The organism is Streptosporangium sp. CA-115845 (assembly GCF_050943795.1).
In the GTDB taxonomy this organism is placed as follows: domain Bacteria; phylum Actinomycetota; class Actinomycetes; order Streptosporangiales; family Streptosporangiaceae; genus Streptosporangium.
This window is the reverse complement of sequence record NZ_CP191988.1, coordinates 1,291,041-1,345,227: the sequence shown is the minus strand read 5'-3', so window position 1 is coordinate 1,345,227 and position 54,187 is coordinate 1,291,041. Positions and strand designations below refer to the sequence as shown.

The 54,187-nt window shown below is 69.1% G+C and carries 57 protein-coding genes and 2 pseudogenes (2 of these 59 only partly in view); 28 read left to right on the top strand and 31 right to left on the bottom strand.

Annotated features, from left to right (window positions below):
- The 3 genes from ACQP0P_RS08555 to ACQP0P_RS08545 form a co-directional block, all read right to left on the bottom strand.
- A protein-coding gene (locus ACQP0P_RS08555; protein ID WP_433373223.1) for a TIGR04282 family arsenosugar biosynthesis glycosyltransferase crosses the window boundary here: on the bottom strand, nucleotides 1-515 show its 5' portion. Its footprint begins 181 nt before the window's first position; only the first 515 of its 696 coding nucleotides appear in the window; it begins with the start codon at nucleotides 513-515; its stop codon lies off the left edge, out of view.
- Entirely contained in the window at nucleotides 512-1,177 is a 666-nt protein-coding gene (locus ACQP0P_RS08550; RefSeq protein ID WP_433373220.1) for a glycosyltransferase family 2 protein, read from the bottom strand. Before ACQP0P_RS08550 ends, ACQP0P_RS08555 begins: the two co-directional genes overlap by 4 nt.
- A 117-nt stretch (nucleotides 1,178-1,294) precedes the next feature.
- Nucleotides 1,295-2,299, bottom strand: coding sequence for an NAD-dependent epimerase/dehydratase family protein (locus ACQP0P_RS08545; protein WP_433373217.1), 1,005 nt, complete (start codon nucleotides 2,297-2,299; stop codon nucleotides 1,295-1,297).
- 197 nt (nucleotides 2,300-2,496) lie between these two features.
- Between ACQP0P_RS08545 and ACQP0P_RS08540 the strand changes: the two genes are divergently transcribed.
- The 5 genes from ACQP0P_RS08540 to ACQP0P_RS08520 all read left to right on the top strand — a co-directional run bounded on the left by ACQP0P_RS08540 (nucleotide 2,497) and on the right by ACQP0P_RS08520 (nucleotide 8,333).
- A complete protein-coding gene (locus ACQP0P_RS08540; protein WP_433373214.1) occupies nucleotides 2,497-4,056 on the top strand; it encodes a glycosyltransferase family 39 protein in 1,560 nt (519 codons plus the stop codon).
- A gap of 155 nt (nucleotides 4,057-4,211) precedes the next feature.
- Entirely contained in the window at nucleotides 4,212-5,564 is a 1,353-nt protein-coding gene (locus ACQP0P_RS08535; RefSeq protein ID WP_433373211.1) for a molybdopterin-dependent oxidoreductase, read from the top strand.
- Between the two features lie 10 nt (nucleotides 5,565-5,574).
- On the top strand, nucleotides 5,575-6,120 hold the full coding sequence (locus ACQP0P_RS08530) for a hypothetical protein (protein WP_433373209.1): 546 nt from the start codon (nucleotides 5,575-5,577) through the stop codon (nucleotides 6,118-6,120).
- The gene (locus tag ACQP0P_RS08525) at nucleotides 6,117-7,949 is read left to right on the top strand and encodes a glycoside hydrolase family 15 protein (protein WP_433373206.1); all 1,833 of its coding nucleotides are present in this window, start codon (nucleotides 6,117-6,119) and stop codon (nucleotides 7,947-7,949) included. The genes ACQP0P_RS08530 and ACQP0P_RS08525 overlap by 4 nt, the downstream gene beginning before the upstream one ends.
- Before the next feature lie 135 nt (nucleotides 7,950-8,084).
- Entirely contained in the window at nucleotides 8,085-8,333 is a 249-nt protein-coding gene (locus ACQP0P_RS08520) for a hypothetical protein (RefSeq protein ID WP_433373203.1), read from the top strand.
- On the opposite strand, the gene ACQP0P_RS08515 is transcribed toward ACQP0P_RS08520, so the two are convergent.
- Nucleotides 8,294-8,974 carry a response regulator transcription factor gene (locus ACQP0P_RS08515; protein ID WP_433373200.1) on the bottom strand — a complete coding sequence of 227 codons (681 nt, stop codon included), beginning with the start codon at nucleotides 8,972-8,974 and terminating at the stop codon, nucleotides 8,294-8,296. The two genes, ACQP0P_RS08520 and ACQP0P_RS08515, sit on opposite strands and share 40 nt — an antisense overlap.
- Nucleotides 8,971-10,161 (bottom strand): HAMP domain-containing sensor histidine kinase, encoded by a 1,191-nt coding sequence (locus ACQP0P_RS08510; protein ID WP_433373197.1) that lies wholly within the window; start codon nucleotides 10,159-10,161, stop codon nucleotides 8,971-8,973. The genes ACQP0P_RS08515 and ACQP0P_RS08510 overlap by 4 nt, the downstream gene beginning before the upstream one ends.
- A 109-nt stretch (nucleotides 10,162-10,270) precedes the next feature.
- Between ACQP0P_RS08510 and ACQP0P_RS08505 the strand changes: the two genes are divergently transcribed.
- From ACQP0P_RS08505 to ACQP0P_RS08495, 3 genes are read left to right on the top strand one after another with little or no spacing between them, the layout of a single operon-like run.
- The gene (locus ACQP0P_RS08505) at nucleotides 10,271-11,188 is read left to right on the top strand and encodes an ABC transporter ATP-binding protein (RefSeq protein ID WP_433373194.1); all 918 of its coding nucleotides are present in this window, start codon (nucleotides 10,271-10,273) and stop codon (nucleotides 11,186-11,188) included.
- On the top strand, nucleotides 11,185-12,741 hold the full coding sequence (locus ACQP0P_RS08500; RefSeq protein WP_433373191.1) for a hypothetical protein: 1,557 nt from the start codon (nucleotides 11,185-11,187) through the stop codon (nucleotides 12,739-12,741). The genes ACQP0P_RS08505 and ACQP0P_RS08500 overlap by 4 nt, the downstream gene beginning before the upstream one ends.
- Nucleotides 12,738-13,502: an ABC transporter permease gene (locus ACQP0P_RS08495; protein WP_433373188.1), complete on the top strand. Its 765-nt coding sequence runs from the start codon at nucleotides 12,738-12,740 to the stop codon at nucleotides 13,500-13,502. Before ACQP0P_RS08500 ends, ACQP0P_RS08495 begins: the two co-directional genes overlap by 4 nt.
- Nucleotides 13,503-13,586: 84 nt before the next feature.
- Here ACQP0P_RS08495 and ACQP0P_RS08490 read toward each other — a convergent pair whose 3' ends face one another.
- The 5 genes from ACQP0P_RS08490 to ACQP0P_RS08470 all read right to left on the bottom strand — a co-directional run bounded on the left by ACQP0P_RS08490 (nucleotide 13,587) and on the right by ACQP0P_RS08470 (nucleotide 16,819).
- Nucleotides 13,587-13,997, bottom strand: a complete 411-nt coding sequence (locus tag ACQP0P_RS08490) for a type II toxin-antitoxin system VapC family toxin (RefSeq protein ID WP_433373185.1) — start codon at nucleotides 13,995-13,997, stop codon at nucleotides 13,587-13,589.
- Entirely contained in the window at nucleotides 13,994-14,314 is a 321-nt protein-coding gene (locus ACQP0P_RS08485; protein ID WP_433373183.1) for a type II toxin-antitoxin system Phd/YefM family antitoxin, read from the bottom strand. Before ACQP0P_RS08485 ends, ACQP0P_RS08490 begins: the two co-directional genes overlap by 4 nt.
- Nucleotides 14,315-14,843: 529 nt before the next feature.
- Nucleotides 14,844-15,137, bottom strand: coding sequence for a hypothetical protein (locus ACQP0P_RS08480; RefSeq protein WP_433373181.1), 294 nt, complete (start codon nucleotides 15,135-15,137; stop codon nucleotides 14,844-14,846).
- A gap of 124 nt (nucleotides 15,138-15,261) precedes the next feature.
- Nucleotides 15,262-16,005: a PP2C family protein-serine/threonine phosphatase gene (locus tag ACQP0P_RS08475; RefSeq protein WP_433373178.1), complete on the bottom strand. Its 744-nt coding sequence runs from the start codon at nucleotides 16,003-16,005 to the stop codon at nucleotides 15,262-15,264.
- A 4-nt stretch (nucleotides 16,006-16,009) separates the two neighbouring features.
- A complete protein-coding gene (locus ACQP0P_RS08470; RefSeq protein ID WP_433373175.1) occupies nucleotides 16,010-16,819 on the bottom strand; it encodes a GntR family transcriptional regulator in 810 nt (269 codons plus the stop codon).
- Between the two features lie 258 nt (nucleotides 16,820-17,077).
- On the opposite strand from ACQP0P_RS08470, the gene ACQP0P_RS08465 reads away from it, so the two are divergent.
- On the top strand, nucleotides 17,078-17,794 hold the full coding sequence (locus tag ACQP0P_RS08465; RefSeq protein WP_433373172.1) for a hypothetical protein: 717 nt from the start codon (nucleotides 17,078-17,080) through the stop codon (nucleotides 17,792-17,794).
- Nucleotides 17,791-18,222 (top strand): hypothetical protein, encoded by a 432-nt coding sequence (locus ACQP0P_RS08460; protein ID WP_433373169.1) that lies wholly within the window; start codon nucleotides 17,791-17,793, stop codon nucleotides 18,220-18,222. The genes ACQP0P_RS08465 and ACQP0P_RS08460 overlap by 4 nt, the downstream gene beginning before the upstream one ends.
- Before the next feature lie 573 nt (nucleotides 18,223-18,795).
- On the opposite strand, the gene ACQP0P_RS08455 is transcribed toward ACQP0P_RS08460, so the two are convergent.
- From ACQP0P_RS08455 to ACQP0P_RS08435, 5 genes are all read right to left on the bottom strand, one after another.
- The gene (locus tag ACQP0P_RS08455) at nucleotides 18,796-19,017 is read right to left on the bottom strand and encodes a helix-turn-helix domain-containing protein (RefSeq protein ID WP_343980091.1); all 222 of its coding nucleotides are present in this window, start codon (nucleotides 19,015-19,017) and stop codon (nucleotides 18,796-18,798) included.
- Nucleotides 19,017-19,508, bottom strand: coding sequence for a DUF2975 domain-containing protein (locus ACQP0P_RS08450; protein WP_433373166.1), 492 nt, complete (start codon nucleotides 19,506-19,508; stop codon nucleotides 19,017-19,019). The genes ACQP0P_RS08455 and ACQP0P_RS08450 overlap by 1 nt, the downstream gene beginning before the upstream one ends.
- 670 nt (nucleotides 19,509-20,178) lie before the next feature.
- The gene (locus ACQP0P_RS08445) at nucleotides 20,179-20,595 is read right to left on the bottom strand and encodes a hypothetical protein (protein WP_433373163.1); all 417 of its coding nucleotides are present in this window, start codon (nucleotides 20,593-20,595) and stop codon (nucleotides 20,179-20,181) included.
- Nucleotides 20,592-20,837, bottom strand: coding sequence for a hypothetical protein (locus ACQP0P_RS08440; protein ID WP_350962954.1), 246 nt, complete (start codon nucleotides 20,835-20,837; stop codon nucleotides 20,592-20,594). Before ACQP0P_RS08440 ends, ACQP0P_RS08445 begins: the two co-directional genes overlap by 4 nt.
- Nucleotides 20,838-21,067: 230 nt before the next feature.
- Entirely contained in the window at nucleotides 21,068-21,643 is a 576-nt protein-coding gene (locus ACQP0P_RS08435; RefSeq protein WP_433373160.1) for a TetR/AcrR family transcriptional regulator, read from the bottom strand.
- Between the two features lie 12 nt (nucleotides 21,644-21,655).
- Between ACQP0P_RS08435 and ACQP0P_RS08430 the strand changes: the two genes are divergently transcribed.
- Together ACQP0P_RS08430 and ACQP0P_RS08425 are read left to right on the top strand one after the other, a co-directional pair.
- Nucleotides 21,656-22,228, top strand: coding sequence for a DoxX family protein (locus ACQP0P_RS08430; RefSeq protein ID WP_433373157.1), 573 nt, complete (start codon nucleotides 21,656-21,658; stop codon nucleotides 22,226-22,228).
- Nucleotides 22,229-22,622: 394 nt separating this feature from the next.
- A complete protein-coding gene (locus tag ACQP0P_RS08425) occupies nucleotides 22,623-26,000 on the top strand; it encodes a pyruvate carboxylase (protein ID WP_433373154.1) in 3,378 nt (1,125 codons plus the stop codon).
- A 93-nt stretch (nucleotides 26,001-26,093) separates the two neighbouring features.
- Here the strand turns inward: ACQP0P_RS08425 and ACQP0P_RS08420 are convergent, their stop codons facing one another.
- On the bottom strand, nucleotides 26,094-27,029 hold the full coding sequence (locus tag ACQP0P_RS08420; protein WP_433381752.1) for a helix-turn-helix domain-containing protein: 936 nt from the start codon (nucleotides 27,027-27,029) through the stop codon (nucleotides 26,094-26,096).
- A 113-nt stretch (nucleotides 27,030-27,142) separates the two neighbouring features.
- On the opposite strand from ACQP0P_RS08420, the gene ACQP0P_RS08415 reads away from it, so the two are divergent.
- A complete protein-coding gene (locus ACQP0P_RS08415; protein WP_433373152.1) occupies nucleotides 27,143-28,186 on the top strand; it encodes a saccharopine dehydrogenase family protein in 1,044 nt (347 codons plus the stop codon).
- Between the two features lie 24 nt (nucleotides 28,187-28,210).
- On the opposite strand, the gene ACQP0P_RS08410 is transcribed toward ACQP0P_RS08415, so the two are convergent.
- Nucleotides 28,211-28,339, bottom strand: a complete 129-nt coding sequence (locus tag ACQP0P_RS08410) for a hypothetical protein (RefSeq protein ID WP_433373150.1) — start codon at nucleotides 28,337-28,339, stop codon at nucleotides 28,211-28,213.
- A 211-nt stretch (nucleotides 28,340-28,550) separates the two neighbouring features.
- On the bottom strand, nucleotides 28,551-29,210 hold the full coding sequence (locus tag ACQP0P_RS08405) for a hypothetical protein (protein WP_433373147.1): 660 nt from the start codon (nucleotides 29,208-29,210) through the stop codon (nucleotides 28,551-28,553).
- 175 nt (nucleotides 29,211-29,385) lie between these two features.
- On the opposite strand from ACQP0P_RS08405, the gene ACQP0P_RS08400 reads away from it, so the two are divergent.
- Nucleotides 29,386-31,461, top strand: coding sequence for a sensor histidine kinase (locus ACQP0P_RS08400; protein ID WP_433373144.1), 2,076 nt, complete (start codon nucleotides 29,386-29,388; stop codon nucleotides 31,459-31,461).
- The gene (locus ACQP0P_RS08395; protein WP_433373141.1) at nucleotides 31,451-32,104 is read left to right on the top strand and encodes a response regulator; all 654 of its coding nucleotides are present in this window, start codon (nucleotides 31,451-31,453) and stop codon (nucleotides 32,102-32,104) included. Before ACQP0P_RS08400 ends, ACQP0P_RS08395 begins: the two co-directional genes overlap by 11 nt.
- Before the next feature lie 198 nt (nucleotides 32,105-32,302).
- Here the strand turns inward: ACQP0P_RS08395 and ACQP0P_RS08390 are convergent, their stop codons facing one another.
- Nucleotides 32,303-33,457, bottom strand: coding sequence for an RNA-guided endonuclease InsQ/TnpB family protein (locus ACQP0P_RS08390; RefSeq protein ID WP_433373138.1), 1,155 nt, complete (start codon nucleotides 33,455-33,457; stop codon nucleotides 32,303-32,305).
- A gap of 24 nt (nucleotides 33,458-33,481) precedes the next feature.
- Between ACQP0P_RS08390 and tnpA the strand changes: the two genes are divergently transcribed.
- The 6 genes and pseudogenes from tnpA to ACQP0P_RS08360 form a co-directional block, all read left to right on the top strand.
- Nucleotides 33,482-33,910 carry an IS200/IS605 family transposase gene (gene tnpA / locus ACQP0P_RS08385; protein WP_433373136.1) on the top strand — a complete coding sequence of 143 codons (429 nt, stop codon included), beginning with the start codon at nucleotides 33,482-33,484 and terminating at the stop codon, nucleotides 33,908-33,910.
- Between the two features lie 136 nt (nucleotides 33,911-34,046).
- A complete protein-coding gene (locus tag ACQP0P_RS08380; protein WP_433373133.1) occupies nucleotides 34,047-34,562 on the top strand; it encodes a SigE family RNA polymerase sigma factor in 516 nt (171 codons plus the stop codon).
- On the top strand, nucleotides 34,559-35,695 hold the full coding sequence (locus ACQP0P_RS08375) for a hypothetical protein (protein WP_433373130.1): 1,137 nt from the start codon (nucleotides 34,559-34,561) through the stop codon (nucleotides 35,693-35,695). The genes ACQP0P_RS08380 and ACQP0P_RS08375 overlap by 4 nt, the downstream gene beginning before the upstream one ends.
- Nucleotides 35,650-35,886 carry a NucA/NucB deoxyribonuclease domain-containing protein gene (locus ACQP0P_RS08370; RefSeq protein ID WP_433381749.1) on the top strand — a complete coding sequence of 79 codons (237 nt, stop codon included), beginning with the start codon at nucleotides 35,650-35,652 and terminating at the stop codon, nucleotides 35,884-35,886. Before ACQP0P_RS08375 ends, ACQP0P_RS08370 begins: the two co-directional genes overlap by 46 nt.
- 150 nt (nucleotides 35,887-36,036) lie before the next feature.
- Nucleotides 36,037-36,606, top strand: coding sequence for a hypothetical protein (locus ACQP0P_RS08365; protein ID WP_433373128.1), 570 nt, complete (start codon nucleotides 36,037-36,039; stop codon nucleotides 36,604-36,606).
- Nucleotides 36,607-36,712: 106 nt separating this feature from the next.
- A pseudogene (locus ACQP0P_RS08360) lies at nucleotides 36,713-36,823 on the top strand (transposase); the annotation flags it as partial.
- Between the two features lie 106 nt (nucleotides 36,824-36,929).
- Here ACQP0P_RS08360 and ACQP0P_RS08355 read toward each other — a convergent pair.
- The gene (locus tag ACQP0P_RS08355; RefSeq protein ID WP_433373125.1) at nucleotides 36,930-37,064 is read right to left on the bottom strand and encodes a hypothetical protein; all 135 of its coding nucleotides are present in this window, start codon (nucleotides 37,062-37,064) and stop codon (nucleotides 36,930-36,932) included.
- A 1,035-nt stretch (nucleotides 37,065-38,099) separates the two neighbouring features.
- Nucleotides 38,100-38,294: pseudogene (locus tag ACQP0P_RS08350) on the bottom strand (IS256 family transposase); the annotation flags it as partial.
- Nucleotides 38,295-38,581: 287 nt separating this feature from the next.
- On the opposite strand from ACQP0P_RS08350, the gene ACQP0P_RS08345 reads away from it, so the two are divergent.
- Entirely contained in the window at nucleotides 38,582-39,304 is a 723-nt protein-coding gene (locus ACQP0P_RS08345; protein ID WP_433373123.1) for a phytanoyl-CoA dioxygenase family protein, read from the top strand.
- A gap of 214 nt (nucleotides 39,305-39,518) precedes the next feature.
- Here the strand turns inward: ACQP0P_RS08345 and ACQP0P_RS08340 are convergent, their stop codons facing one another.
- A complete protein-coding gene (locus ACQP0P_RS08340; protein WP_433373120.1) occupies nucleotides 39,519-39,929 on the bottom strand; it encodes a type II toxin-antitoxin system VapC family toxin in 411 nt (136 codons plus the stop codon).
- Nucleotides 39,926-40,246, bottom strand: a complete 321-nt coding sequence (locus tag ACQP0P_RS08335) for a type II toxin-antitoxin system Phd/YefM family antitoxin (protein ID WP_433373117.1) — start codon at nucleotides 40,244-40,246, stop codon at nucleotides 39,926-39,928. The genes ACQP0P_RS08340 and ACQP0P_RS08335 overlap by 4 nt, the downstream gene beginning before the upstream one ends.
- A 275-nt stretch (nucleotides 40,247-40,521) precedes the next feature.
- On the opposite strand from ACQP0P_RS08335, the gene ACQP0P_RS08330 reads away from it, so the two are divergent.
- Nucleotides 40,522-41,310 (top strand): MOSC domain-containing protein, encoded by a 789-nt coding sequence (locus ACQP0P_RS08330; RefSeq protein WP_433373114.1) that lies wholly within the window; start codon nucleotides 40,522-40,524, stop codon nucleotides 41,308-41,310.
- Between the two features lie 129 nt (nucleotides 41,311-41,439).
- Here the strand turns inward: ACQP0P_RS08330 and ACQP0P_RS08325 are convergent, their stop codons facing one another.
- Nucleotides 41,440-42,072, bottom strand: coding sequence for a TetR/AcrR family transcriptional regulator (locus tag ACQP0P_RS08325; RefSeq protein WP_433373112.1), 633 nt, complete (start codon nucleotides 42,070-42,072; stop codon nucleotides 41,440-41,442).
- Between the two features lie 148 nt (nucleotides 42,073-42,220).
- Between ACQP0P_RS08325 and ACQP0P_RS08320 the strand changes: the two genes are divergently transcribed.
- On the top strand, nucleotides 42,221-42,631 hold the full coding sequence (locus ACQP0P_RS08320; RefSeq protein WP_433373109.1) for an SDR family NAD(P)-dependent oxidoreductase: 411 nt from the start codon (nucleotides 42,221-42,223) through the stop codon (nucleotides 42,629-42,631).
- Between the two features lie 45 nt (nucleotides 42,632-42,676).
- Here ACQP0P_RS08320 and ACQP0P_RS08315 read toward each other — a convergent pair whose 3' ends face one another.
- Together ACQP0P_RS08315 and ACQP0P_RS08310 are read right to left on the bottom strand one after the other, a co-directional pair.
- Entirely contained in the window at nucleotides 42,677-43,468 is a 792-nt protein-coding gene (locus ACQP0P_RS08315; protein ID WP_433373107.1) for an ABC transporter permease, read from the bottom strand.
- Nucleotides 43,469-43,559: 91 nt separating this feature from the next.
- The gene (locus ACQP0P_RS08310) at nucleotides 43,560-44,528 is read right to left on the bottom strand and encodes an ATP-binding cassette domain-containing protein (RefSeq protein ID WP_433373104.1); all 969 of its coding nucleotides are present in this window, start codon (nucleotides 44,526-44,528) and stop codon (nucleotides 43,560-43,562) included.
- 91 nt (nucleotides 44,529-44,619) lie between these two features.
- Here ACQP0P_RS08310 and ACQP0P_RS08305 point away from each other — a divergent pair, with 91 nt between their 5' ends.
- The 3 genes from ACQP0P_RS08305 to ACQP0P_RS08295 all read left to right on the top strand — a co-directional run bounded on the left by ACQP0P_RS08305 (nucleotide 44,620) and on the right by ACQP0P_RS08295 (nucleotide 48,042).
- Nucleotides 44,620-45,738, top strand: a complete 1,119-nt coding sequence (locus ACQP0P_RS08305; RefSeq protein WP_433373101.1) for a TetR/AcrR family transcriptional regulator — start codon at nucleotides 44,620-44,622, stop codon at nucleotides 45,736-45,738.
- A gap of 91 nt (nucleotides 45,739-45,829) precedes the next feature.
- The gene (locus ACQP0P_RS08300; protein ID WP_433373099.1) at nucleotides 45,830-46,462 is read left to right on the top strand and encodes a transcriptional regulator; all 633 of its coding nucleotides are present in this window, start codon (nucleotides 45,830-45,832) and stop codon (nucleotides 46,460-46,462) included.
- On the top strand, nucleotides 46,453-48,042 hold the full coding sequence (locus tag ACQP0P_RS08295; RefSeq protein WP_433373096.1) for a pyruvate, phosphate dikinase: 1,590 nt from the start codon (nucleotides 46,453-46,455) through the stop codon (nucleotides 48,040-48,042). Before ACQP0P_RS08300 ends, ACQP0P_RS08295 begins: the two co-directional genes overlap by 10 nt.
- A 74-nt stretch (nucleotides 48,043-48,116) precedes the next feature.
- Here ACQP0P_RS08295 and ACQP0P_RS08290 read toward each other — a convergent pair whose 3' ends face one another.
- The 5 genes from ACQP0P_RS08290 to ACQP0P_RS08270 all read right to left on the bottom strand — a co-directional run bounded on the left by ACQP0P_RS08290 (nucleotide 48,117) and on the right by ACQP0P_RS08270 (nucleotide 53,034).
- Entirely contained in the window at nucleotides 48,117-49,004 is an 888-nt protein-coding gene (locus tag ACQP0P_RS08290) for a VOC family protein (protein ID WP_433373094.1), read from the bottom strand.
- Between the two features lie 54 nt (nucleotides 49,005-49,058).
- Nucleotides 49,059-50,243, bottom strand: a complete 1,185-nt coding sequence (locus ACQP0P_RS08285) for an acyl-CoA dehydrogenase family protein (protein ID WP_433373091.1) — start codon at nucleotides 50,241-50,243, stop codon at nucleotides 49,059-49,061.
- 330 nt (nucleotides 50,244-50,573) lie between these two features.
- The gene (locus ACQP0P_RS08280) at nucleotides 50,574-51,185 is read right to left on the bottom strand and encodes a TetR family transcriptional regulator (protein ID WP_433373088.1); all 612 of its coding nucleotides are present in this window, start codon (nucleotides 51,183-51,185) and stop codon (nucleotides 50,574-50,576) included.
- Between the two features lie 169 nt (nucleotides 51,186-51,354).
- Entirely contained in the window at nucleotides 51,355-51,567 is a 213-nt protein-coding gene (locus ACQP0P_RS08275; RefSeq protein ID WP_433373085.1) for a hypothetical protein, read from the bottom strand.
- Nucleotides 51,568-51,873: 306 nt separating this feature from the next.
- Nucleotides 51,874-53,034, bottom strand: a complete 1,161-nt coding sequence (locus tag ACQP0P_RS08270; protein ID WP_433373082.1) for a Rieske 2Fe-2S domain-containing protein — start codon at nucleotides 53,032-53,034, stop codon at nucleotides 51,874-51,876.
- A gap of 316 nt (nucleotides 53,035-53,350) precedes the next feature.
- Between ACQP0P_RS08270 and ACQP0P_RS08265 the strand changes: the two genes are divergently transcribed.
- Nucleotides 53,351-54,187 carry the 5' portion of an MFS transporter gene (locus tag ACQP0P_RS08265; protein ID WP_433373080.1) on the top strand. It continues 615 nt past the right edge of the window, so the window shows 837 of its 1,452 coding nt (coding positions 1-837); the start codon lies at nucleotides 53,351-53,353; its stop codon lies off the right edge, out of view.

The following is a 54,187-nucleotide window of genomic DNA, read 5'->3' as shown; positions in this document are numbered from 1 at the left end:
ACGCCGAGCAGCAGCGCGGGATCGGGGACACGCAGGCCGAGCAGCCAGAACCCACCGTCGGTCGCCGGGCCGAACACCGCGTCGTACGGGCCGAGCAGGGACAGGGCGGTGGCCAGCATGGCCGCGGTGACCTGCGGGGTGTCCATACCGATGAGCACGATGGGCGCGGGAAGGAGCCGGTGGGCGTCGTCGAAGGCCGCCGCCAGCCGCTCGTCCAGCCCGGAGCCGCGCTGCGGCAGCAGGGTGAACCCCTCAGGGAGCCAGGCTCCCGCGGTGCCGTCGAGCGCGAGCACCCGGCGGGCCACCGGTACGCGGGAGACCGTCCGCAGCGTGTCCTCCAGCGCGGCGGCCGCCAGTGCCGCGGCCTCACGCGGGGTGAAGGGCGGGGTGAGGCGGGTCTTGACCCTCCCGGGTACCGGCTCCTTGGCGATCACCACGATCTGGGCCTCGGACGGCCCCATCCGCCCGGGACCGAGTGGGCCGGCGCCGTACCGCGCGGACCTGGCCCGGCTCACACCCCGTCCCCTCGGCCGGTGAGGATCCGGCGCATGTCGCCGACGGCCCGCAGCGTGCCGCGCAGGGTACCGGTCACCTTCGATCGGCCTGTCCTGGGCAGGTAGTCCACCTCGGCCTCACCGATCCGCCAGCCCGCGGTGGCCGCGCGCAGCACCATCTCCAGCGGGTAGCCGGAGCGCCGGTCGGCCAGCTTCAGGGCGAGCAGGTCGGCGCGCCTGCACGCTCGCATCGGCCCGAGGTCGTGCAGGGCGGCACCGGTCCGGCGGCGGAGACGACCGGCCAGTACGGCGTTGCCGAGCCGGGCGTGCAGCGGCCACGACGCGCCCGGACGCGGGGTACGGCGGCCAAGGATCAGGTCGGCCTCCCCGGTCATGACCGGGGAGGCGACCCGCGGCAGTTGCCCGGGGTCCAGCGACGCGTCGGCGTCCATGAAGCACACGATGTCCGCCGTCGCGGCCGTCAGCCCGGCGTGGCAGGCGGCACCGAACCCGATCCTGGGTTCGTACACCACCGTCGCGCCGAGTTCGGCGGCGACCCGCGCGGATTCGTCGGTCGAGCCGTTGTCGACCACGATCGGGTGGTAGCCCTCCGGCATGCGTCCGAGCACCCACGGCAGGGCCGCCTCCTCGTCCAGGCAGGGCAGCACCACGTCGATCCCCATGGTCCGAAGCTAGGGCCGCGGGTCGTGCTCACCCCTTGTGGGCTGGTGATGTCCTGCCGAGAAATGACCGGTTCGAGCCTGTGGTGAGAAGATTCGGAAGCCCCGAAGGGAATCGCCTCATCCGAGTGGTGCCACGGCGAGGTCACGCATTCCCTCGGCGAACCCGATCTCCGCGCGGAATCCGAGGTCACGCGCGGCGCGATCGGAGGTCGCGACGATGTGCCGCACGTCGCCGAGGCGGTACTCACCGGTGGTGACCGGCTCGGGACCGCCGTACTCGGCCGCGAGCGCGGCGGCCATCTCCCCGATCGTGTGCGGTTCGCCGCTCGCCACGTTGCAGACCGTCAGCGATCCCGGACAGGTGTCCGTTTCGAGGGCCGCGAGGTTGGCGCGGGCGACGTCCCGGACGTGGACGAAGTCACGCCGCTGGCGGCCGTCCTCGAACACCCGGGGTGTCCTGCCCGCTTCCAGGGCGGACCTGAAAACGGCCGCCACCCCGGAGTAGGGGGTGTCCCTGGGCATTCTCGATCCGTAGACGTTGTGGTAGCGCAGCGCGACCGCGGTGCCGCCGGTCTCTCGTGCCCAGTTGGCGGCCAGGTGCTCCTGCGCGAGCTTGGTGGTGGCGTAGGCGTTGCGGGGATCGGCGGGCGCGTCCTCGTCGATCGCGGCGGGGGTCAGCTCCGCACCGCACCGCGGGCAGCGGGGTTCGAACACGCCACGGGCGAGATCCTCCCGGGCGCGGGGACCCGGCCGGACCCGGCCGTGCGCGGGGCAGTCGTAGGCGCCCTCGCCGTACACGACCATCGACGAGGCCAGGACCAGGCGCCGCACATCGTGCTCCGCCATGGCGGCCAGCAGTACGGCGGTGCCGTACACATTGACCGACGCGTAGTCCGGCAGGTCGGAGACGCCGGCCCCGAGACCCACCTTCGCGGCCTGGTGGACCACCGCGTCCACCCCGCGCAGCGACCGGGTGAGCGGCTCCGCGTCGCGCACGTCACCGGCCTGGCAGCCGCCCGCGGGCCGGCGGTCGAGGCCGGAGACCTCGTGGCCGGCCGCCTCCAGCGCCTCGGCCACATGACTTCCGATGAACCCGGCCATGCCGGTGACCAGCACTTTCACCAGATCAACGTTAGTGCGACGTTCCTCATCGGCCCAGGAGGCCGGGAGGGCCGCCCTGACGGCCTTTGCGGAACGGAGCGGGCGCGGACGTGCGCCACGTCGGCGTGGCAGAGAGCCTTCGCGGGGCTTCGCCGTTAGCGTGACGGTGTGGCCGTGGATGTGTTCCCAGCTTGCCGGGACGACGCCGAAGCCCCGCCGTGAGTGCTGGGACCTTCGGCCCGCCGGCTCCCCGCCTCCGCCTTCCGCGCTGGACACCCCGTCTGCCCTCCGGTCTCGGGGGTGGCGCCGCGCGGGTTCCGATCCTCCTCGCCGCCGCGGCGGGACTCGTCGCGATCGCCGTATACCTGGGTACCGCCGTGAGCCGGGTGGGCCACCCGTACGCTCTGGAGTGGCTGGAAGGCAACTCCCTGGTCGAGGTGGACCGGCTGCTCGGCGGCCGGCCGCTGTACGCCGCTCCGACGGTCGACTACGTGCCCGATGCCTACCCCCCGCTGTATTTCGCCGCCTCGGCGGGCCTGGCCCGCGTGCTGGGGGTCTCCTATCTCCCGCTCCGGCTGGTCTCGCTCCTCGCCGCCCTCGGCTGCTTCGTCCTGCTGGCCCGGCTGGTCCAGCGCGAGACCGGAGACCTGGCCGCCGGGGTCGCCGCGGCGGGACTGTACGCCGCGACCTACTTCGCCGCCGGGACCTGGTTCGACTTTGCCCGGGTGGACTCGCTGTTCCTCGCCTTCAGCCTCGCCGGGCTGTACGCCGCCCGGTGGATGCGCCGGCCACGCGGCGCGATGGCCGCCGGACTGCTGCTCGCCGCGGCCTTCCTCACCAAACAGAGCGCGCTCGCCGAGGCGGCGGCGATCACGGCGGCGCTGCTGTTCGGCCCCCGGCGCCGCTTGGGCGGGGTGCTGGCGGTGACCTTCGCGGCAGTGGCCGGGCTGACCACCCTCCTGTGGGAGGTGACCAGCCACGGCTGGTACGTGTTCTATGTCGGCGAGCTGCTGGCCCAGCACCCCCTTGAGCACTCCGCGGTGACGGGATTCTGGACGTGGTACCTGCTTCCCACCCTCGGCATCGCGCTCGGGGCCGCCCTGCTCGCGCTACGGCGGACCCCGCCGGTTCTCGCCATGGGCTGTCTCGCGCTCGCCGTGGAGGGGTACGCCGGGCTGCTGCACACCGGCGGCGCGGTGAACAACATGCTCCCTGTCTACGCGGCGGTGGCGTTGCTCGCCGGGATCGGGATGGGCGGTCCGAGGGCGGGCGGGGCGGTGGCCGGGGCGCTGGTCCTGCTGCAGATCGCCGTCCTCGCGACGACCACCTTCGCCGTGGGCCAGGCGGTTCCGAGCGCCGCCGAACGCCGCGTCGGTGATCGGCTCCGCGCGTGGGCAGCGGGTTTCGACGGGCCGGTGGCGGTCTTCTCCGATCCGGGCCTGATCATGGCCGCGGGGCTGCCGCCCGTGGCCCACCGAGCGGCCGTGCACGACGTTCTGCGGGGTACCGACCGCGCCGCCCGAGGAGAACTGGAGCGCAGCATCGCCCGCGCGGTGGCCGGACGGCGATTCGCCGCCATCGTGGTCGAGCACCCCGCCGACCTCGATGGATTTCCCCCCGACCTGACACGGTACTACCGCCCCTGTCCCGAGAGGCTGATGGCGGACGTTCCGGACGGAGCCTTCGGTCCGATCGGCGGGTCGCCGTTGCGGCCCATGACCCTGTGGCTGCCCCTGGGGCGAGGATCCTGCGCGGAGGCCGCACGCCGGCTCGGCTGACCGCCGTCGCCCGCGCGAGCCCCGGACATTCGACCGCTCTCCGTGATCATTCGACAGCGGTACGCTACAATGCTCGAAAGGTGCATTTCCGATATTAGGCGCCCCAAGGTCGAAACACCTGTCTCGCTGCGGGGTCGTGGATTCGGGGGTGATCGGTGTCGGATCGGCCACCGCCGGGAGGCGCTCAGAACGACCGCGAGCCCACCACGAGCCCGAGAACGGGCGTCGCCGCGTGGCTGGCAGCACACCCACCGCCCGGCCCGTTCCGGCCGGAGTTCTGGCGCAGCCCGCTGCGCGGCCCGTGGCTGACGTCGGTGCTCGGCCTCGTCCTGCTGGTCGGGATCACGATCGTCGCGATCACCGGACTGGTCTCCTACGCCGCCTACAACCCACGGCTGCCGGTCAACGACACGACTCCCGAGCGAGGGCTGCTCGGCTTCTACCTCTTCGACTGGCCGACGCACCCGTCCTGGCTCTACCGGTTCACCCAGGGAACTCACGTCATCCTCGGGCTGACGCTGGTACCGGTGCTGCTGGCCAAGCTGTGGTCGGTCATCCCCAAACTGTTCGTCTGGCCGCCTGCCCGCTCCCTCGCCGAGGCGGTGGAGCGGGCCAGCCTGCTGCTCCTGGTCGGCGGCGCGGTGTTCGAATTCGTCACCGGCATCTTGAACATCCAGGTCTTCTACGTCTTCCCGTTCTCCTTCTACCCGGCGCACCTGTACGGCGCGTGGATCTTCCTCGCGGCGTTCGTCGTGCACGTCGCCTTCAAGCTGCCGAAGATGATCCGGTCGCTGCGGTCGCGGAGCATCCGCCGCGAGCTGCGTACCGGCCTGCGGGACACCCGGCCGGAACCGCCCGATCCCGATGGCCTGGTCCCCGTGCGCCCGGCGGCACCCACCATCTCGCGGCGGGGCGCGCTCGCCTTCGTCGGTGGCGCCTCGCTGACGATGTTCGGCCTGTCGGTCGGCCAGACCATGGACGGGCCGATGCGCCGCACCGCGCTGCTGGCCCCGCGCGGACGGGTTCACGGCCCGGGCCCCAACGATTTCCAGGTGAACAGGACCGCGGCCGCCGCGGACATCGACCCGGCCGGCACCGGCCCGCGCTGGCGGCTGGAACTGGCCGGAGCGCACCCGGTCCGCCTGGACCGCGCGCAACTGCTGGCGATGCCGCAGCACACCTACGCGCTGCCGATCGCGTGCGTGGAGGGGTGGTCGACCGAGCAGACCTGGACCGGCGTACGGCTGGCCGATCTGGCCCGGCTGGCGGGGATGCCGCCCGGCACGGTGGAGGTGTTCGTCGAGTCCCTCGAACGCGGGGGCGCCTTCGGCCAGGCGTCGCTGAGCGCCCGGCAGGTGGCCGACCCCCGTTCCCTGCTGGCGTTGCGGGTCAACGGCGCCGATCTCTCCCTCGATCACGGTTTTCCCGCCAGGGTCATCGGCCCGAACATCCCCGGCGTGCACAACACCAAGTGGGTCCGCAAGCTCAGCTTCCACCCGGCGGCGTAGGGGACGGGCCATGCCTTCCAGAAGCCGTGGCGTGTACCGGTGGGTCTCGACCCATTACGGGGCCGACCCGCTGCACCTGCTGGCGCTGATCGCCTGCTTCGCGCTGGCCGGGTACGCCGCCGGCCGCGTCGTCGCCGCCGGCATCCTGGCCGGTTTCCTGGTGTGGTTCGTCGGTGCCGCGATCATCCACGACCTCCTGCTGTACCCGCTCTACTCCCTCGCCGACATCGTCGTGCAGCGCCGGCCGTGGCATCGCCGCAGGCCGCCGTCCGGCCCCGTCCAGTGGCCACCGTTGGTCAACTACCTGCGTGTACCGGCCGCGCTGTCCGGACTGCTGCTACTCGTCTGGTTTCCCCTCATCCTCCGGTTCGCCGAGCACAACTACCGGAAGGCATCGGGGCTGGACACCAGCCCGTACCTGGGCCGATGGCTGCTGGTGACCGGCGTGCTCTTCGCCGGATCGGCACTCGCCTACGCGATTCGACTGCGCCGGGACAGGTCCTCCTCCGGATCGCGAACCCGCCTCCGGCCGCCGCGACCCGGGATGCCTCCTTGAGCACGCGGCCGATCAGCGACCACGCCCTGCTGGGGGACTGCCGATCCGCGGCCCTGGTCACCTCCGACGGCTCGGTGGACTGGCTCTGCATGCCGCGCTTCGACAGCCCGTCGATCTTCGCCCGGCTGCTCGACGAGGATGCCGGATACTGGTCCATCCGCCCCACCCGGCCCGCGGAGGTCACCCGTAGATACCTGAACGACACCCTGGTGCTGGAGACCACCTTCCGCAGTGCGGACGGAACCGTGGTGCTCCTCGACGCGCTGGCCCTGGGCAACAGGGAACGAGGTCACTCGATGGGCGCGTCCTCGCCCGGGATCCTGCTGCGCGAGGTGACCTGCGTCGAAGGACGCGTGCCCGTGGAGGTGGCGTACGCGCCGCGGCCCGAGTTCGGGCTCGTCCAGCCGCTGATGCAACCGATCCGCGGCGGCCTGGTGGCGCACGGCGGCGCCCTGGTCCTCACCCTGTCGACCCCCCTCGAACTGCGGGTGAGCGGTTCGATCGCGGACACCACGGTCACCCTGCGAGCCGGAGAACGCCTCGGCCTGGCGCTGCAGGCCGGCTGGGCCTGGGGCCCCGAACCCCCGCGCCGGCCGCCGCGGCACGTCCACCGCCGCCTCAAGGACACCGTCGCGGGCTGGCGTTCCTGGTCCCGGTTGCACGCGCGCTACGAAGGTCCATGGCAGGATCAGGTCGGCCAGAGCGGGCGGGTGCTGCGGGCGCTGACCTTCGCCCCCACCGGAGCCATCGTCGCCGCGGCCACCACCTCGCTGCCCGAGAACATCGGTGGAGAGCGGAACTGGGACTACCGCTACACCTGGATCCGCGACACCAGTTTCACCCTGCAGGCCCTCGCCACGGCCGCGTGCGAGATGGAGGAGACCGCGTTCTTCGCCTTCCTCGCCCGCGCCTCGGCCACCCGGCTCGACCTCGGCATGGACCTGCAGATCATGTACGGCATAGGCGGCGAGCGTGACCTGAGTGAACGGCCGCTGCCGCACCTGACCGGCTGGCGGGGCAGCGCCCCCGTGCGCGTCGGCAACGACGCATGGCGGCAACGCCAGACCGACGTCTACGGGGAGTTACTCGACGCGGCCCACCAGATCTACCGCGACGCAGGCCACCTCGCCCCACTCATCCGCTCCTTCCTGGTCGGAGTGGCCGAGACGACCGCCCGCCGCTGGCAGGAACCGGACCAGAGCCTCTGGGAGATACGGGGCCCCAGCCGGCACTTCCTGCACTCCAAGCTCATGTGCTGGGTGGGCATGGACCGGGCCATCGCCCTCGCCCCACTGCTGGGGGCCACCGGCCGCGTCGCCGACTGGACACGTACCCGCGAGCAGATCCGCGCCGCGATCCTGACCCATGGCTGGAACCAGCGAGTGGGCGCCTTCACCCAGACGTTCGCCGGCGCCGAGCTGGACGCCTCCGCGCTGATGATGCCCCTGGTCGGGTTCCTGTCCGGCGACGACCCCCGCGTGCGGGCCACCGTGGACGCCATCGCCGTGCGCCTGACCGACGCCAGGGGCCTGGTACACCGCTACAACGCCGCCGACGGGCTCCCAGGCCGGGAGGGCACGTTCCTGCTGTGCACCTTCTGGCTCGCCCACGCCCTGGCCCTCACCGGCGAGGGCGCCCTCGCCAAGCGGGTGTTCCAGACCGCGGCCTCCTACGCCAACGACGTGGGCCTACTGGCCGAGGAGGTCGACTCCGTCACCGGAGAGCCCATCGGGAACTTCCCGCAGGCCTTCAGCCACATCGGCCTGATCAACGCCGCCCGAGCCATCCGCGACGCGACACAGGGCACCCCCACCGGCTCCGCCCGCTGAGGCGCCAAGCTGGTTCACGCTCTCACGTGCTGCGATCCTCACCGACCCCGGAGGGACAGTGCCGGCACGGCGATGTTCAACCGTTGAACCTCTTGGTGCGGTTGGGCTTCAAGCCCTTGGGCCTGCGCCCGCCTTATGAGCGAGGTTGACGACGGTGGTCACCTCGATGCCGAACCGCCCGGCGATCGAAGCGGGCGGCTGTCCTACGGCCAGGCCCGCGCCCTCCTCGATGGGCTCTGGCAACGGATCGAGCCGTTGCTTCCGACGATCGAAAGCCGCTACCGCAACCCCGGACGCAAGCGGATCGACGACCATAAAGCGTTGTGCTGGATCTCGTTCATGCTCTACATCGCGATTCCGTGGAAGTCGCCGGTGATGCGGTAGCCGACGCCGGGTGTGGTGGTGATGACCGGAGGGCTGCCGAGTTTGCGGCGTAGGCGGCCGATGGTGACGGTGACGGTGTTGGTGAACGGGTCGGCGTGTTCGTCCCAAACCTGTTCGAGCAGATCCTCGGCGCTGAGGAAGGCGGGGGCGGCGCGTAGGAGGGCTTCGAGGAGGGCGAATTCCTTGACCGACAGGTCGAGTTGACGACCGTCGCGGGTCGCTGTGCGGCGCAGGGGGTCGAGCTCGATGCCCGCGGCGCGCAGGGTGCGGGCGCGGGCGAAGGGTTGGCGGCGGGTCAGGGAGCGGATGCGTACGACCAGTTCGGGGAAGTGGAAGGGCTTGGCGAGGTAGTCGTCGGCCCCCAGGGTCAGGCCGCTGACCCGGTCGCCGGGCGAGCCGGCCGCGGTCAGCATCAAGACCATGACGCGGTCATCGCGTTCAGTGATCATCTGGCAGAGTGTGTCGCCGTGGATTCCCGGCAGATCGCGATCAAGGACGACCACGTCGTAGGCGTTGAGGTCGAGTTTGGCCGCAGCCTCCAGGCCGTCATGCGCCACGTCCACGGCCATGCCCTGGTCGCGTAGCCCCTCGGCCAGGACTGCCGCCAGGGAGCGCGCGTCCTCGACCACCAGCACCCTCACGCCGGGACACCTGCCTGCACGGCCGCCAGAGGCAGGGAGATGGCGACCTGAAGGCCGCCCTCGGGCCGGGTACGCAGATCCAGGCTGCCACCGTGGGCTGTGGCGACGGCGGCGACGATCGACAGTCCGAGCCCGGAGCCGTTGCCGGAGCCGGTCCGGTCCGCGCCGAGCCGCTGGAACGGCTGGGCCAGCCGCGCGAGCTGCTCCTGGTCGAGAACTCGCCCGCCCGTCTCCACGACGAGCCGCGCCGTCGCGCCGTCGGCCGTGGCGGCGACCCGGATCCAGCCGCCGTCGTGGTTGTGGGCGACCGCGTTGTCGATCACGTTGTCGACCATACGGGACAGGAGCGTCCGGCTTCCCCGCGTCCAGGCACTGTCGTGGACGTCGCCGTGGTGGACGGTCAGGCTCTTGTCCGTGATGCCGGCCGCCCGGGCGTCCAGGGCGGCGGACACCACGCGGCCGAGCGAGATCGTCGCGCGGTCGGACAGGGCGCCGTGCTGGGTGCGGGCGAGCATGAGGAAACCTTCCAGAAGCCGGTCGACCTGGTCCAGTTCGGTGCGGATCCGGTCGGCGAGGGCGATCGTCTGCGCCGGTACGGGCTCCGGCTTGGCGATGGCCACGTCCAGCGATGCCCGCATGGTCGCCAGCGGGGTGCGCAGCTCGTGGGAGGCGTTGGCGACGAACCGGCGCTGCGCGGCGAAGGAGCCCTCCAACCGTTCCAGCAGCCCGTCGATGGTGTCGGCGAGGTCCTTCACCTCGTCGGCGGGCCCCGGCACGGCCAGCCGCTGGTGCAGGTTGTCGGCGGAGATCCGCCGCGTGGCCGCGGTGATCGTCCGCAATGGGCGCAGCACCCGGCCCGCGACGATGCGGCCCAGCACGACCGAGAGCACGGCCATGACGGCGAGCGCGACCGCCGAGCCGATGAGAAGCCGACGCGATTGGGCCGTCTGCGTCTCCGACAGCTGGGCCTGGAGCCGGCCGATGAGGTCCTGGGCGGCCGCGAGGGTGGGCTGGCCCGGCGGGTTGCCGAGGGGCACGGTCTCGCTGATCCGCGTCCCGCTCAGGCCAATGAGGTTGGTGATGACCAGCAGCCCGACGGCGGACACGAGGAACGCGCCTCCGTACATGACGGTGAAACGCCACCGTACGGTACGGGTCGGCAGCGCCAGGCGTCGCGGCACCCTCATTGGTCCCCTCCCGTTCCATGCAGGTCTCCAGGATGCCGTGCCGGACCTAACAGCGATATGACAGCCTCCGTTCGGCCCGTGTTAGGGCCTTTTCCGTACAACCGAACGCATGCAAGCAACCATCGAAGTCACCGGGCTGCGCAAACGGTTCGGGCCGACCGTGGCGCTGGACGGCATGTCCTTCACCGTGAAGCCGGGACAGGTCACCGGGTTCGTCGGGCCCAACGGCGCGGGAAAGTCCACCACCATGCGGGTGATCCTCGGCCTGGACGCGGTTGAGAAGGGCAGCGCACTGATCGGCGGGCGGCCGTACAGGAGCCTGCGCACCCCCCTGCGCCACATCGGCGCGCTGCTGGACGCCGCCGCGCTGCAGCCCAGCCGCAGCGCGCGCAACCATCTGCTGTGGCTGGCCCACTCCCAAGGGCTGGGTGCCAGGCGGGTGGATGAGGTAATCGAGCAGGTCGGGCTGACCTCGGCCGCCCGGCGCAAGGCGGGCGGCTTCTCGCTGGGCATGCGCCAGCGGCTCGGGATCGCCGCGGCGCTGCTCGGCGATCCACCGGTGCTCATGCTGGACGAGCCGGTCAACGGGCTCGACCCCGAGGGCATCGTGTGGATCCGCGGCTTCCTGCGCTCGCTGGCCGCCGAAGGACGCGCCGTGCTGGTCTCCAGCCACCTGATGAGCGAACTGCAAGATGCCGCCGACCATCTCGTGGTGGTCGGCCGCGGCCGGGTCATCACCGACACCAGCGTGGCCGACCTGATCGCCGCCACCCCCAACGGCCGCGTCACGCTGCGCACGACGGCGCAGGAGCACGCGATGTCGGCGCTGGCACCCGCCGGTGCCACCGTGACCGTCATCGAACACGACACGCTCATCGTCTCGGGGTTGCCGGCCGAGCGCATCGTCGCACTGCTCAACGCCAACGCGGTGCCGTTCTCCGAAGTGGCCGCCCACCGCGCGACGCTGGAGGAGGCGTACCTGGACCTCACCAGGGACGCGGTCGAATTCCGGGGGACAACGCGATGACCGCCACCGTGAACCACTCAGGACCTGGCGGCCCGGCCCGGCTGCTGCGTGCCGAGTGGACCAAGTTCAGGACGGTACGTGGCTGGGTGATCGCCATGACCGCGGGAGCGCTGGTCATCGTGCTGCTCGGCCTGTCGTCCGCCTCGGGCAGCCATGCCTCGTGTGCCAGCGGTCCCACCGAGGTCGTCTGTCCCGCGGTTCCCGTGGGACCGGGCGGCGAAGCCGTGGAAGACAAGTTCTACTTCGTGCACCGGACGCTGGCCGGCAACGGCAGCATCACCGCCCGGGCGACGTCCATGACCGGCCAGATCCGCAAGCCCGACGTCACCCCCGGCGTTCGGAACGTCGTTCCCGGACTCGTGCCGTGGGCGAAGGCCGGCGTCATGGTCAAACAGAGCACCAAGCAGGGTTCGGCTTACGCGGCGCTGATGATCACCGGTGCGCACGGGGTGCGGATGCAGCACAACTTCACCCACGATGTGGCCGGCCGTCCGGGCGGCGTGTCGAAGAACTCCCCGCGCTGGCTGCGGCTGACTCGCTCCGGTGACACCCTCACCGGGTACGAGTCCACCGACGGCACCGACTGGGCCGAGGTCGGCACCGCCCGCCTGTCCGGGCTGCCGGCCACGGTCGAGATCGGGCTCTTCGCCACCTCCCCCGGCGATCTGACGGTGACACAGGGAGATCTCGGCGGGTCCATCTCGGCAGCGCGCTTCACCGAGGCCACCGCCGTCTTCGACCGGGTCGACCTGGAGGGCGAGACGTCTGGCGACGCCTGGCGCAACGACGACATAGGCGTCACGAAAGCACCCGACGGGTCGTCCCACCATCCGGGCCGCGCCGGCGAATCCGGCGGCACGTTCAGCGTCACCGGAGTCGGCGACATCGCGCCGTCCGTCGAAGGTCAGACCGTCGAGCGCACCCTCACGGGCGTGCTGACCGGGCTGATCGTGGTGATCGTGGTGGCGGTGATGTTCGTCACCGCCGAATACCGGCGCGGGCTCATCCGCACCACTCTGCTCGCCATCCCGCGCCGCGGCCGGATGCTGGCGGCCAAGGCCTTCACGATCGGCACGGTCACCTTCGTCGCCGGACTCGCCGCCACCGCGATCACGCTGACGTTCGGTACCCAGCTCCTGCGCGCCAACGGCAACCACATCCTTCCGGTGTCCCGGCTCACCGAGGTGCGTGTCGTCGTCGGCACGGCGGCGCTGCTTGCCGTCGCCGCCGTACTCGCCCTCGCCCTCGGCGCCCTTTTCCGGCGCAGCGTCGGAGCCGTCATCACCGCCATCGTGCTGATCGTGGTCCCACACGTCCTCGCGACCACCTCCGTCCTGCCCGACACCGCGGCGCGTTGGCTGCTACGCATCACCCCGGCCGCCGGCTTCGCGATCCAGCAGAGCATCCCCGAGTACGCCCACGTGCTCGGTCACTACGCGCCGATCGCCGGCTTCTACCCGCTGGCGCCGTGGGCCGGCTTCGCCGTGCTGGCCGGCTACGCCGCGCTCGCCCTCGGCCTGGCCGTCGTCCGGCTACGCCGGAGGGACGCATGACACAGCACCTGCACGCGGAATGGACGAAACTCCGCACGCTGCCAGGCACCAGCCGGCTTCTGCTCACCCTCGTCATGCTGACCGTCGCCGTCAGCGCCGCGGCAGCCGCCGTCGTGTCCTGCACCTCGGCCGACTGCGGCTACGATCCCGGCAGGATCAGCCTCTTCGGGATCCAAGCAGGCCAGGCGGTCGTCGCCATCCTGGCCGTACTGGCGATCAGCGGCGAGTTCAGCACCGGCATGATCCACACCACCTTGGCGGCGATGCCGGGACGGATCACCGTCCTGGCCGCCAAGGCTGTCATCCTCACCGGGCTGACGGTGGCCGCGGGGAGCGTCGCCGTGCTCGCATCCGTGCTGGCCGGGCGGCGCATCCTGCTCGACAACGGCTTCACCCCCGAGCTGCCGGCCCTCACCGGCGAGCCGATGCTGCGCGCCGCCCTCGGCTCGGTCCTCTACCTCGCGCTGATCGCCCTGTTCAGCCTGGGCATCGCCACCGCCGTACGGGACTCCGCGACCGCCATCGGCGTCGTCCTCGGCCTGCTCTACCTCTTCCCGGCCATCATCCTCATGGTCCCCGACGCGGACGTCGCCAAGCTCCTGTGGCAGATCTCACCGATGAACGCCGGGCTCGCCGTCCAAGCAACCACCCACCTGTCCAGCCTGCCCCTTAGCCCCTGGGCCGGCCTGGGCGTACTGGCCGCATGGGCCACCGCGGCGCTCCTGGGCGGCGGGCTGCTGCTGCGGGCACGCGATGCATAAGGACAAGAGGTCCCCATCGAGCATTTTGTTAGGGGCTGCTTAGCGCCAGATGGTCCCGCTGCCCCCGGTAAGCGTCCAGTCGCCTCACCGGGGGCGGGTGACCGGAACCACGGTGAGCAGGTGGTCCAGGCCTTTGAAGTCCTTCGGGTTGCAGGTGTAAAGGGGGAGCCGGTTCGCGATCGCCACGCAGGCGATCATCAGGTCCGCTGTCCGGGGGCGGGGTTTGCGGCCGAAGGCGATGACGGCGGTCCACAACTGGCCGTACTCGCGAGCGGCGTTGTCATCGAAAGGCAGCGGGTCGAACTCAGCCTCGGCGGTTTGCAGAATCCTCATCCGCTGGGCGAGTTCCTGCGCTCCACCGGCCGCCAGTACGCCGACCGACAGCTCCGCGGTGGTGATGGCACTGATCATCATCTCGTCCGGCAACTCGTCGGGGTCGATTCCAGCACGCAGGATGAGAATGTTGGTGTCAAGCAACCCTTGAACGGGGGTCATTCCCCATCCTCCGCGAACTCGCCTCTACTGTAGGCGCGGTCGTAGGGGTCGTAGAGGCCATCGTTGACGTGCTGGTCCATGTCCTGGCGGTACTTCCGGTCGTTCAGTAGCGGCATGCCGCGGGACACGGCGGCGAACTCGGCCCGCGAGACGGCCCGGCGCCGACGACGGATGGGAACCAGATCGCCGATGTGATGGCCGTTGCGTGTGACGGCGTACCGCTCTCCGCGTTCCAGTCCATCCATGATCTCCGCTGACCGGTTGCGCAGATCGCGCTGGGAGATCTGGTGGGAGTGGTCGGGCTCAGGAATGCTCACCTATTTAACTCTAACTCCGTGTGCCACTTAGTGCCACCGGGTAGCACCCGAGTGTCGCCCGCGATCCGCTACGTCTACATCGACTCTTGGCACAGTGGCCCTGTCCTGGAGATCGGCAGCCGTGAGAGGACCTGCCGGCCGTCGTCGCCAGGCTCACTCTGCCCCAGGGAAGGACCCTCTGGGAGACGCCAAGATCAAACTCATCAAGCGTCAGAGGTACGAACAAGCGGACTTCGCCTTACTCCGCCTACTACGCGGCCCGGCCAACACCGTTGCGATCCTCACCGACCCCGGAGGGCCGGTGCTGGAGTTCTTGAGCTGGGATTTTAGTCTTTTTCAGGAGAGAAGCGTCCGACAGGCAGGGGAAAATGTCTGATTGCTGGTGAATTTCGGTTCGGAACAGGTGGCGTGTCGCGGGCATGCCGAGGGTTCCTAGATCATTAAGGAGCCACGAAAAGCAACAACCCGCGTGTATCTATCACGTCCGGCATCGTCCAGCACTTGAGCCTGACACAGAGGGGGACACCTTTCACCCTCTGGTGGCCCCCTCCGGCCAGATCACGGTCACCCGCACACCGCGCCGCCCGGCTTCCGTCACCACGCCCGCCGTCCCACCCGTGTCCACAGACGGCTCACCGTCCCACACCGCCACGAGCTCGTCGACCGAGCCCAGCATCGCCTCGTTGGCCGCGACACACGCGTCCCGGCTCGCGTGGTCGAAATCCATGACGCGAACCCGAACGGCCTTGCCGAGCAACTGGTCGAACTGCTCGGCGTGATCCGGCTTGACCTTGGTGTCACGGCAGTGCCGCGATCTCCACACGCAGCTCGCGGAGCTATAAGTGATCCACACAGAGGCCAGACCGCTCGCACGGATCTCGCGGACGGGGAAATACTCGCCCCGCCGATCAGACCCTGGCAGACGAGGCGTTCCAGCGTGCGTTGAGTCAGAAATCGCTGTCGCGGATATCCGCCACGTCGATGACGATCACGGTGATATTGTCGGGGCCGCCGTGGTCGATGGCCAACGTGATGAGGCGATCGGCTGCTTCTTCCGGATTCTTCGACGAACGCAGGGCATCTCGGATGAGCACACCGGGGACGGCCGAGCTCAGCCCGTCCGAGCACAGCAGGAACCGGTCACCAGAGTGGAGTTCCCGGACGGTGAGGTCGGGGGAACGACCATCAGCCCGACCATCGAGGAAGCGGGAGATTCGTCCGGGCAGGTTCGGCACGCTGTCGGCATCGGCCACCAGATTCCCGTAAGTGTGATCCTCGGTGATCTGGACAATCTCCGAGACCCCACCGGCGTTGGGGGCAGTGTCACGCAGCAGGTAGGCGCGGGAGTCGCCCACGTTCGCCACGACCGCCATCGTCCCAGAACACAGCATCGCCACCAGCGTGGTGGCCATTCCTGCCAGTTCGGGTTCGGCTTCGGTCCTGCGATGCAGGGCCTGGCTGGCCTCGTAGACCGCTCGCCCCAGGACGGAGGGCAGGTCAGCAGGGTCGACCTGGCGGTCGTGAGGTCGCAAGGCTTCGATCACAGTGGTACTGGCAAGGTCGCCGGCGATGTGACCGCCAAGACCGTCGGCGACGGCGAACAGGGAGCGACCTGAGTAGACGGCGTCTTCGTTGCGTCGGCGCACGAGTCCGATGTGGGTACGGGCGGCGGCTTCAACGGTGAGGGACATTCGTTCACTCGCCCGTCTCGGTGTCAGGCCATGGGGCTTGTGCGGATTCGTCGCGATGGAGAACGTGCACGGTTTCGACGCGGTCGCTGGCCACGATGTACTCCGTCACCTCTATCGGCTGGCCATCGCTTCCCGAGGTGCCCACGCGCACGATCTCCAGCACGGGCAGGCTGACGGGGATCTCCAGCAGACCGGCCTCGTCTTTGGTCGGCATCCGTGCCCTGTGGATCTCCATCCAACTGATGGGCCAGTGGCCGGCCCTCTCCAGCCGGTACAGCCAGTCACCTGGTCCGGGAGCCTGGGCATCGACCTCGGGGGCATCCGCGACGCCACGCGGGTGGATCCACGAGACGTTGATTTGAAACGGAGGTTCTGACTCGGGTCCGGTGACCCGGAATCGACGCATCACCGGGCTGCCGGCCGGAACGCCCAGCAGTTTCGCGATCCGTGGGTCGGCCAGAGGCTCGACGGACGTGGTCGGCGGGACATGATGCTTCCAGACTTCCTGGCCGGAGGCCGACGGGAAGGAGTAGCCGGGACTGTCGGTGGCCACGTTCCGCTTCACCAGGTTCCCGCGTGGCCTGCGCAGGCGCATCATGCCGTACCGGACGATGATCCCCCGCCCCTGCACAGCCCAGACGAAGCCCTCTGATTCCAGTACTCCGATCGCTCGGCCGATCGTGTCCCGGTTCGCGCCGTACTGCGATGCGAAGTCGTCCAGGCGCGGGAGCTTGGCTCCGGGCTCCCACTCGCCGGCCTCGATCCGTGTCCGGATCTGAGCGGCGAGGTCAAGGTAACGCGAGTGCACGGCCATCACACAACTCTCCCTTCCACCGAAAATTGTCCTGGGATAATTGACAGAGGGTTGCTGTCGGCCGACTATAGTCCCAAGACTATCGCCCCCCGAAAGGGCTGGTTCGCCCAGACAAGGGGACGTAACCAGCGCCCACCGCAGGACAGATCATCTTAAAAAACGGGCCCGCTCAGCGCTGCGAACGCTCGAACGGACCCTTGACCAGGAAGGCGCTCCCGATCCATGAATAACCTTAGTCCCCCGCTCCTCGATCGGACTATGGCGAGCGGTTGCGGCTGTTTCGCTGAGAGCCCGCCGCTGCCGATGGGCTGCGCCGTCTGTGGGCACGCGCCGTACGCGCACGGTTGCCCCGGCCAGGCCGCCGATCACGAGTACGCACAACCGTCCGGTGAACTGATGGCCGAGCGCCTCGACGTACGCCGCCGGCTCGGCCTGGGCCGGACCCTGCCGACCTTCCAACCCGCCTACGAGGTCACCGTGTGCTCCGCTGCGGTCGTGCCCGCCCCCTGCCAGGCCGAGCGTGAGAGGACACAGCCCCCCACTCGGCCCGCCGGACGTACGGACATCCGCCGCCCGGCGCTGCCCGGCACCGGCCGCCCGCACCAGCCGGTCGAGACCCGCGAGGACCGCGCGGCCCGCCTGGCACTCGCCCGCGATCCGCGCCCCCGGCGGCGAGCCCTGATCGCGGCCCGCACCCCCGAACACCCGCCCCAGAACACGAACCGCCAGCCGCGACACCCACACCCCGCAGCACCACCCGCCCAGCGGACACCCTTGCCACCGGACATCAACCCCAATCCTCGCAAGGACGTTACGCCCCTGATCCAGCGAACGCTCACCGCGCTACCGGACATCCCCGGCCGGACCTACCGGACTCCCCGGCCGGGGCTCACCATCGCTCCCGGCCGGGGCCGCTCACCGGACACCCCCTCGTCCTGGCGACAGCACCCGCACCGGCAGGAGGTCGCGGCATGAACACGACCCCCGAGCGAGGCGACACCCTGGCGTGCGGATGCGAGTGCAGATGCGGCGGCGAACCCGCCTCCCTGGTGGCTGCCGCGCCACCGACCGCCGTGGAATACGCCCGGGACCTGGCCGCCGTACTGGCCGAACTTCACCACATCCACGCGGACGTCCACGAACTCGCCTCCGGCAACGCCATCGTCTCTGTCCATTATGGGCTGCTGGCCTACACCGACGGCGAGCGGTTCTGGTGGACCAGCCCCGAACTCGACCACGCAGGCAGCCCACTGCTCAGCTCCGAGCTGACACTGCTCGCGGCGGCCAGACAGCTCGCCGAGCACCACACCATCCTGCGCACCAAAGACGCAGCCGACGTGGTGCGCAACGGACTGCCCCTGCTGGCCGACGTGATCCTGACCGAACATGTCGACCCGCGCTGACACCGACGCGACCCGAGCCGCCAAACAGGTCCAACAGCACGCACCCACCTGGTTCGTCATCTGGAGCCTGCGACACCGCCGCTTCGAAGCCAGGCTGGTTTTGTCCGCCAGTTCCGGCCGCAGTTGTTCGCGACCGACGACCGCACCTCCGACCTGGTGTGGTCGATGTTCGCCAGTTCTGACCGCACCTGGTCGTCACACGAACAGGTGCCGCTGGCCTCGGCCAACACCCTGCCTGATTTCACCGGCGGCAACCGGCCACACTTGTGGATCTCCGGTAGGTGCAAAGCTCGCATGGGAGTTGGCCCCACCCCTGAGAGTCTACGGCGAAGCCTTGGCTGCCCGCCCAACGACGAACCCCGCCCTTCCACGCTGGAAGGACGGAGGATTTCGGTGGGGAGGTCACGTTCGCAGGTCGCGGTCGTCGACCAAGACGGCGCGGTGCACGTCAACCAGAATCTACCCAACGAGGTCGGGACAGTACTGCGGGCGATCGGCGATCCACGTCCATGCGGTCGACGTGCCGTGTCAGGCCGGTGGTGCCAGGCGTTTTCACGCCCGCTCTGGGGCACGTCATCCGCCCGCGGCGTCCTCGGCCTCCCAGCGCAGCAGGTCGCCCGGTTGGCAGTTGAGTGCCTCGCAGAGCGCGGCGAGTGTCGTGAAGCGCACCGCCTTGGCGCGGCCGTTCTTGAGTACCGCCAGGTTGGCGGGTGTGATCCCGACGCGGTCCGCGAGGTCGCCCACGGACATCTTCCGCCTGGCCAGCATCACGTCGATGTCGACGACGATCGGCATCAGATCGTCTCGTCCAGCTCGGCCTGCATCTGCGCCGCTTCGACGTCGCGCGCGACGGCCTGGGCGAGCAGCATCCGCAGCACGAGCACGATGAGCGCGACCCCCAGGATGGCCAGGCCGACGACGCCCATGATGACGGTGACGCCCGGGTCGGCCCGCTGGCCCGGCGCGTTGAGGGCCGTGACCGCAAACCATAGGAGGGCAGCCGCCACGATCGCGCCGATCACGGCGTCCACGTACCGGAAGGCGGCGGAAGAGAATACGGTTTTGCGTCGGACCATCGTCACCAGCCGCCATACGCCGACCAGGGCGACTTGGGCCGACACCATGCCCAGGATCGTGATCACGCGCAGCGGGGTCAGCGGGAGCGACCCGCCCTCCGGGTCGCTCCCGCTGACCAACGCCCACACCGTAAATGCCTGTACGAACACGGTGCCGGCGAGCACCACCACGAGCACGGCGCGAAGCGCACGCACTGTCAGCTTTCCCATGACCCACCCCTCTATCGAGTTGCGATGAGAATCTATCGAATCTCGATATATGAGGCAAGGGGTGGGGGCGGAGGGCCGGCGGCGGTTTCGCACCGTGGCGGGACGCCGTCGCCCCCGCCCATGGCATGGCGTGCGCGCGAACCGTCTTGATCTTGTCGAAGTCGGCCTTGCTTGAGCGCAAATCGGACGCCACCCGACTACGCCGAAGCCCTGCGGCCGACGGGGGCAGCCGGGTGGGGCCAAACTCGTTGGTCCCCGTTCCGGCCGCCGGCCGGCTGGGGCCATCCACGTTGGGGTGGGGCCAGAAACCGTTGGTACAACCCCCCTGCCTCTCGTCGATGTCAACGACCTGAGCCCATGACTGCGGTCACCTCTCGCGAACGCCGGCCCACCTCGGTGCGGACCGCGCGACGGCACGCCGATCCCACCTCCCGTGCCGCCGCGCCCCAACTCCCCGCAGGCGGTGGTGCACAACCGGGGACCGCCCGCGGGGCCAGACACAACCGCATGCCCTCTACCCGGAAAGACGTGTCGCGCCCCTCACCAACCCCGAAGGGCCGGTGCTGGGCGGTCTTCCAGGCGGTCGGCTCGTCCGTCTGGTAAGCGTCCAGGAGTTCCCGGCGCTGCTCGTCAGTCGGCTTGGTTCTCGGCACGAGCGCCTCCAATCGGACTACATGTCGTCGGAGATCTCGATCACTTGCAGGTGCTCCTCGATGTGGCGTTGCGGCTCCTCCCACCGGGAGGCGTCGAGGGTGAGAATTGCACCGATCCGGGCGAGGGCTTCGGTGGCGGCCTGAGCGTCCCAGACGTCCAGGCCGGTCCTGCCGGCCATGTCGGCCAGGGCGACGCTCTCCTCGGGCCCGTCGAGGGAGGCAACGGTGACACCTTTCATCAGGGACAGGCCACGCAGTGCGTCGGCTGCCTCAGGCGACTTGTTGTCGAGCATGACCCCGGTGATGGCCAACGCGGGGATGATCATCGGCTGCTCGCCGGCGTCGAATATCTGGACGAGGTTGATCAGCGCGGTATCGCCGCGGGTGAGTTCGCCCAGGACGGTCTTGTCGAGGATGAGCGGAGGGATGATCACCCGAGTTTCGCCCTGACGTTGGCGGCCATGCGTTCGGCGCGGGCGACGGCGTCGGGGTCTGCCTGCGCTTTGGTGACGAGTCCACCCCAGGTGGCGCGGGCGCGTCGTTCGCTGCGGACGCGCGCCGCGATGGCCTCGTTGACGTAGGCGGACAGGGAGCGGGCGTCACCGCCTTCCACCTGCTGTTCGGCGTAGTCGATCAGGTCGGTGTCCACCGTGACGGTGACGGCTCGTTTCCTCATACTCGGATCATATAATCGACATAAGATAACTGGCCGGGGAACGAGCAAAAGGGCGCGGACCGCTTGTCTTCGTCGTGATACAGGCTCCAAGACCGCGTCTCGCAGCCGCCATCCTTCGGCGGCCGGTAGATGATCGCCTTCGGGCTCGCACCCGTGAGGGCGCCAGGCCCCCGGCTTCGGCGCACAGGCGGTAGATCATCGACCGGACCTCATGCACCTGGCACCGCCCCTCACACATGGGGGCGCGAGCCGAGCATGCCATCCAGGATGAGACGGGCCAGCTCGCTCGCTCGCGCCGTCATCTCGGACTCCTGCTGGCCGACGGGCTGGCCGAGCTTGGCCATCATCGGATTGCCCGTCATCGCGATCACCGGCCCGATCACCGCTGCGTACAGCAGATAGATCGGCGTGGGCGGGATGCGGCCCGAGTCGACCAGCCGCTGCACGCTGGGTTGCACGGCCGCGAGCGTCGGGCCGATGTAGCGCTCGACGAGATAGTCCAGGCGCTCGCCTGCCCGGTGCGACTCTTCCATCATGAGCTGGTTCAGCAGCGGCGTGCGCGCGGAGATTTCGTAGAAGCGCAGCACCACCGCAGCCAGCCGTGCCTCATCGTCTGCCCCGAGGTCGGCGGGTTCCGGGTGCAGGACGGGCGCCAGCTTGCGCGTCACGTCCTCCAGCGCGTGATCGACAACCGCGTGCCAGAAAGCCAGTTTGGAGCCGTATCGGTCGTTGATGAAGTTGTGGCTGACGCCCAGCCTGCGGGCCAGCTCGCGCATCGAGGCGCCGTCGTAGCCGACGAAGACCAAACCGGCCCCCTGATGAACGTGCCGCGATGGCCTACCGATCGATCCACCAAGGCTGCCGTCCTGGCCCAGTTCGGGCGTGCGCGCGCCGACCTGATGGGCTGGGCGCTGACCACCGGTGACCCGTTGGCCGATGCGGTGGTCGAGGAGATCCATGCACATGGCCGGCCCGTGCGCGAGGCGTTGCAGCGCGGCATCGCCGAGGGACTGAGCGCGTTGACCGATCCGCCACCCGCGGTGGCCGCCCTTCTGGCGCAATGCGAGAGCCTGCCGGACTACGTCGATGACGACCTACTCGATCGGGGGCCACTGCCCTACTTCGCCGCGCCGCCGCCCGCCCACCATCTCGGGGTCAGCTCCAGCCTGAACCGCTTCATCGGCATCCTGGAAATCTGTGGAGCACTCGGGCTGCTGATCGGCCTGAAACTGGCCTGGCTTGGGGCTTTGGCGGGGATCGGCCTGGCCGCGTTGATGATCGGTGCCACAGCCATGCACATGCGCGCCGGCAACCACCGCAAAGCCGCCGTTCCCGCCGCCGTCGTGCTCCTGACAGCCGCCTATGTGGCCACGCGCTTGATCAGCGCGTGATCGAGCACCAGGCATTCAGACGACTCAGCCGTCATCCGCGACCAGGACTTCATCCAGGACCGGGCCATGCAGGACGACGGCACTCAGCGCCTCGACGTCCTGGTATCGCCGCGCTGGTGGCGCTGAGCTTCCACTGCGGCGCCGGAACAGAGGAAGGCGCCGGACCCCTCCCTGTCGGACTCCCGTGAGACATAGGACATGTAACTCCTTTTAATGCGAAATGGGGCGAGGCACGGCAATCAAGACCATGCGCCGGTGCTTGCCCGGCTCGACGAGCGGCGCTACGGCCTGGCCGCGCGCCATGGTCCGGGGCCACCGGATTGTGCGATGGTCTGTTGCAGGGTCCGGAACGTCTGGCTGAAACCGCCCAGCGCAAGGAAGGCTAGGTCCCCCCATGTTCAGCAAAATCCTCGTCGCCAACCGAGGCGAGATCGCCATCCGTGCCTTACGCGCGGCGTACGAGCTGGGATCCGAGACGGTGGCGGTGTTCCCGTTCGAGGACCGGGGTTCGGAGCACCGGCTGAAGGCGGACGAGGCGTACCAGATCGGAGAGCGTGGGCACCCGGTGCGGGCGTACCTGAATCCGCGGCTGATCGTGGAGACGGCGCGGGCCGCGGGTGCGGACGCGGTGTATCCGGGCTACGGCTTCCTGTCGGAGAACCCGGAGCTCGCCGAGGCGTGTGCCGCGGCGGGCATCACGTTCGTGGGCCCGTCGGCCGATGTGCTCACCCTGACGGGCAACAAGGCGCGCGCCATCGCCGCGGCGAAGGCCGCCGGGGTTCCGACGCTGGCGAGCATCGCACCGTCGACCGACGTGGACAGCCTGGTCGAGGCTGCCACTGCGATGCCCTATCCGCTGTTCGTCAAGGCGGTCGCCGGTGGTGGTGGCCGGGGAATGCGCCGGGTCGATTCGCCCACCGGTCTACGTGATGCGGTGGAGACGTGCATGCGTGAGGCCGAGGGTGCGTTCGGGGACCCGACGGTGTTCATCGAGCAGGCGGTGGTCGACCCCCGCCATATCGAAGTGCAGATCCTGGCGGATGCCACCGGCGAGGTGATCCATCTGTTCGAGCGGGACTGCTCGGTGCAGCGGCGGCACCAGAAGGTGGTCGAGATCGCGCCGGCACCGAGCCTCGACCCGGACTTGAGGGACCGGATGTGCGCCGACGCGGTGCGGTTCGCGCGCGCGATCGGGTACGTCAACGCGGGCACGGTGGAGTTCCTCCTCGACCGGGCAGGCACGTATGTGTTCATCGAGATGAACCCACGGATCCAGGTCGAGCACACCGTGACCGAGGAGGTCACCGACGTCGACCTGGTGCAGGCGCAGCTGCGGATCGCCTCGGGTGCGACCCTGGCCGACCTCGGGCTCTCCCAGGACTCGGTGCGGCTGCGGGGCGCGGCCCTCCAGTGCCGGATCACCACGGAGGACCCGGCCAACGGGTTCCGCCCCGACACGGGCACGATCACGACGTACCGCTCGCCGGGTGGGGCCGGGGTCCGCCTCGACGGGGGTACGACGTACACCGGCGCGGAGGTGTCGGCGCACTTCGACTCGATGCTGACCAAGCTGACCTGCCGGGGCCACGACTTCGCCACTGCCGTCGCCCGGGCCCGCCGCGCGATCGCGGAGTTCCGCATCCGCGGCGTCGCGACCAACATCCCGTTCCTCCAGGCGGTCCTGGACGACCCCGACTTCCAGGCCGGCCGGCTCACCACCGGCTTCATCGAGACCCATCCGCAGCTGCTGACCGCCCGGTCCAGTGCCGACCGCGGCACCAAGCTGCTGACCTTCCTCGCCGACGTGACCGTGAATCAGCCCCACGGCCCGGCACCGACGGCCATCGACCCCCTGGCCAAGCTGCCCACCGGGTCGGGCGCCCTCTCCGACGGCTCCCGTCAGCGGCTCCTCGAGCTCGGCCCCGTCGGGTTCGCCCGGGCGCTGCGGCAGCAGACCCCCGTGGCGGTCACCGACACCACCTTCCGCGACGCCCACCAGTCGCTGCTCGCCACCCGGGTGCGGACCAAGGACCTGCTCAACGTCGCCGAACACGTGGCCCGCACCACGCCCCAGCTGCTGTCACTGGAGGCCTGGGGCGGAGCGACGTACGACGTGGCGCTGCGGTTCCTGTCCGAGGACCCCTGGGCGCGACTGGAGGCGCTCCGCGCAGCGGTCCCCAACATCTGTCTGCAAATGCTGCTGCGCGGCCGCAACACCGTCGGCTACACGCCGTATCCGACCGAGGTGACCGAGGCCTTCGTCCACGAGGCCGCCGCCACCGGCATCGACATCTTCCGGATCTTCGACGCCCTCAACGACGTGTCCCAGATGGCCCCCGCGATCCAGGCCGTCCGTGACACCGGAACCGCTGTCGCCGAGGTCGCCCTCTGCTACACCGGCGACCTGTCCAACCCCCGCGAGACGCTCTACACACTGGACTACTACCTGCGCCTGGCCGAACGCATCGTCGGCGCCGGCGCCCACATCCTGTCGATCAAGGACATGGCCGGTCTGCTCCGCGCCCCGGCCGCCCGCACACTGGTGACCGCCCTCCGCGAGCGCTTCGACCTGCCGGTCCACCTGCACACCCACGACACCCCCGGCGGCCAGCTCGCCACCCTCCTCGCGGCCATCGACGCCGGGGTCGACGCCGTCGACGCCGCCTGCGCCGCCATGGCGGGGACCACCAGCCAGCCGGCGCTCTCCTCGCTGGTCGCCGCGACGGACCACACCGATCGCGAGACCGGGCTCTCCCTCGCCGCGGTCTGCGACCTCGAGCCCTACTGGGAGGCCACCCGCCGCCTCTACGCACCCTTCGAGTCCGGACTGCCGTCCCCCACCGGCCGCGTGTACACCCACGAGATCCCCGGCGGCCAGCTGTCCAACCTGCGACAGCAAGCCATCGCGCTCGGTCTGGGCGAGAAATTCGAGCAGGTCGAGAGCATGTACGCCGCCGCGAACGGCATCCTCGGCAACATCGTCAAGGTCACCCCGTCGAGCAAGGTCGTCGGCGACCTCGCCCTCCACCTGGTCGCCGTGGGAGCAGACCCCGCCGCCTTCGCCGACAACCCCGGCGCGTACGACATCCCCGACTCCGTCATCGGGTTCCTGGCCGGGGAACTCGGCGACCCGCCCGGCGGCTGGCCCGAACCGTTCCGCACCAAGGCACTGGCCGGCCGCACCCAAAAGATCCCCACCGTCGGCCTGACCCCCGACGAACGCCACGGCCTGGAGACAGACACCAGGCTCACCCTCAACACGCTGCTCTTCCCCGTCCCTACCCGGGACTTCCTCGAGTCCCGCGAGAAGTACGGCGACGTCTCCACCCTCCCCACGCTCGCCTACCTCTACGGACTCCAGCCCGGCGAGGAGCACGAGGTCGTCATCGACGAGGGCAAGACCCTCATCCTCGGCCTGCAGTCGATCAGTGGCCCCGACGAACGCGGCATCCGCACCGTCATGTGCACGATCAACGGCCAGCTCCGCCCGATCAACGTCCGTGACCGGACCGTCTCCGCCGAGGCACCCGCCCAGGAGAAGGTCGATCCGGCCAACCCCGGGCACGTCGGCGCACCGTTCGGTGGCGTGGTCACCCCGGTCGTCAAGGTCGGCGACGTCGTGGCTGCCGGCGGCACCGTTGCCACCATCGAGGCGATGAAGATGGAAGCCTCCATCACCGCGCCACTCTCCGGCACCGTGCGGCGCATCGCCCTCAGCGGCACGCAACAGGTCGACGTCGGGGACCTGGTCCTCGAAATCACCCCCGCTTGAGGCACACCTGGCGAGTCAGGTGACGGGCCGCGTCCCGAGTGTGCTGGGCTTACGCAGCAGGAGGCTCCCGTCCCGGACTTCCTGTCTCGGGCCTCACGCCCGGAAGGTCCGGCGGTAGGCGTCCGGTGGTACGCCGATCGTGCGGTGGAAGTGGCGGCGCAGTGTGGTCGCCGTGCCCATGCCCGCGGCCGAGGCGATGGTGTCGACGCTGTCGCCCGTGGTCTCCAGCAGTTCCTGCGCGCGACGGAGGCGCTGCGTCAGCAGCCACTGCAGCGGGGTGGTACCGGTTACCGAGCGGAAGTGGCGGGCCAGGTGGCGCGAGCTCATGTTCGCCTGGCGGGCCATGTCCTCCACGGTGAGCGGCTGGTCCAGCCGCCGCATCACCCAGGGGAGCAGCTCGGCCAGGGGGTGGCCGTCCTGGGCGGGCACCGGTGTGGTGACGAACTGGGCCTGGCCACCGGCCCGGTGAGGCGGCACGACCAGGCGGCGGGCGACCACGTTGGCGACCGCCGAACCGTGGTCGCGGCGGACCAGATGCAGGCACAGGTCCATCGCCGCGGCCTTGCCCGCGGACGTGAGCACGTTGCCGTTGTCGACGTACAGCACGTCCGGGTCGACCTCCACCCGGGGATAGCGCGCGGCCAGTTCCTCGGTGTGAGCCCAGTGCGTGGTCGCGCGCAGTCCGTCCAGCAGGCCGGCGGCGGCGAGCACGAACACGCCCGTGCACAGAGAGACCACCCGCGCGCCTGACTCGTGGGCCACGCGCACCGCCTCGACCAGGTCGGCCGGCGGGTCCTCGTCGACGTCCGCCAAGGCGGGGACGATCACGATGCCGGCGTGCGCCAGCTGGTCGAGCCCGCAGTCCGGCTCCAGCAGGAACCGGCCGACCCGGACGGCGTGCGTGCCGCACACCCTGACGTCGTACCAGGGGCCCGGCAGGGCGTCCGGGGCGGAGCCGAACACCTCGTAGGCCAGGGCCAGCTCGAAGTGCAGCATCCCATCGGTGGCGGCGATCGCGACGGAGCGCAGGGAAGGACTCATGTCGGGAATTGTACGGGCCATGTCATTTCAGACGCTGGCCCCAGTGGGTCGACTGGGACAGGATTGCCGTAGTGGATCACTTCGAGCACATAGGAGCAGGCATGGAATCGGGTCGCAACGTGGCGGTGCTCGGCGCCTACGGGCACACCGGGCGGTTCGTGGTCGCGGAGTTGCGCGAGCGCGGATACCTCCCGCTGCTCCTTGGTCGCGACCAGGACAAGCTGTCGGCGCTGGTGCAGTCCCAGCCGGAGCTTGAGGCGCGGCAGGCGTCGGTCGACGATCCTGCCTCGCTCGACCGCGCGCTGAAGGGCGCGGCCGCCGTGATCAACTGCGCCGGGCCCTTTGCCACGACCGCCGCCCCGCTGATCGAGGCGGCACTGCGGGCCGGCATCCCGTATGTCGACGTGGCGGCCGAGATCGAGGCGAACCATGACACGTTCACGCACTTCGCGGAGCGTGCCCGCGCCGCGGGCACCGTGGTGGTCCCGGCGATGGCCTTCTACGGCGGCCTCGGCGACCTGTTGGTCACCACCGCGATGGGCGACTGGACGGCGGCGGACGAGGCGCACATCGCCTACGGCCTGAGTAGTTGGCACCCCACGGCCGGAACGCTCGCCTCGGGCGTGGTCTCAGGGCAGCGGCGGGGTGGCCGCCGGGTCCGCTACACCGGCGGACAGCTGGAGTACCACGACGACGCTCTGCCGACCCTGGAGTGGCCCTTCCCGGCTCCGCTCGGCCCCCAGAGCGTCATCGCGGAGTTCACCATGGCCGACGTCATCACCGTTCCCAGCCACCTGGCCGTCCCGGAGGTACGCACCTACATGACCGCCAAGGCGGCCGCGGACCTGTCCGCTCCCGACGCCTCGGCACCGGCCGCCGTCGACGAGCTCGGCCGCTCCGCGCAGACCTTCGTCGTCGACGTCCTGGTCCGCTCGGGCGGCGCGGAACGCCGCGTGGCCGCCACCGGTCAGGACATCTACGCCATCACCGCGCCGCTCGCGGTGGAGGCCGTCGACCGCGTCCTCACCGGCCGGACCAGGACCACCGGCGTCGTCTCCGCGGGCGCGGTCTTCGACGCCCCGGACTTCCTCGGCTCCCTGTCCGCGCACCTCTCGGTGCACGTTCCGCTCGACACACGCGACTGACCGGCGAGCCGTCATACGCCGCTGTCACGGCGGCGCGAGCACCGACGACTCCAGCTCGCCGGTGATCCGTTCCGTCAGACTCCACCCGCCGAAGCCGCCGGCCGTATGCGTGACGAGCAGCAACGCCTCCAGCCGGACGACCTGCGCCGGCACCGCGCGCCCGTGCTCGTCATCGAGGGCGCCGGCAAGGTCACCGCGCTCGGCGGGGTCGGCCCGGCCGCCCCGTGCGGGCGGGTGCCCGGCCTACCGAGACCCAACGGTGCCGCCTGACCGTCGCCTGCTCCAGCACGCTGATGTTCCGCACGGCGCTGGTGCAGGTGAACATGGATCGTGCTTGACACGCCTCCGGCGGGCGACCACCGGCTCAACGCCGGGCGACGGTCAGCTCCGGACGCCAGGCGAGCAGCAGCCCCAGCACGCCGTATCCGACGAGCAGGTAACCGGCGCCGATCCATCGCCCGACGGGCTCGCCAAGCACCATGAGCGACGGGATGGCCACGAACGCCCAGCTCTCCGCGATCAGAGGCCACCAGCGCAGCACTCCCCTCCACTGGTCGGCGAACGCGATCTTCACGCCGATGACGCACATGCCCACCATCGACAACGGCCAGAAGATGTCAAGCACGGTCATCCATAGCGCTTTGCGTATTTCGCCGGGCAAGATCCCGTGCAGTAGTGACCATAGGCAGGCCGGGACGAGCAGCACCATCTCGACTTTGAGCATGATCATGGAGACGCGCGACGTCCCGGTCGCCAGAGTTCGCATCTGCACCGTGACCAGCGCGAACAGGCCTAACTGGAAGGCCAGCCCCGCCAGGACGGTCATGCGCGAGCCCAGCCCCTCGCCATTGGGGCCGTACGCGGCGTTGCTCACCGCCCAGGCCAGCGTGCAGACCGCCAGCACAAGCCCAAGGCGGCGGATCGTCTGGGGCACGATCGTGACACGGTGCTCGGCGGGTGGGGTGTCGGCGGCCTCGACGTCCGTACGCGCCTTGGCCGGTGTGCTGGTGATATGTGCGTCCATCGTCGGTCGGTTCCTTTCCACGAAGGGTGCCGGCGCACCCCCGGGGTTCTACGATTCGCGCCCTCAGCCCCGGCTACGCAGGGTCGGCGGTCCTGATCTCGGTCCTCGATATTCCCGCTCCCGACGGGACGGCAGTCTCGGGACAATCGGGACACATCACGTGAGAATGCATCTCGTGAAGAACGTGACACCGGCCGAGCCGACGGCAGCGCGTAGATCCCACCTGCCGGGCATGCTGGCTGTCACCGCAGTCGCACTGACCGTCGGCACGGTGGGGCTGGACATCCGCAACGGCGGGGTGGAAGTGCCGAGCGGCGCGGAGCTCGATCCCGGCTGGACGGTGGCACTGATCGGTCTCGCGCAGGTACTGCCCGGCGTTCTCCTGCTCCGGCGGTTGCCACGACACTCGGTCGCCTGGGTGCTGACCGTCTCCGGCCTGGTGTGGGTTCTGGACGGTTTCGCCGCCGGCTGGGCCACGTATGCGATCTACGTATCGCCGGGCACACCGGGCGCGTCGGCCGCCCACTGGTTCTACACACGGTTCGGCGCGACACTGCTGTTAGGGCTGCCGCTGCTGATCCTGTTGTTCCCCGACGGGCGCCTGCCGGTGGCCAGGCTGTGGCGCCGGCTGTCCGTCATCAGTCTCGCGCTGACCGCACTGCTGCCAACGGTGTTCATGGTGGTGCCGCAGGCCGTGTTGACGCGCTACCTCGCCCTGCCGCTGCCTCCCGAAATCGCGCGGCTCGCGTTCGACCCGTTCAGCGTCGAACTGCCATACGGCTTCTGGCCGCCGATCCTGAAGATCGCGTACTCCGGGATAGTGGTGAGCCTGGTGGTGCCGTTCGCGGTCATGGTGCACCGCTACCGGGTCGCCGACCCCGACCGGCGGGCGCAGATCCGCTGGCTGATGTGGGCCGCGCTCGTGGACATGTTCGTGTTACTGCTGGGCTACATGCTGCCGTCGGAGCTCTCCGTGGCCATGCTCGGTCTCGCGATCGCGCTCACCTCCTCCGCCGTGGTGGTCGCGGTGACCAAGTACCGGCTGTACGGCATCGACCGGTTGCTCTCGGCAACGGCCCTGTACGGCATACTCGCCGCGCTGGTGATCCTGGTTGACATCGTCGTGTTCACCGCCGTCGGCACCGTGCTCGATGAGCGAAACGCCGCGCTCGCCGCACTCGCGATCGTCGCAGCGGTCTATATACCGCTGCGAACCTGGCTGATGCGGGTGGTCCGCCGGTTGGTGCGCGGATCGCGGGAGGATCCGTACGCGACGGTCTCGACGCTGGCCAAGCGGCTCGAACTGGCCACCGACCCGGATGAGCAGCTCATCGCGGTGGCACGAACGCTGGCCGACGCGTTTCGGCTGTCCTACGTCCGGGTGGAGATCGAGCGCCCAAGAGGGAGGCGTTCGGTGGTGGAGTACGGCTCACCGCGAGGGCCGTCGGTGTCGCTGCCGGTCGCCTACCGTGCCGAGTTGGTGGGGCGACTGGTGCTGTGCCGGACCGACCTGACCGAACGGGACCAGCAGCTTCTGGGCGACCTGGTACGGCAGGCGGCCGCGGCGGCACGCGCCTCGGAACTCAGCACCGACCTGCAGCGCATCCGCGCCCAGCTCGTGGTCGCCCGTGAGGAGGAACGTCGCCGGCTCCGGCGCGACCTGCACGACGGGCTGGGGCCGAACCTCGGTGCGGTGGCGTTGCGGATCGAGACCGCCCGGAACCTGACCCGCACGTCACCCGCCGAGGCCGAACGGATCCTCGATCAGACGGCCGCCGAGGTGGCCACGGTCATGGCGGATATCCGGCAGATAGTGCACGACCTGCGTCCACCGGCGCTCGACGAGCTGGGCCTGCTCCGGGCGGTCCGGCAGCAGGCGGACCGTTTCCGCCCGAGCGGCCTTGAAGTCGTCGTCACCGGCGACGAGGCGCTCGGTGTGCTGCCGGCCGCGGTGGAGGTGGCGGCGTACCGGATCGTGTCGGAGGCGTTGGCGAACGTCGTCCGGCACGCGTGCGCCTCGCGCTGCGACATCGCCCTGAGCGTGAACGAGGGAGTACTCGACGTCCTGGTGCGCGATGATGGTGCGGGAATCGGGGTGGATGTCATAGCCGGTGTAGGGATGTTCTCGTTGCGGGAGCGGGCGGCCGAGCTTGGCGGTGACTGTGAGATCATCTGCCCGGCCGACGGCGGAACGCTGGTCCGTGCGAGACTGCCGCTGGAGCAGGCGGCGGAGGTGGTAGATGTCTCATGAATCGATCCGGGTGCTCCTCGCCGATGACCACCCGGTGTACCGCGACGGCCTGGCGGCGCTACTGGGCTCGATGTCCGGCATCGAGGTGGTGGGCACGGCCGGTACCGGGCTGGAAGCGATCGAGCTGGCCGCGGATATGCAGCCGGACGTGGTGGTGATGGACGTCCGGATGCCGGGACTGGACGGGATCGAGGCGACCCGGCGGATCTCCGGGCACAGCCCGCACATCGGGGTGGTGGTGCTGACGATGTCCGAGGAGGATGCCACCCTGTTCGCCGCGATGCGGGCCGGGGCACGCGGCTACCTGTTGAAGGGTGCGAACCAGGCCGAGATCGGGCGCGCGATCACCGCGGTCGCCAACGGTGAGGCGATCTTCGGTCCCGCGATCGCGCGCCGCGTGGCGGAGTTCCTGACCGATGTACCGACGGCGTCCAACAGTCATGTGTTCCCGCAGCTCACGCCACGTGAGCGGGAGATCCTGGCACTGCTCGCAGCCGGAAGGTCGAACGCACAGATCGCATCGACGCTGTTCCTGTCGCAGAAAACCGTGCGCAACAACGTCTCGAACATCTTCGCCAAGCTGCACGTCGCCGACCGGGCCGAGGCCATCATCCAAGCCCGTGACGCCGGCCTCGGCCGCTGACCTTCCCGCCGGATCGCCACCGGTCCGGCCCGTGAGGCATCGCGGACATCGCCGCCCTGTCCGGCACGGCCTGCTTCGCAGACTCGGCGTGCGCTGAGGCAGAAGCCGAAACCGATGGCCAGGCCGCCGTGGATTCGTCAGCTTCTCGGCCGTAAACGACCGAGCTTGCAGCTCCTCGCCGTCGATGGGTTCGACGGTTCAGGCCGCGTCGTCGGCAGCGTGACTCACTGCCCAGCCCGCCACACCGCGCGAGGCGATGTTACGGGCCGCGTTGACGTCGGCGTGCTCAGCGAAACCGCACGACGTGCAGGAGAAGGTCGCCTGGCCGGGCCGGTTCTTCTTGTCCACATGCCCGCACGATGAGCAGGCCTGCGAGGTGTAGGCCGGATCGACGTGAACAACGGCGACGCCCTGACGGGCGGCCTTGTAGGCGATGAAGCCTCCCAGCTGGTGGAAGCTCCACGAATGCAACGTGACCCGCTGGGGCTTGCGGAGCCGTACCCGGTCACGGATGCCCTGGAGATCTTCCAGAGCGATGCCTTGCCCGGTGCGTGCCGCCTCGGTCACGATGCGTTTGGCGATGGTGTGGTCGGTGTTCGCGGCGAACCGGGCCTCGGCCCGGCGACGCCGCTTCAACAGCCGTTTGGCGGACTTGGTCTGCTTGACCTGCAGGCGGCGGCGCAGCTCGCGGTGGCGGTGGCGGACCGCGTTCAGAGTTTTGCCGCTGTGGCGAACCCCGCCACTGGTGGTCGCGATGTTCGCGATCCCCAGATCCACCCCCAAAAATCCGTCCGGGGTACGCACCGCCACCTCTGGCAGGTCGCAGGTGGCGATCAGGAACCACCTGCCCTCGCGGTATACGAGGTCCGATTCGCCCTTGCGGTAGGCGGCCAACGTCGTGAGCTGATCGGCCGAGGCGGTGAACGCCACGCTCTTCATCCGCCCGGCGATCGTCCAGATCGACACCGTCCGCGCGTCCATCTGCCAGGACAGGCAGCGGTCGTCGAACGGCTGGGCCGCGCCGGGGCGAAAGACGATCGGCGTGGCCAAGACCCGCTCGCGCCGCGCGGAGCCGGGCCTGCCCACCCGGCCGTTGCGGACATTGGCGTGCAGCGTGGCGTAGGCGTCGGTGACCTTCTTGATGACATGCTGCGCGGCCTGAGCCGCCGGCTCGTAGTCGTCCTTGATCTGTCCGTAGGCGTGCCTGCGCAGGTCGTAGTTGCGAAACACCCGCTGGTGGTGGGCGAGCGTTGCCACCCAGGTGGCCGCGGCGTTGACCGCGTGCAGGGTCGCCTCCAGCGCCGCCGCCTGCTCGGGCGTCGGCAGGAGTTTGACCTGCACCACCAGCTTCACCTCGAACACTCTAGCGTTAGGTCCATGTCACCGAGGTGGGAACCGAACCCTGACATCAGGAGAGGCCGAAGCGTTGTTTGCGCGCTTCATGCGCATTTGGTCTTTGTCCCGAGGTATCGGCGGGGTGTGTTCATCGACGAGATCCTGCGTCGCTGCGAGGACGTCATGATCGAGGTGTGCGACGGTTTCGGGGCGGAGCTGGTCGAGTTTGACGGCGAGGAGGATCACGTGCACCTGCTCGTGCGCTACCCGCCCAAGGTCGCCCTCTCGACGCTGGTGAACAGCCTCAAGGGCGTGTCCGCCCGGCTCCTTCGCAAGGAGTACCCGGCGCATATCGGTAAGTATCTGTGTGGCGGGCATTTCTGGTCGCCGTCGTACTTCGCCGCCTCCTGCGGCGGCGCACCCCTATCGATCATCAAGGATTACATCGACAACCAGAAACGCCCGGGCTGATGACCAGACGTTCACAACCCCAGGACCGGGAAGCGATTCCTCCCGGGCGTGAACGCCCGGGGTTCCTCGCTAGATAACGCTGAACTTTCCGGCGCTCGCTTCCAACCCTCGGCCCCTCCGCGGAGTTGTTTAGTGCATGGACCGCTACGAGGGGTTCCAGGAGTTCGTGTATGCCCGCCAGCAGTCGCTGATGCGAACCGCATACCTGCTCACTGGAGACGCCCATCTTGCCGAAGACCTGTTACAGACGGTCCTCACCAGGGTCGCCTTCCGCTGGCCCAGGATCGCCAGAAACGGCAATGTCGAGGCTTATGCCCGCAAGGCGCTGATCAATCAGCACCTGTCATGGCGCAGACGGAAAACCGTGGAACTGCCGAGCGCCACACTGCCCGAACACGGCCGGTCGCACGACGAGTCGACCGTACGCCGCCTGGCCCTGCGTCAGGCGCTCGGCAGGCTGACCCCGCGCCAGCGGGCAGTGCTCGTCCTGCGTTTCTTCGAGGATCGCACCGAACACGAGACCGCCCAGCTCATGGGCTGCTCGCTCGGCACGGTCAAGAGCCAGACCCACCACGCCCTGTCGCGCCTGCGCGTCCTGGCCCCCGAACTAGCCGAACTGCTCGCCGACGTGCCGACGGAGGTGCACCGATGAACCTGCTCCGCGACGAACTACACCGGATCTCCGACGAAGCCCCCCAGATCGATCTGGCCGAACGTGCCCTCAAGGGCGCCAGGCGCAGGCGTGCCATCACCCTGGCGCTGGCCGTGGCCACCGCCGTGGCGGTGCTGACGGGCGGTGTGGTCACCGTGGTCAACGGCGATCTACGCGGCGAAAGGCCCATCGTGCTGACGCCTGTCCCCGAGACCGCCCCCGCGCTGCCGAAAATGGGCGTCGGACCGCTGGCCCGCGCCTACACCCACTTCTGCCCACCTCCCCCGATCGACGACACGGACTGTGTCGGCGGCCAATGGCGGGTGGTCACCACCTCCGGAGTGACCTACGAGCTCACCGCCGCCCTGGGCCTCAAGAACACGGACAAGAAGGTCCTGCTCGGTCCGGTGGCGATCACGCAGAACGGCCGGCGGATCGCCTACTACAGCGAGAAACAGCAGACCTTCGAGGTACGCGACCTGCGGAGCGGCCTGATCTGGAAGGCGCCGCTCACGATCTCCAAGGACGACCTCGACGGTGAGAACCTCCTCCGCCTGTCTCCCAACGGCCTGCACCTGATCTACACGAACTTCGGCGGCAGACCCAAGCCGTACAGCGTCCTGATCGACGTCGCGGGAGGTAAGACGAGCTCGTTGAACGGCGACTGGTTCCCGGTGAGCGTCGGCGACGGCGGCAGCCCGATCACCCTGGTGAGGCCGTACGACAGAACCACCCGAATCCGGGTCCTGGGCAACGAGCCGATCACCATCAAGGACTTCACCTACAGGTTCAGCGCCCTCGGCCCGGACGGACGCACCCTGGTTCGAATCGGCTCGACCCGGGACCGCGACGCCAAACCGACGCCCGAACGCCCTCGGACGATCGTCACGATCGATGCCATCAGCGGTCGTGAGAACCCCGAGGTGGCGACCCAGGGCATCCCGGAAGAGCTGACCCCCTCCCACCTGGGCGGCTGGGTGAGCGACACCGAGGTGACTCTGCTCGCCGTACCCGAACTCCCCGGCTCGGGCACGCCGGCGCTGTACGCGGTGAACGTCCACACCGGCCAGACCAGACGGCTGCGAACATTCGACTCCGAAATCACCGGTGTCCTGCCGGGACTGATCGGCTGAACCACGTCAAACAGTGCGACGAGTATCCTTTCGGCTCAACCAAGGAAGGCGCCCGCAACGCTAAGGGGCATTTCTCTCTGCGTGCAGTCGCCACGGTACCCAACAGGCTTCACGGCGATGCCGTACGAAATTTCTACGCGGATTATCGCGTTGGGCCCGATAATCGCTTCTGGGTACAAGTGGTTCCCTAGATAAGTAGCTGCTGCACGCAACCGGGAGGGCCTGCCACCGCAGGCCCTCCCATGACGTCTTGCAGGAGTCACTTCTTTGCGGTTCAAGCTTCCACGCCTGCCCGAACAGACTCCGTGGTCGCACCCGTCGATGCGGCTACACTCTCTGCCATGAGCGGACATAAGCCTCCTGCCGCCCACACCGAAGTATTGGCGGTGGAGGTGAGATACGGCCAGATCTATCTCCTGGACGAGGCACCCAGCGAAATCGACGATGCGGCAGATCCGCTCGTCATCATTCAGACCGCAAGCGGCGTCGTCAGATTCATCGCCGGCGCGGAATGGGGGACCGTCGATCTCAGAGTGGACATCGGAAACCAGGCGCTCGATCCAGACCTCGAAGGCCATGAAGACATTGTAGAGATCAGTTTCGAGACACCGACAGGTAGACTTTCCCTGGGAGGCTGGTCCTGGGACGAAGAGGAACTGCATGCTCTCCCCATGCTGCCGGCCGGTCCCGGGACATACCGGTTGCGCTATCACGTGACGGGCATGGACGGGGACGGCCATCCGGATGTAGCAGTCGACCACTGTCTGCAAATTTGGCCGGAGCCTCCAGGTGACCCTGTCGTGCTCAAATGCACGAGTTCATATTTCCGACATCGCCTCGCCCCGGAAGCAGCCCCCGCCACAGGCGGCAGCGACCGAAACGATGCTTCACGTGAGACGGCGGTCGATTGAGCCTGTGTGGCTCAGCAACTCGAATCACTTTCAGGGCAGAGAGCCCCTCGTCCGGTGGAATGGAAAGGGTGATGGCGCCGGACAGCCGGTTCGGTTCGCCGCTGAGGTGTTCACCCCGCTGATCCGCTCGGATCAGCGGGCCAAGGCAGTCACCTATCTGCGGGGACTGCTGCTGGATGGCCGTCGCAAGTCGATGCAGCCGATGGCCGAGCGGCTGGGGGTGGACCACCATCGGCCAGGGTGACCCCGCGACACGGGCATGATTGCTGGCCCGCTACGCCGAAGAGACGGCGCTCCTTGGCGACCATCGTGGTGCACCGCGCTCAATCTTCCACCAGTAGGTGGAGACGATCGGGCCGCTGATCTGGGCGTCGGCCGACTTTCGACCCCGCATTGACGATACGCTCGGCCTCTTCGCGGGTTCCGGCGGTCACGTGAACCTCGACATGGCGGGTCATGGCTCCGAGCGTACGTCCTTGAAACGATCACCTCCTCTATTCAGTTCGCGCAGAACCTCCAGTTCCCGCCTCACGGCATATGGCCAAGCGAGCATCAGGGCATGTACGGCGCTCACTTGCCGAGCGGATGCCCAAATGTCCGACGAGGGCACCTGGAACGGGATGACCGCGATTGAATGAACCCGGAACGCGGCTGGATTCAGATATCGCATGCCCCCGGTCCCGCAATCGACGGGCCCTTGACTGACCGCATCTTCACCTCCTTGATCAGCGACATCCTCGCCACGGCGGACGGGTACACGGCGTGAGAAGTCCTGACCCACAATCGGGGCAGCGCGTTGCTCAGCCTTGCCCAACAGCATGAGCTCACCTCGGCCGTGCAGGATGCCGGGCTCGGGCTCGGTGTCATCTCTGCCCCGCTGATGTCCGGCCTCTTCTCAGCCGTCCGGGCCAGCGAGGCGGTGATAGAGGCGGGCCTGGATGCGCCCACGAAGGCCGTCATCAGACATACGCCGATCTAGATCGTTAAGGGGTCTCGGGGGCAATGGCTCGCCGGATAGCCGGATGTTCGCCGTCGTTCAGCACTTGAGTGACAAGACGGTGGATGCGTATCCGCGCCACCCCATGATCTCCGCTTTCCGCGTTGGGCAGGGAACTTTTTGGCGGTCGCGCGGCGAGGGATTTCCTTGGTTGATGCGGGGGAAGCGGCGCCTGCCGGTCGGACGTTGATCGGGGGGTGTTGAGTGCGATTGCGGTGGTCAGGCTGACCGATCTCCTGCCGTCAGCGCGTGTAGTTCGCGGGCGGCGGGCAAGCTCCGAGCCCCCTCGGGCAGTGCGGTCACGATCTCTCGCACGATCTTGCGCCGGGCGGCTGTGACGGGAAGAGATGCCGTGATGTCGAGAGCATGACCGAGCCCTTCGGTCACATCTCGATCTTGGATCAGCCCCCATGCCTGGATGAGGCCGATGTTGGCCCTTCCTCCGGCCTTCGGGCGGGTGTGTCCAGTTAACGGTGTAACTCAGTTTTGATTGGTTCTATCGGGAGGTCGGGGTCAGACGGCCTTCGAAGGTGATCGCGAAGGCGTTGAGCGCGGCCTTCCACCGGTTGACCCAGCGCTTGCGGCCCTTCCCGGTCGGGTCCAGGCTCATGATCGCCATGTAGACGCACTTGAGCGCGGCCTGCTCGTTCGAGAAGTGGCCGCGTGCCTTGACCGCGCGGCGGATCCGGGCCCTCGGCGCGGGCCTGGTCGACCAGCCGGCCGACCAGCTCGCGATCCGACGCCTTGCCTTTCCGCGTCACCGCGGCTTCCTCCAGGTCCATGTCTGCGGATGCCTGAATCACAGTACTCATCAGGTGTATCTCCTTGATCAGGAGTTACACCGAAAACCGTACAGTCCCACGCTGGTGCGGGACAGCCGATCAAGGATCGCTTTGAGGGTGTATGAGTGATTGATGCCTGCATATCTGCAGGAATAGCATCCGGAAAATCGGTGGACGGCGTCGTTACAGTGCTCGTATGACGATGGTGGATGTTGACCGTTTTATTGCCGAAGGCTTCGTCAAGCTGGAGGCGGCCGTACCCCGGGAGATCGGGGACGCGGCCAGGGCTGTGGTATGGCAGCAGATCGGCCTGTCGCCTGACGACCCCTCTGGCTGGCAACAGCCCGTGGTATGGGCCGCCGACATGGTCGGCCGTGGCCCCTTCGGGGAGTTCGTGGGCAGTCCGCGGCTGCGTGAGGCGTTGGACGAGGTGGCCGGTCCCGGTGGGTGGGTGCCGCCCGGGGCCATCGGCAACATGCCGATCCGCTTCCCCGGTATGGCGACGGTCGACGATCGGGGCTGGCACATCGACGCCTCGGTGGCCCGGCCCGACGGCTCGTGGGCCGTGTCGGGACGGCCGGAGGCGATGTTGCTGCTGGTGTTGCTGTCGGAGGTAGGGGACGACGACGCGCCGACCCGCATCAGGGTGGGCTCGCACCGGGACGCCGCCGGGGTGCTGGGTGAGCAGGTGCTCGACCCGTTCGAGGCCGGGCCACTGCTGGATGCGGCTTCCAAGGACAGGCCGACGGCGTACGCGACCGGGCAGCCGGGCGACATGTACCTGGTTCACCCGCTGACCGTGCACGCGGCCGACGAGCACCGGGGGACACGACCGCGTTTCATGGCCCAGACACCGGTGTTCCTGACCACACCGGTCGCACCGGGCAAGGGTAACGCCCTGGCACGCGCCGTACTGTAGTAAGCGCCCGCATCTCAAAGGGAGACGGCTTCCGTCCGTGGCGAGAGCGAGGCCGCCCCTCAGAGGCGGTTGGTGGTACCTCGGTTCACCCGACGGCAAGGCCTGACACGGAGGGGCGATTCTGCCGACCATGCCTTCGAACCGGCAGAGTCGCAAACTGCGAAGTCACGTTCTGAGCTCCCGCCCGCAGGGCGGGCATCCTTCGTACGTTGCCTCATCGAGGTCGGGTGACCGGGACCACGGTGAGCAGGTGGTCCAAGCCTTTGAAGTCCTTCGGGTTACAGGTGTAAAGGGGGAGCCGGTTCGCGATCGCCACGCAGGCGATCATCAGGTCGGCTGTCCGGGGGCGGGGTTTGCGGCCGGAGGCGATGGCGGCGGTCCACAACTGGCCGTACTCGCGAGCGGCGTTGTCATCGAAGGGCAGCGGGTCGAACTCAGCCTCGGCGGTTTGCAGGATCCTCATCCGCTGGGCGAGTTCCTGCGCTCCACCGGCCGCCAGTACGCCGACCGACAGCTCCGCGGTGGTGATGGCGCTGATCATCATCTCGTCCGGCAGCTCGTCGGGGTCGATTCCAGCGCGCAGGATGAGGATGTTGGTGTCAAGCAACCCTTGAACGGGGGTCATTCCCCGTCCTCCGCGAACTCGCCTCTGCCATAGGCCCGGTCGTAGGGGTCGTAGAGGTCGTCGTTGACGTGCTGGTCCATGTCCTCGCGGTACTTTCGGTCATCCAGGCGCGGCATGCCGCGGGACACGGCGGCGAACTCGGCCCGCGAGACGGCCCGGCGCCGGCGGCGGATGGGAACCAGATCGCCGATGTGGTGGCCGTTGCGTGTGACGGCGTACCGCTCTCCGCGTTCCAGTCCATCCATGATCTCCGCTGACCGGTTGCGCAGATCGCGCTGAGAGATCTGGTGGGAGTGGTCGGGCTCAGGAGTGCTCACTCATCAACTCTACTTCCGCGTGCTACCTGGTGCTACTTGGTGGCACCAGGGTGTCGCCCGCGCTCCGCCACGTCTGCGTCGGCCCTCGACACGGTGGCCTCCATCGCGGCCATCGTAAATGAATGTTTTCACCAGAAGCCGCTACCGGTTCCCGACGGACGGACCCCGCCGCCTCATCGAAGAGCAGGTGAAACCCACCCCGATACCCCGCTCCGGACGCCCCCCGTGGACACGCTCCCATACCCTGAGAAAGCGCTCTCTCCTATCCTTGTCCAATGGAGCTAGCGGAGATCCGCACCTACCCCGTCAAGTCCGCCAAAGGCATCCCCCGCCCATCCGCCCAGGTCCTCCCCTGGGGTCTGGAAGGCGACCGCCGCTGGAGCGTGGTGGACCCACTGGGAGAACTGATCTGGGTAGGCGAACACCCCCGGCTCCTGTCGGTTTCGGCCGCCGAAACCGCCGAAGGCGGCCTTTGCCTGTCGGCGAAGGGCATGGGCGAACTCAAGGTCCCTCCGGCCACCGGCGACACGATCCCGCTAGGTTGCTCCAACCTCGACCGAGCCGTGCTCGCCCACGCCGACGCCCACGAATGGTTCACCCGCCTGCTCGGCAAGCCCGCCCGCCTCATCTGGTTGGACGACCCCGGACGCCGGACCATCACCGAGGGCGGCCTCTGGGACGGACCCCTCCTGCTCGTCTCCAGGAGTTCGCTCCAGCGCCTGGACGACTGGATCGCCGAAGGCGCCATCGAACGCCAGGAGCACCCCCCGGCCCCCCTCGACATCGCCCGCTTCCGGCCCAATGTCGTCATCGACGGCGCAGCCCCCTTCGCGGAGGACGCCTGGACGTCGGTCCGCATCGGCGAGATCGACTTCCGCGTCTCGGAGTTGTGCGACCGCTGCGCCGCCACCATCTGGGACCCGGCCACTCAGGACCGCGGCAAGGAACCCCTGAGAACCCTGGCCGAACACCGCCGCTGGGACGGAAAGACCTGGTTCGGCATCCGCCTGATGCCCAGGAACCTCGGCGAGCTGAGAGTCGGCGACGAAGTCCGGCCAGGCTAGCCCCGTTCTTTGCACGTGCCACGTCGTCGCGGGTCAGCAGCCATAAGCGATCCAGCGCAACGGGTAATCACCCCAGGTCGACGATGCGACCCCTGACGACGACGCCACCGCCAACCGCGTACCGGCCCGCTATGGCGTGCCGGTGAGCCTGCCCAACACCTCGTAGACCTGTTGCGGTGTCGCCGGGGCGACGGGGAGCGGGTGGCGGGCGGCTTCGGTGCGCAGGCCGTCGAGTAGGAACGCGATGCTGCGACGCCAGGCGTCGGGGGCGGCATCGGCGCCGGCGCGGGCGAGCAGGGCGATGGCCCCGAAAGTGAATGCGAGGTCCTCGCCGGTGAAATCCGGGCGCAGAGTTCCGGCCCGCTGGGCTCGCTCGATGATCCGCGTGGCGGCGTCGCTCGCCCTGCCGCACAGGGTCATCAGGCGTTCGGCGCCCGGGTAGCGGCCGCTCAGCACATCGGCGAGCGCGGGATCGGTGGCCTGCAGTTCACAGATCCTCTCGATGTAGTACGCGAACCCATCCCAGGCGTCCTCACAGGCCAGGGCATACTTGGCGACCTCGTCGAGCCGGTCCGCCGCGAGGTCGGCCACCACCTCGTCGATGAGCGCCTCGCGGCTGCCGAAGAGGTTGTAGAGGGTGCCGTGGCTAACGCCTGCCCGGCGGGCGATCTCCTTCAGCGGCACCTGAAGGCCGCGCTCCTGGAAGAGCTCGGCCGCGGCTGCTCGCAGCTTGCCCGCGTTTCGTTCCGCGTCGGCCCGCATCCGGTTCTTCCTCCTGGTCCTGGCTGGCGACCTTCATTGTCGCATCCCGCCGGGATTCAACTTGACCCTGTGGTCAAGTTTCATGCTACCGCCGAAAAGCCAAGTTGACCCGCTGGTCAAGTTAATTCAGGCAGCAAGGAGCAACCTCATGTCCAAAGTGATCGCCGTCTTCGGTGCCGGTACCGGGCTTGGCGTCTCGATGGCCCGCCGTTTCGGGCGCGAAGGCTTCCGCGTGGCCCTGGTGACCCGCCGTAAGGACCGGCTGGACGCCCTCGTCGCGGAGCTTGCCGACGAGGGCGTCGAAGCCGCCGCCTTCTCCGCCGATCTGACCGAGCCCGCTCAGGTCCCCGCGGTGGTCAACGCCATTCGAAAGCGGTTCGGCAGGATCGACGTGGTCGAGTACGGCCCGGTCCCCGCCGGTCAGAGCTTCACCTCGGCCACCAAGCTGGACGCGGCCACGCTCAAGGCACTGATCCCGCTGTTCCTGCTCACCCCGGTCGAGGTGGTCCAGGCCGTGCTGCCGGAGCCGACCATCCCGCAGGCCGAAACCGCCTCCTGACCGTCTGACACGCGTGCCGTGTTGTGGACCCGAAGACCGGCCGGGTCATTGTTGGCGGCTGTAGGCGCGGATGGCCAGGGGGCAGAACACCACGAAGAGGGCCGCGCACCAGATGAGCGTGGTGGTGACGGTGTCGCCGACCGGGGTGCCGTTGAGCAGGGCGCGGCAGGCGTTCATGACGTGGGTGACGGGGTTGATCTCGGCCCAGGTTCGCAGCCAGCCGGGCAGGGTCTCGACCGGAGCGGCAAGGCTGGTGCCGAGTTGCAGGGGCAGGAAGCTGATGAAGCTGATCGCCAGGACGGTGTCGGCGCTCTTGACCAGGACGCCGACGAACACGGTGACCCAGCTGAGGCAGAAGCCGAAACCGATGGCCAGGCCGGCGGCGGCAAGGGCGGCCGCGAGACCGCCGTGGACGCGGAAGCCGAGGAGTGCGCCGATGGCGAAGAGGATGGCGACGGCGAGCAGGTAGCGGACGATGTCGGCCAGCACGGAGCCGAGCAGGGGCGCGAGGCGGCTGATGGGCAGGCTGCGGAACCGGTCGGTGACGCCGTTCTTGAGGTCGAGGTTGATGTTGGTGCCGGTCGAGACCATCCCGGCGAGGCCGGCGCCCATGACGAGGATGCCGGGGAAGAGGTACTGGAGGTAGTCGGCGGTGGAGCCGGCCACCGATCCGCCGAAGAGGTAGAGGAAGAGCACCATGAACAGGGCGGGTGTGACGACCCCGTTGATGATCGGGCCGGGGTTGCGGGTGGTCTTGGCGAGGCTGCGGCGGGCGAGCACGAGGCTGTGCCGGAGCCAGGCGAGCGGCCGGGTACGCGGTTGTTCGATGGCGGTCATCAGGCGGCCCTCGTCGGTTCGTCGGTGGCGTTGACAGCGGTGGTAGGTGCTCCGGTGCGCGGCTGTTCGGTGCCGGGCACGGTGGCGGTCATCAGGCGGCCTTCGTTGGCTCGTTGGCGGTTGGTGCTCCGGTCAGGGCGAGGAAGACCTCGTCGAGGCTGGGCAGGCGCAGCGACAGTTCGGAGACACCGACGCGGTGTTCCCGCAGCCGGGCGGTGATCTCGAAGAAGTCCTCGTCACCGGCGACGGGCACGACCAGCTCGTGGCGGGTGGAGCGTTCCGGGGTCCGGCCGGTGACATCGGCCAGGATGCTGACGGCCGCGTCGGTGTCGCCGGGGTCGTTCAGCCGCACGGCGATGGTGTGCCCGCCGACTTCTCGTTTCAGGTCCGCGGGAGTGCCGGAGGCGATGACCCGTCCCCGGTCGATGACGGTGACCGCGTCGGCGAGGGCGTCGGCCTCTTCGAGATACTGGGTGGTCAGCAGGACGGTGACGCCGTCGGCGCTCAGGCCGCGGATCATCTGCCACAGCTCATCGCGCTTGCCGGGATCCAATCCCACCGAGGGCTCGTCGAGGAAGACCACCTCCGGGTGTCCGACCATGCTCGCGGCCAGATCGAGGCGGCGGCGCATGCCACCGGAGTAGCCGGCCACCGGCCTCTTCGCCGCGTCCTCCAGACCGAAACGGGCCAGCAGCTCCGCGGCGCGCCGCAGAGCCTGCGGCCGGGGCAGGTCGAGGAGCCGGCCGATCATGACCAGGTTCGCCAGCCCGGTCAGCTCCTCGTCCACGCTGGTGTGCTGGCCCGACAGTGCGATCCGCCGGCGTACCTGTCCCGGCCGGCGTGCCACGTCGAACCCGGCCACGGATGCGCGTCCGCTGTCGGGACGCAGCAGGGTCGCAAGGATGCGGATCACGGTGGTCTTGCCGGCACCGTTGGGTCCCAGCAGGCCGAGCACCTGCCCGCGCGGGACGGCCAGACTGACCCCGTCGAGCGCGGTGACCTTGCCGAACTTCTTGGCCAGCCCCTCGGTCTCGAATCCATGATCGCTCACCGTCACCATCCCTCGTCTCAACTGCTTCGCAGTTCAAATGTTCTCAACATCTGAATTTTGAGAGTATCCTAATGCTGGTGATCTAGGGAAAGGAACTGCGATGGTTCGGCTGACTCGGGTGCAGCAGCAGGAGCGCACCCGGAGGTCCGTGCTGGCGGCGGCGAGGGAGGAGTTCACCGAGCACGGCTACGCCTCGGCCAAGGTCGATCGGATCGCCGAGCGGGCCGAGCTGACCCGCGGGGCGGTGTACTCGAACTTCCCGAGCAAGCGCGCGCTGTATCTGGCGGTGCTGATCGACATGGTGGAGAACGCCACCTCGGGTGAGCCTCCGACGTCGCAGACATCGCCGACGTCGTCGGCCGAGGTGCTGGGCTTGTTCGCCCGGACCTGGCTTGAACGGCTGCCCCTGGTCGGCGACACGGCTTCGGGTGGGCGGCTGCACCTGCGTTCGCTGGTCGGCGTCCTCGATGACGAGCACGGGCGCACGGTGCTGGCGCAGGTCGTCCGGCTGGAGGCGCTACTGCTCGCCATCGCGCTGGAATCGTGCGAACCGGCCCAGGCGACGCCGGTGCGGCGCGTGCGGCTGGCCGAGCTGGTGCTGACGCTGCTGGACGGTTCGGGTCACCTGGCTGAGAGCGCACCGGGATTCGGTGACCCCTTCGACCTGGCGCGTGCGTGTGAGCATCTGTCCGGGATCGATCTCGCCGATACCTGGACGCCGTCGTATCTGCCCTATGTCGCTCCGGCACAACCGTGTGGGGACGCGTGGGATCCGCCCACCGGACTCGCGAATCAGATCAGCGGGGATCGGGTCGACTTCGGCGCCGACGGGCTGATCGCGGTACTGGGGGCCGGTCGTCTTGCCGCCGCCGAGGAAGCCGTCCGTTCCGCTCGGCCCGGCGAGCAGGTGACGGTGGTCGTCGTCACGAATGACTCCGTCGAGACGGGCCGCCTGGTACGGCTCAGAATCACCGACCTCGTCGGCTGCCTGCGGCGGGTGTTCGCTCCCGAGGTCTGGCGGCGCGTGCGGCTGGTCCTCGATGACGAAGCCCTGACGGCGTCGGCGATCGGCCTGACGGGCCTCGACGACGAGACCGAGGCCGCCGTACGCGTCCAGGGTGGCGCGATCGTCGCCCGAGCCCACGGGCGAGGCGCCGCGTACGCGGCCTCGACCGCCGACGCCTCGAACGGCACGCGGTCGCGGAGTGCCGGAACGTGACATGCCCCCCTCCCCGAAGGAAGAGGATTCCCATGGTCGCCCGTGAGGGTTCCTGCTTCACCACCAGTCGTTCGCCAGGAGAAATCCCCCTATGACCCGACCTGATCTTCCGGCGACCGGCACCGGCCTGTCGGTGCTCCACGCCCTGCGCTGCGGCGGCGCCGCCGGCCTCGCCCGCCTGGCCGGTGCCACGGGTCTCGATGAATCCGACGTCGAGTCCGAGCTGATCGATCTCGCGGTCGCCGGTCTCGTCACGCATATGGCCGGCGACTTCGGCGGGTGGAGTCTGACGGACGCCGGCCGTCTCGTGGATGCCGAACGGATCACCGACGAGCTGGAGTCAGCCGGTGCTCGCGCCGCCGTGACCGCGGCGTTCGACGGCTTTCTGGTGCTCAACCCGGAACTGCTCGACCTCTGCACGGCATGGCAACTCCGATCCATCGACGGTGTCATGACCGCCAACGACCACGGCGACCCCTCCTACGACGCCCGGGTCCTCGCCCGGTTCGCCGAGTTCGACCAGCGTGCCGCCGTCGTCGGCGCCGAGCTGTCCGCGGCGTTGCCTCGATTCGGCCGCTACCGAGCCCGCCTCGTCGAAGCCCTCGATCGCGCCGCCTCCGGCGCGTTGGAGTACGTGGCCGACAACACCGCGTCGTACCACGTTGTGTGGGCCGAGCTGCACGAAGACCTGCTCGCCACACTCGGGATCCCCCGATGGGGATGAGATGGATTCGCCCGCTCTCCACGCGGGTCGAGGAGACGGCGGAGACGCTGGGCGGCAAGGCACACGGCCTCCTGGTCCTCCGCCGTCTGGGGTTGCCGGTGCCCGCCGGGTTCGTTGTCACCACGGAGGCATGTCGCGCGTTCCTGCGTGACGGGCGGCTTCCCGACGGGCTCGACGACGAGCTCGCGGCGGCCGTCACCGACCTCGAAGCCGCCACCGGACGCCGCTTCGGGGGAGCACAGCTGCCGTTGGCGGTGTCCGTTCGCTCCGGGGCCCGCGTGTCGATGCCCGGCATGATGAACACGATCCTCAACCTCGGCCTCACCACCGGAGCCACCGCCGGGCTGGCGGCCGAGACGGGCGACCCGCGGTTCGCGCTGAACTCGCGACTGCGGTTCCTGTCCGGCTTCGCCGCCGCGATCACCGGCCTGGATGTGGACGGCGCGGGAGCCGGCGATGAGGAGACGCGGATCGGAGCGGTCGAGGACCTCGTCCGGCAACGATGCGGCGAGCCGATTCCGGACGACGCGACCCGGCAGCTGGAGCTGGCGGTCAGGACCGTGTTCTCGTCATGGGACACCCCGCGTGCCCGAACCTACCGCGAACTGCATGACGTCCCGCACGATCTCGGCACGGCCGCGATCGTACAGACGATGGTGTTCGGGAACCTCGACGACCACAGCGGCACCGGAGTCGCGTTCAGCCGCGACCCCAACACCGGGGAGAACGTCCCGTTCGGCGAAGTCCTGTTCGGACACCAGGGTGAGGACGTCGTCTCCGGCAGATCGCTGACCCGGCCCCTGCGCGAACTCGCCGACCGGGAACCGGCGGTGTGGACCGGCCTCCTGGATGCCCTGAGCCGGGTCGAGGGGCACTACCGCGACGCGTGCTACGTCGAGTTCACCTTCCAGGCCGGGGAGCTGTGGATTCTGCAGGTCCGGCCTGGCCGGTTCGTCGGGGGGGCCGCCGTCCGCGTGGCGACCGACCTCGCCGACGAGCGTGTGATCGGACGTCACGAAGCGCTGCTCAGGATCTCACCGCGGCATCTCCGGCACGTTCACATACCCCGGATAGCGGCAACCGCCGACATCCTGGCCCGAGGGCTGGGCGCCTGTCCCGGTGTCGCGGTGGGCAGGGTGGCGACCACGGCCGACGGAGCGGTGCGCATGGCCGCGGACGGTCCGGTCATCCTGGTACGGCCGGAGACCTCCCCGCACGACATGCACGGCCTGGCGGTCGCCGCCGGAATCGTCACCACCCGGGGCGGGCCGGCCAGCCACGCCGCGGTCGTCGCACGATCGATGGGAAAACCCGCCGTCGTGGGGATCGGTGACCTCACCGTCGACGTCGCCGGCGCCTCGGTGCGAGCCGGTGGACGCACCATCGGTGAGGGCACCCTCGTCACCATCGACGGGACCGGTGGCGAGGTCGCCCTCGGCAGCCCCCGCATCGTCACGACCACGGCCGGCGTCCACCTGCGCCGACTGCTCGAATGGGCCGACGACGTGTCTGGCGACCACTCCGAACGCGACGAGGCCCGGCGCCTCGGTGCCGCCCATGCCGTGCTTCGTGACGACTAGACCGCTCCGCCCTGCACGGCGACGGGCGTGTCAGGGCAGTCCCGAACGTCCGCGCCCGCCGGACGGACGCGTGGTCAGCTCCAGTCCCACTTGTGACCCCAGTAGCTGTCGGCGGTGATCTCCTCGGCGGTGTAGGAGGTCTCGTCGACGAGCATCCCCTCGCAGCCGACCTCAAGGTCCCAGCGGCCGGGGGTGCGTACGTAGAAGGAGACCATCTTGTCGTTGGTGTGCCGGCCCAGTGTCGAGGAGAGGTGGTAGCCGCCCGCCGTGACGCGGTCGAGGGCCTGGCCGACCTCGTCGAGGGTCTCGCACTCGACCATGATGTGCACCAGCGCCGGCGCCTTGAGGTCCGGGGTCGGCAGGATCGCCAGGCTGTGGTGCCGGGCGTTGACCCCCATGAACCGCAGCCGGGTCGGGCCGTGCTCCGGCGGCGTCAGAAGACGGAACGCCCCGCGGGGCAAAAAGCCGAGGGTCTCGGCGTAGAACCGGTGGTCGCCGTCCAGATCGCTCACCGGCACCACCACGTGGCCCAGGCCGAGCCGCCCGGTGACGAAGCGGTTGCCGAACCTCGTCGCGATCGGGCTGTGGTCCAGCGCGGGACCGTGGAAGATCTCCAGTGGGGTGCCACCCGGGGTCTCGAAGGCGATCCCCGCCTCGATCCGGCGGGCGTCGGTGTCCTCCAGCGACAGCGGCTTCGTCGCGATCCCGGCCGCCTCGACGGCCGACTGCACGCGCCGCAGCGCCAGGTGGTCGCGGACCTCCCATCCGACGGCCTCCACCCGGTCCTCCTCGCCGGGCAGCAGCACGATGCGCGCGTGCCGCTCGTCCATGCGCAGGTACAGGGCGTCGGACTCCGGGCCGGTGCCTTCGGCGAATCCGATCGTGTCGAGGGCGAACGTGCGCCACGCGTCCAGGTCCGTGGCCCGGACGCGCACGTAGCCCAGCGAGCTGATGTCTGTCATGCCCATCTCTCCTGAATCGATTGAGGTGGTGGTCGGGATCGTCCGGCGCGGGGATCAGATCAGCGCGCGCAGCGCGCCCTGCGGCTCGACACCCATCTGGGTCAGTGCCGTCGCGTGGTAGGCGTTGCCGGGAATGTGGATGGCGTGCTGCAACCCGACGTGCGCGTCGCGCCAGAACCGCTGCATCGGGTTGTTTCGGCGCACCGCGTTGCCGCCGGACCGCGCGAAGATCTCATCGACCGCCGACACCGCCCGCCACGCGCAGCGAACCTGGTTGCGCCGGACCACGGCCCGATCCGCGAGAGTGATCGGCTTCCCTGAGTCGGCTAGGTCGTAGAGCCGGCTGATGCCGTCGAGCAGTTGCAGTCGCGCGGCCTGGATGTCGGACGCGGCCTCGGAGATCGCGTACAGCGTGTACGGGTCGTCCTTCACCTTCGTGCCGCCGGCCATCACCCGGTCCCGCTGGTAGTCCAGGTGCGTGGCGAGCGCGCCCTCGCAGATACCGATCACCGCCGAGGTGATGCCCAGGGGGAACATCGACCAGAACGGCAGCCGGTACACCGTCTCGGTCCGGCCGACCCGTTCGGCCGCGACCTCGCCCGCGGCGACCTCCGCGGCATCGATCGTCCGGTAGGCGGGGATGAAGGCGCCGTCGACGATGATGTCCTTGCTGCCGGTCCCGTGCAGCCCGATGACGTCCCAGGAGTCCTCGACGATCGTGTAGTCGGAGCGGGGCAGCACCACGTGCAGCCCCTTCATCGGCTGCGCCGGCCTGCCCTCGGCGTCCCCGAGCAGCGCGCCGAGGAAGATCCAGTCGCAGTGGTCGGTGCCCGAGGAGAACTGCCAGTGGCCCTTGAGGATGTACCCGCCGTCGGTCGGCGTCGCCACCCCGTTGGGCATGTACGGCGAGGCGATCCACGTGTTCGGGTCGGAGCCCCACACCTCCTCCTGCAGCCGGCGGTCGCACAACGCCATCTCCCACGGGTGCACTCCACCGACCCCGCACACCCAGCCCGTTGAGCCGCACACCTTCGCCACCGCCATCACCGCCTCGGCGAAGTCCCGGGGATGCGCCGCGTATCCCCCGAAGTCGGTCGGCTGCAGCAGCCGCATCACCCCGGCCTCGCGGATCAGCTTCACGCTCTCGTCGGACAGCTTGCCCAGGCGCTCGGTCTCGTCCGCGACCGCGGCCAGCCGACCGGCGAGCTCCTCTACTCGGGAAACAACTTCATGCGCCATCAAGGCACCTCCGGACTGAATCTGAGAGGGGTCGCAATCCGCCGTTTCTGTGGCGGCTCGCTGACGCTAAGCCGCTTTCGACCACCGGGGCACGACACATCCCGCTGGCCGGGACTGCGCGAGGGGGGACGGCGGGCGGGCCCGTCGTCCGCGGCGGGAATGTGTCGGCGCGCACCGCACGGCGTCGGGAAAAACGGAGATCAGCGGCCGTGGGCGAGTGGTGGGCCGAGCAGCGCCGGCAGCCGGGTTCCGCTCACCGGGACGTGGCGGCGGACGGGTTCCGGGCATGGTGGTCCCGGGCGCGGTGACGGACGGCGGGAACCGGCCCGGTCACCGCTTTCCGGAGTACGGCGCGAGGAGCAGTCGCGCGCCCAGCCGGATGTCGGCCTCCGCCCCCGACGGAGTCGTCTGGCCCCCGAGGGTCGAGACCAGCGCGCCCCACCAGCAGTCCATGAGCAGCCGCACCAGGCTCAGATCCTGTTCGTTCGGCTCCTCCACCCCGATGATCCGCAGAAGAATGCGGCCGAGCCCGGACTCCGTCGGTTTGACCTCGTCCATCGGCACCGCCACATAGATGGCGTTGGTGGCCTGGAACATCGCGGCGGCCAGTATCGGCCGCAGCAGCAGATGGCGGCTCAGCCCCACCAGGAGGTCGGTGACCCGGCCGACGAGGTCCTCGCCCTCACCGGGTCGCCAGCTTTCGTGGAAGGCGCCGATCTCCGCCTGGAGGACCGCGGCGAACAGCGCGTTCTTGGAGGGGAAGTACCGATACAGGGTCGCGATCGCCACGTCGGCGTCCTTGGCGACCTCCTGCATCTGCACCACGTCGATTCTCTTGCCGGCGCCGAGCGCGGCAGCGGCGTCCAGGATGCGTTTCTGCCGGGCGATCTGGCTCTTCGAGGCCGGTGACGCCGGAGCCCGCGCCTCGGCGATTCTCGCCACGAATCCCCCTTGTCTGCTCTGTCTACTCCCGTGTGAACCGTGGGCGAATGCCGATTTCAGGATATCGACCGCCCAACGAACGTGGGCTCCACCGCGTCATCGGAGTGGAGCCCACGTCTTCAGCGCCCCTTCGTGCCGAGTGGTCGGCGGGGGCACCTTGTCAGCCGTCTCAGAGGTCGGGAACCGGGATGGCCCCGAGGCGGACGGAGTTCTCGATGCTGTCGCGCAGTCGCGTGCAGGTCGGGGCGACACCCTGGTCGACACGCCGGCCCAACTCGACGCACTGATCGGTCTCTGTGGTCCACTGAACGAGCGTGTGCGCCAGGCTGTGCTTCTTGACCAGGACGCACGAACCGCAGCTGCTGCAGGACACGGGGCGCACGGAACATCTCCTCGGTTGCGATCACTGACGTTCTTGACGGTGGTGGCGCGTCGTCGCGAGGCGCCACCACCGGTCCTAACCGGCCGATCGGCCGGGACGGGCCAGTGGCGCCGCGCCGAACGCCGACCGGAAGACCCGCGACGGGGAACAGGAGTTCCGGTCGGGAAAAGCCCGGTCAGGGTTCGGAGACGCCCCACCATGCCCGTTTTCCGCACGTGCCGCATCGTCGCGGGTCAGAAGCCATATCTGAGCCAGTGCCGCGGGTGATCACCCCGGGTCGGTCGGGGTCACGTGCGGAATACGGGGCTAGGCCGGAGCCGAGGTGACGATCTGGCCGCTGGCGATGTTGTCGTCGACCTCCTTCTGCCAGAACTGGTTGGCCCGCTCGGTGTCGATCTCGAACTCGAACCGCTGGGTCATCTCCGGGGTGACGTCCTCGACATCGACGTAGAACTGGTCGTACCAGCGGCGCAGCTGGTAGACCGGGCCGTCCTCCTCGCACAGCAGCGGATTGTCGATCTTGGCCTTGTTCTGCCAGATCTTCACATCCTGCAGGAAGCCCGTCTCCACGCCCGCCGCGAAGCCCGCCGCCATCGCCTGCGCCTCGTCGTCGGAGACACCCTGGGGCTTCTTGACCATCGCGCCCCACTGGAGCACGAAACTGGTCGGCGACACCGGGTAGTGGCAGTTGATCAGGACGGACTCGATCGTCTGCCCCGCCACGGTGTGCCACAGGTAGTCGATCATGTACGACGGGCCGTAGTACGCCGCCTCCGAACGCCCGTCGGTCCTGTCACCGGAGTAGTTCGTACCGACCTGGATGTCCGGACGGGGCCGGCTGTTCATGTACTGCGCGGCGACGTGCCCTTCGAAGACGTTCTTGAAATACGTCGGGAACGCGAAGTGGATGTAGAAGAAGTGGGCCATGTCGACCACGTTGTCGACGATCTCCCGGCAGTTGGAGCCCTCGATCTTGATCCGGTTCCACGTCCAGGAGCTCCACTCCGACGTGTCCACACCGGCGATCTCCGGAATCGTCACCTCCGGCGGGGGCGGGTTGCCCTGCGGGTCGTGCCAGACGTACAACTGCGCGTTGCGCTCCAGGGCCAGCCACGTCCTGGTGCGCGCCCGCGGCGGCACCCGGCGCGCGTACGGGATGTCGGTGCACCGGCCGTTGCCCGCCCAGCGCCAGTCGTGGAACGGACAGGCGATCGCGTCGCCCTTGACCTCCCCCTGGCTGAGGTCGCCGCCCATGTGCGGGCAGTAGGCGTTGAGGACGTTCAGCTTGCCGGTGCTGTCGGCGAACACCACCAGCTTGGTGCCGAACGCCTCGATCCTGTGCGGTTTGCCGTCCCTGAACTCGTTCGCCAGACCCAGGCAGTGCCAGCCCCGGGCATAACGCGCCGGAGGCGGGGCCGCCTCGATCACCCGAATCTCGTCGTCACCGGCGGTGTGTAGCGACGTCATGAAGTCTCCCTTGCCGTCCAATGCGCCCGGGCCGAATCTTCCTGCCCGCAGGATGCTCATCATGCGAAGTCGGCGGTGTGCGGCACCGCTCCTTTCCCACTGACCGGGACCTCGTCTCGCAAGTCACGGCGGCGCGTTCCGCGAAACACCGCTCTCCCGTCTCCGGTCTCCGGTCGGGATCGAGCGCTGAGAAAGCCCGTCCCGCTCGCCGGGAGGACGAGTTGTGAGGCATCTCGGGCGCCGACACCGTGGGATCGACCGGCTCGGGCGAACAAGATCGCCTGATTCGGGGGAACGAAGGAGACCGAAGGCCGATATGACCACTCACCCAAGTTTGACCGGGCCCGTCAGCGGGGATTCGACACACGCTTCGGATCCGGCCCCCACCCTGGTGAAGCACCCGTTGCGGGCGGTCGTCGTCGTCGCCTTCGCGGCCCTGGTGACCACGCTCAACCAGACACTTGTCATCCCGATGCTGCCCGAACTGCCCGACCGCCTGGGGGTCACACCCTCCGTCGCCACCTGGCTGGTCACCGCGACGGTCATCGCCGGCGCGGTGTCGCATCCGGTGCTGGGCAGGCTGGGCGACCAGTTCGGGATGCGCAGGATGATGATCGTGGCACTCGGCGCGATGATCCTCGGGTCCCTGATGTGCGTGATGACCGACAACATCGGCGTCCTCATCACCGGGCGGGCGCTCCAGGGGATTTCCAGCGCGACGATCCCGCTCGGGATGAGCCTGATGGGGATGGTCCTGGAGCCGAACCGCCGCGCCTCCGCCATCGCCTCCATCAGCGCGATGATGGGGATCGGCGGCGCGCTCGGACTGCCGACCGCCGGGCTCGTCTCCCGGCTGTGGGGTTTCCACGGACTGTTCGTCGTCTCGGCGGTCGCGGGTGCGGTCGCGGTGGCCGCGCTGCTGCTCGCGGTCCCCGCGCCGCCCAAGCGCGAGCGCGCGCAGCGGATCGACCTGCCCGGCGCGGTGCTGCTCACCTGCTTCATCGTCGCCCTGCTGGTCGGGCTCGACCGCGGCGGAGAGTGGGGCTGGACGAACACGCTGACCGTCGTGTCCTTCCTCGTGGCGCTGGTGTCCGGATGCCTGCTGACCCTGGTGGAGCTTCGCCGCCATGCTCCGCTCATCGACCTCAGAGAG

Excerpts from the sequence above, each read along its gene's own strand:
- ACQP0P_RS08310 (WP_433373104.1), bottom strand. The coding sequence starts at position 44,528 with ATGGTGACGGTGAGCGATCATGGATTCGAGACCGAGGGGCTGGCCAAG.
- ACQP0P_RS08460 (WP_433373169.1), top strand. The coding sequence starts at position 17,791 with ATGAACACGACCCCCGAGCGAGGCGACACCCTGGCGTGCGGATGCGAG.
- ACQP0P_RS08380 (WP_433373133.1), top strand. The coding sequence starts at position 34,047 with ATGGACCGCTACGAGGGGTTCCAGGAGTTCGTGTATGCCCGCCAGCAG.
- ACQP0P_RS08300 (WP_433373099.1), top strand. The coding sequence starts at position 45,830 with ATGACCCGACCTGATCTTCCGGCGACCGGCACCGGCCTGTCGGTGCTC.
- tnpA (WP_433373136.1), top strand. The coding sequence starts at position 33,482 with ATGTCACCGAGGTGGGAACCGAACCCTGACATCAGGAGAGGCCGAAGC.
- ACQP0P_RS08340 (WP_433373120.1), bottom strand. The coding sequence starts at position 39,929 with ATGACCCCCGTTCAAGGGTTGCTTGACACCAACATCCTCATCCTGCGC.
- ACQP0P_RS08500 (WP_433373191.1), top strand. The coding sequence starts at position 11,185 with ATGACCGCCACCGTGAACCACTCAGGACCTGGCGGCCCGGCCCGGCTG.
- ACQP0P_RS08355 (WP_433373125.1), bottom strand. The coding sequence starts at position 37,064 with ATGACCCGCCATGTCGAGGTTCACGTGACCGCCGGAACCCGCGAAGAG.
- ACQP0P_RS08315 (WP_433373107.1), bottom strand. The coding sequence starts at position 43,468 with ATGACCGCCATCGAACAACCGCGTACCCGGCCGCTCGCCTGGCTCCGG.
- ACQP0P_RS08475 (WP_433373178.1), bottom strand. The coding sequence starts at position 16,005 with ATGTCCCTCACCGTTGAAGCCGCCGCCCGTACCCACATCGGACTCGTG.
- ACQP0P_RS08505 (WP_433373194.1), top strand. The coding sequence starts at position 10,271 with ATGCAAGCAACCATCGAAGTCACCGGGCTGCGCAAACGGTTCGGGCCG.
- ACQP0P_RS08550 (WP_433373220.1), bottom strand. The coding sequence starts at position 1,177 with ATGGGGATCGACGTGGTGCTGCCCTGCCTGGACGAGGAGGCGGCCCTG.
- ACQP0P_RS08510 (WP_433373197.1), bottom strand. The coding sequence starts at position 10,161 with ATGAGGGTGCCGCGACGCCTGGCGCTGCCGACCCGTACCGTACGGTGG.
- ACQP0P_RS08470 (WP_433373175.1), bottom strand. The coding sequence starts at position 16,819 with ATGGCCGTGCACTCGCGTTACCTTGACCTCGCCGCTCAGATCCGGACA.
- ACQP0P_RS08450 (WP_433373166.1), bottom strand. The coding sequence starts at position 19,508 with ATGGGAAAGCTGACAGTGCGTGCGCTTCGCGCCGTGCTCGTGGTGGTG.
- ACQP0P_RS08295 (WP_433373096.1), top strand. The coding sequence starts at position 46,453 with ATGGGGATGAGATGGATTCGCCCGCTCTCCACGCGGGTCGAGGAGACG.
- ACQP0P_RS08530 (WP_433373209.1), top strand. The coding sequence starts at position 5,575 with ATGCCTTCCAGAAGCCGTGGCGTGTACCGGTGGGTCTCGACCCATTAC.
- ACQP0P_RS08415 (WP_433373152.1), top strand. The coding sequence starts at position 27,143 with ATGGAATCGGGTCGCAACGTGGCGGTGCTCGGCGCCTACGGGCACACC.
- ACQP0P_RS08495 (WP_433373188.1), top strand. The coding sequence starts at position 12,738 with ATGACACAGCACCTGCACGCGGAATGGACGAAACTCCGCACGCTGCCA.
- ACQP0P_RS08320 (WP_433373109.1), top strand. The coding sequence starts at position 42,221 with ATGTCCAAAGTGATCGCCGTCTTCGGTGCCGGTACCGGGCTTGGCGTC.
- ACQP0P_RS08395 (WP_433373141.1), top strand. The coding sequence starts at position 31,451 with ATGTCTCATGAATCGATCCGGGTGCTCCTCGCCGATGACCACCCGGTG.
- ACQP0P_RS08440 (WP_350962954.1), bottom strand. The coding sequence starts at position 20,837 with ATGAGGAAACGAGCCGTCACCGTCACGGTGGACACCGACCTGATCGAC.
- ACQP0P_RS08365 (WP_433373128.1), top strand. The coding sequence starts at position 36,037 with ATGAGCGGACATAAGCCTCCTGCCGCCCACACCGAAGTATTGGCGGTG.
- ACQP0P_RS08455 (WP_343980091.1), bottom strand. The coding sequence starts at position 19,017 with ATGCCGATCGTCGTCGACATCGACGTGATGCTGGCCAGGCGGAAGATG.
- ACQP0P_RS08305 (WP_433373101.1), top strand. The coding sequence starts at position 44,620 with ATGGTTCGGCTGACTCGGGTGCAGCAGCAGGAGCGCACCCGGAGGTCC.
- ACQP0P_RS08290 (WP_433373094.1), bottom strand. The coding sequence starts at position 49,004 with ATGACAGACATCAGCTCGCTGGGCTACGTGCGCGTCCGGGCCACGGAC.
- ACQP0P_RS08345 (WP_433373123.1), top strand. The coding sequence starts at position 38,582 with ATGACGATGGTGGATGTTGACCGTTTTATTGCCGAAGGCTTCGTCAAG.
- ACQP0P_RS08465 (WP_433373172.1), top strand. The coding sequence starts at position 17,078 with ATGGCGAGCGGTTGCGGCTGTTTCGCTGAGAGCCCGCCGCTGCCGATG.
- ACQP0P_RS08330 (WP_433373114.1), top strand. The coding sequence starts at position 40,522 with ATGGAGCTAGCGGAGATCCGCACCTACCCCGTCAAGTCCGCCAAAGGC.
- ACQP0P_RS08375 (WP_433373130.1), top strand. The coding sequence starts at position 34,559 with ATGAACCTGCTCCGCGACGAACTACACCGGATCTCCGACGAAGCCCCC.
- ACQP0P_RS08490 (WP_433373185.1), bottom strand. The coding sequence starts at position 13,997 with ATGACCCCCGTTCAAGGGTTGCTTGACACCAACATTCTCATCCTGCGT.
- ACQP0P_RS08425 (WP_433373154.1), top strand. The coding sequence starts at position 22,623 with ATGTTCAGCAAAATCCTCGTCGCCAACCGAGGCGAGATCGCCATCCGT.
- ACQP0P_RS08520 (WP_433373203.1), top strand. The coding sequence starts at position 8,085 with ATGAGCGAGGTTGACGACGGTGGTCACCTCGATGCCGAACCGCCCGGC.
- ACQP0P_RS08285 (WP_433373091.1), bottom strand. The coding sequence starts at position 50,243 with ATGGCGCATGAAGTTGTTTCCCGAGTAGAGGAGCTCGCCGGTCGGCTG.
- ACQP0P_RS08430 (WP_433373157.1), top strand. The coding sequence starts at position 21,656 with ATGAACGTGCCGCGATGGCCTACCGATCGATCCACCAAGGCTGCCGTC.
- ACQP0P_RS08405 (WP_433373147.1), bottom strand. The coding sequence starts at position 29,210 with ATGGACGCACATATCACCAGCACACCGGCCAAGGCGCGTACGGACGTC.
- ACQP0P_RS08325 (WP_433373112.1), bottom strand. The coding sequence starts at position 42,072 with ATGCGGGCCGACGCGGAACGAAACGCGGGCAAGCTGCGAGCAGCCGCG.
- ACQP0P_RS08270 (WP_433373082.1), bottom strand. The coding sequence starts at position 53,034 with ATGACGTCGCTACACACCGCCGGTGACGACGAGATTCGGGTGATCGAG.